The organism is Haloquadratum walsbyi J07HQW2 (assembly GCF_000415985.1).
GTDB lineage: Archaea > Halobacteriota > Halobacteria > Halobacteriales > Haloferacaceae > Haloquadratum > Haloquadratum walsbyi_B.
This window is the reverse complement of record NZ_KE356561.1, coordinates 911,531-969,201: the sequence shown is the minus strand read 5'-3', so window position 1 is coordinate 969,201 and position 57,671 is coordinate 911,531. Positions and strand designations below refer to the sequence as shown.

Annotated in this window: 54 protein-coding genes, 1 tRNA gene and 3 pseudogenes; 37 read left to right on the top strand and 21 right to left on the bottom strand. The window is 46.9% G+C overall.

Going from position 1 to position 57,671, the window contains the following annotated elements:
* Positions 1 to 225: 225 nt before the first annotated feature.
* Positions 226 to 501 carry a twin-arginine translocase TatA/TatE family subunit gene (gene tatA / locus J07HQW2_RS04455; protein WP_021054182.1) on the bottom strand — a complete coding sequence of 92 codons (276 nt, stop codon included), beginning with the start codon at positions 499 to 501 and terminating at the stop codon, positions 226 to 228.
* A 729-nt stretch (positions 502 to 1,230) separates the two neighbouring features.
* On the opposite strand from tatA, the pseudogene J07HQW2_RS17725 reads away from it, so the two are divergent.
* The 3 genes and pseudogenes from J07HQW2_RS17725 to J07HQW2_RS04440 all read left to right on the top strand — a co-directional run.
* Positions 1,231 to 1,377, top strand: a pseudogene (locus J07HQW2_RS17725) (transposase); the annotation flags it as partial.
* A gap of 29 nt (positions 1,378 to 1,406) precedes the next feature.
* Positions 1,407 to 2,592 (top strand): annotated as a pseudogene (locus J07HQW2_RS19880) (IS200/IS605 family accessory protein TnpB-related protein).
* 116 nt (positions 2,593 to 2,708) lie between these two features.
* Positions 2,709 to 3,527 carry an HD domain-containing protein gene (locus J07HQW2_RS04440; protein WP_021054179.1) on the top strand — a complete coding sequence of 273 codons (819 nt, stop codon included), beginning with the start codon at positions 2,709 to 2,711 and terminating at the stop codon, positions 3,525 to 3,527.
* A 169-nt stretch (positions 3,528 to 3,696) separates the two neighbouring features.
* Here the strand turns inward: J07HQW2_RS04440 and J07HQW2_RS04435 are convergent, their stop codons facing one another.
* The 3 genes from J07HQW2_RS04435 to J07HQW2_RS04425 all read right to left on the bottom strand — a co-directional run bounded on the left by J07HQW2_RS04435 (position 3,697) and on the right by J07HQW2_RS04425 (position 5,281).
* A complete protein-coding gene (locus J07HQW2_RS04435; protein WP_021054178.1) occupies positions 3,697 to 4,611 on the bottom strand; it encodes a mechanosensitive ion channel family protein in 915 nt (304 codons plus the stop codon).
* Positions 4,608 to 4,859 carry a YhbY family RNA-binding protein gene (locus J07HQW2_RS04430; protein ID WP_021054177.1) on the bottom strand — a complete coding sequence of 84 codons (252 nt, stop codon included), beginning with the start codon at positions 4,857 to 4,859 and terminating at the stop codon, positions 4,608 to 4,610. The genes J07HQW2_RS04435 and J07HQW2_RS04430 overlap by 4 nt, the downstream gene beginning before the upstream one ends.
* A gap of 143 nt (positions 4,860 to 5,002) precedes the next feature.
* Positions 5,003 to 5,281, bottom strand: a complete 279-nt coding sequence (locus J07HQW2_RS04425; protein WP_021054176.1) for a ribonuclease P protein component 4 — start codon at positions 5,279 to 5,281, stop codon at positions 5,003 to 5,005.
* 180 nt (positions 5,282 to 5,461) lie between these two features.
* Here J07HQW2_RS04425 and J07HQW2_RS04420 point away from each other — a divergent pair, with 180 nt between their 5' ends.
* The 3 genes from J07HQW2_RS04420 (at position 5,462) to J07HQW2_RS04410 (ending at position 9,842) form a co-directional block, all read left to right on the top strand.
* Complete coding sequence (locus J07HQW2_RS04420; RefSeq protein ID WP_021054175.1) at positions 5,462 to 6,739, top strand: glycosyltransferase family 4 protein; 1,278 nt, start codon at positions 5,462 to 5,464, stop codon at positions 6,737 to 6,739.
* A gap of 105 nt (positions 6,740 to 6,844) precedes the next feature.
* On the top strand, positions 6,845 to 8,122 hold the full coding sequence (locus J07HQW2_RS04415) for a glycosyltransferase (protein WP_021054174.1): 1,278 nt from the start codon (positions 6,845 to 6,847) through the stop codon (positions 8,120 to 8,122).
* Between the two features lie 727 nt (positions 8,123 to 8,849).
* A complete protein-coding gene (locus tag J07HQW2_RS04410; RefSeq protein WP_021054173.1) occupies positions 8,850 to 9,842 on the top strand; it encodes a nucleoside hydrolase in 993 nt (330 codons plus the stop codon).
* 278 nt (positions 9,843 to 10,120) lie between these two features.
* Here J07HQW2_RS04410 and J07HQW2_RS04405 read toward each other — a convergent pair whose 3' ends face one another.
* The 4 genes from J07HQW2_RS04405 to J07HQW2_RS04390 form a co-directional block, all read right to left on the bottom strand.
* The gene (locus J07HQW2_RS04405; RefSeq protein ID WP_021054172.1) at positions 10,121 to 10,606 is read right to left on the bottom strand and encodes a hypothetical protein; all 486 of its coding nucleotides are present in this window, start codon (positions 10,604 to 10,606) and stop codon (positions 10,121 to 10,123) included.
* Between the two features lie 135 nt (positions 10,607 to 10,741).
* Entirely contained in the window at positions 10,742 to 11,635 is an 894-nt protein-coding gene (locus J07HQW2_RS04400; RefSeq protein ID WP_303704303.1) for a DUF2797 domain-containing protein, read from the bottom strand.
* A gap of 238 nt (positions 11,636 to 11,873) precedes the next feature.
* On the bottom strand, positions 11,874 to 12,914 hold the full coding sequence (locus J07HQW2_RS04395) for an NAD-dependent epimerase/dehydratase family protein (RefSeq protein ID WP_021054170.1): 1,041 nt from the start codon (positions 12,912 to 12,914) through the stop codon (positions 11,874 to 11,876).
* Positions 12,915 to 13,159: 245 nt separating this feature from the next.
* Positions 13,160 to 14,254 (bottom strand): FAD-dependent oxidoreductase, encoded by a 1,095-nt coding sequence (locus tag J07HQW2_RS04390; RefSeq protein WP_021054169.1) that lies wholly within the window; start codon positions 14,252 to 14,254, stop codon positions 13,160 to 13,162.
* 391 nt (positions 14,255 to 14,645) lie between these two features.
* On the opposite strand from J07HQW2_RS04390, the gene J07HQW2_RS04385 reads away from it, so the two are divergent.
* The 5 genes from J07HQW2_RS04385 (at position 14,646) to J07HQW2_RS04365 (ending at position 18,520) form a co-directional block, all read left to right on the top strand.
* On the top strand, positions 14,646 to 15,248 hold the full coding sequence (locus J07HQW2_RS04385) for a tRNA (cytidine(56)-2'-O)-methyltransferase (RefSeq protein ID WP_021054168.1): 603 nt from the start codon (positions 14,646 to 14,648) through the stop codon (positions 15,246 to 15,248).
* Positions 15,249 to 15,398: 150 nt separating this feature from the next.
* A complete protein-coding gene (locus J07HQW2_RS04380; protein WP_021054167.1) occupies positions 15,399 to 15,929 on the top strand; it encodes a transcription initiation factor IIE, subunit alpha in 531 nt (176 codons plus the stop codon).
* A gap of 203 nt (positions 15,930 to 16,132) precedes the next feature.
* Positions 16,133 to 16,807: a DUF2110 family protein gene (locus J07HQW2_RS04375; RefSeq protein ID WP_048075472.1), complete on the top strand. Its 675-nt coding sequence runs from the start codon at positions 16,133 to 16,135 to the stop codon at positions 16,805 to 16,807.
* 133 nt (positions 16,808 to 16,940) lie between these two features.
* Positions 16,941 to 17,747 carry a DUF5803 family protein gene (locus J07HQW2_RS04370; RefSeq protein ID WP_021054165.1) on the top strand — a complete coding sequence of 269 codons (807 nt, stop codon included), beginning with the start codon at positions 16,941 to 16,943 and terminating at the stop codon, positions 17,745 to 17,747.
* Positions 17,748 to 17,812: 65 nt separating this feature from the next.
* A complete protein-coding gene (locus tag J07HQW2_RS04365; RefSeq protein ID WP_021054164.1) occupies positions 17,813 to 18,520 on the top strand; it encodes a competence/damage-inducible protein A in 708 nt (235 codons plus the stop codon).
* Positions 18,521 to 18,827: 307 nt separating this feature from the next.
* Here the strand turns inward: J07HQW2_RS04365 and J07HQW2_RS17705 are convergent, their stop codons facing one another.
* On the bottom strand, positions 18,828 to 19,139 hold the full coding sequence (locus J07HQW2_RS17705) for a hypothetical protein (protein ID WP_021054163.1): 312 nt from the start codon (positions 19,137 to 19,139) through the stop codon (positions 18,828 to 18,830).
* A gap of 141 nt (positions 19,140 to 19,280) precedes the next feature.
* The gene (locus J07HQW2_RS04360) at positions 19,281 to 20,306 is read right to left on the bottom strand and encodes an HhH-GPD family protein (RefSeq protein WP_021054162.1); all 1,026 of its coding nucleotides are present in this window, start codon (positions 20,304 to 20,306) and stop codon (positions 19,281 to 19,283) included.
* Positions 20,307 to 20,530: 224 nt separating this feature from the next.
* Between J07HQW2_RS04360 and J07HQW2_RS04355 the strand changes: the two genes are divergently transcribed.
* Positions 20,531 to 20,959 (top strand): hypothetical protein, encoded by a 429-nt coding sequence (locus J07HQW2_RS04355; protein ID WP_021054161.1) that lies wholly within the window; start codon positions 20,531 to 20,533, stop codon positions 20,957 to 20,959.
* Positions 20,960 to 21,012: 53 nt separating this feature from the next.
* Here J07HQW2_RS04355 and J07HQW2_RS04350 read toward each other — a convergent pair whose 3' ends face one another.
* Positions 21,013 to 21,642, bottom strand: a complete 630-nt coding sequence (locus J07HQW2_RS04350) for a DUF7529 family protein (RefSeq protein WP_021054160.1) — start codon at positions 21,640 to 21,642, stop codon at positions 21,013 to 21,015.
* A 147-nt stretch (positions 21,643 to 21,789) separates the two neighbouring features.
* On the opposite strand from J07HQW2_RS04350, the gene J07HQW2_RS04345 reads away from it, so the two are divergent.
* From J07HQW2_RS04345 to gatE, 12 genes are all read left to right on the top strand, one after another.
* The gene (locus J07HQW2_RS04345; RefSeq protein WP_021054159.1) at positions 21,790 to 24,333 is read left to right on the top strand and encodes a dipeptide ABC transporter ATP-binding protein; all 2,544 of its coding nucleotides are present in this window, start codon (positions 21,790 to 21,792) and stop codon (positions 24,331 to 24,333) included.
* A gap of 127 nt (positions 24,334 to 24,460) precedes the next feature.
* Positions 24,461 to 26,176 (top strand): ABC transporter substrate-binding protein, encoded by a 1,716-nt coding sequence (locus J07HQW2_RS04340; RefSeq protein WP_021054158.1) that lies wholly within the window; start codon positions 24,461 to 24,463, stop codon positions 26,174 to 26,176.
* A gap of 129 nt (positions 26,177 to 26,305) precedes the next feature.
* Positions 26,306 to 27,349 carry an ABC transporter permease gene (locus J07HQW2_RS04335; protein WP_021054157.1) on the top strand — a complete coding sequence of 348 codons (1,044 nt, stop codon included), beginning with the start codon at positions 26,306 to 26,308 and terminating at the stop codon, positions 27,347 to 27,349.
* A 136-nt stretch (positions 27,350 to 27,485) separates the two neighbouring features.
* Positions 27,486 to 28,424: an ABC transporter permease gene (locus tag J07HQW2_RS04330; protein ID WP_021054156.1), complete on the top strand. Its 939-nt coding sequence runs from the start codon at positions 27,486 to 27,488 to the stop codon at positions 28,422 to 28,424.
* A gap of 215 nt (positions 28,425 to 28,639) precedes the next feature.
* Positions 28,640 to 28,990, top strand: coding sequence for a DUF7268 family protein (locus J07HQW2_RS04325; protein WP_021054155.1), 351 nt, complete (start codon positions 28,640 to 28,642; stop codon positions 28,988 to 28,990).
* A 227-nt stretch (positions 28,991 to 29,217) separates the two neighbouring features.
* Positions 29,218 to 29,589, top strand: coding sequence for a hypothetical protein (locus J07HQW2_RS17700; RefSeq protein WP_303703960.1), 372 nt, complete (start codon positions 29,218 to 29,220; stop codon positions 29,587 to 29,589).
* On the top strand, positions 29,558 to 30,049 hold the full coding sequence (locus J07HQW2_RS17695; protein WP_021054153.1) for a transposase: 492 nt from the start codon (positions 29,558 to 29,560) through the stop codon (positions 30,047 to 30,049). Before J07HQW2_RS17700 ends, J07HQW2_RS17695 begins: the two co-directional genes overlap by 32 nt.
* 24 nt (positions 30,050 to 30,073) lie before the next feature.
* Entirely contained in the window at positions 30,074 to 30,277 is a 204-nt protein-coding gene (locus J07HQW2_RS17690; protein WP_343122477.1) for a transposase, read from the top strand.
* 336 nt (positions 30,278 to 30,613) lie between these two features.
* Positions 30,614 to 30,883, top strand: coding sequence for a BolA family protein (locus tag J07HQW2_RS04315; RefSeq protein ID WP_021054152.1), 270 nt, complete (start codon positions 30,614 to 30,616; stop codon positions 30,881 to 30,883).
* A 257-nt stretch (positions 30,884 to 31,140) separates the two neighbouring features.
* Positions 31,141 to 32,589 (top strand): class II fumarate hydratase, encoded by a 1,449-nt coding sequence (locus J07HQW2_RS04310; protein ID WP_021054151.1) that lies wholly within the window; start codon positions 31,141 to 31,143, stop codon positions 32,587 to 32,589.
* Positions 32,590 to 32,824: 235 nt separating this feature from the next.
* Positions 32,825 to 32,989 (top strand): HVO_2901 family zinc finger protein, encoded by a 165-nt coding sequence (locus J07HQW2_RS17685; protein WP_021054150.1) that lies wholly within the window; start codon positions 32,825 to 32,827, stop codon positions 32,987 to 32,989.
* 139 nt (positions 32,990 to 33,128) lie between these two features.
* Positions 33,129 to 35,030: a Glu-tRNA(Gln) amidotransferase subunit GatE gene (gene gatE, locus J07HQW2_RS04305; protein ID WP_048075471.1), complete on the top strand. Its 1,902-nt coding sequence runs from the start codon at positions 33,129 to 33,131 to the stop codon at positions 35,028 to 35,030.
* A gap of 346 nt (positions 35,031 to 35,376) precedes the next feature.
* On the opposite strand, the pseudogene J07HQW2_RS04300 reads toward gatE, so the two are convergent.
* Positions 35,377 to 36,099 (bottom strand): annotated as a pseudogene (locus J07HQW2_RS04300) (RNA methyltransferase); the annotation flags it as partial.
* 8 nt (positions 36,100 to 36,107) lie between these two features.
* Positions 36,108 to 36,692, bottom strand: coding sequence for a DUF8114 family protein (locus J07HQW2_RS04295; protein WP_021054147.1), 585 nt, complete (start codon positions 36,690 to 36,692; stop codon positions 36,108 to 36,110).
* A gap of 142 nt (positions 36,693 to 36,834) precedes the next feature.
* Here J07HQW2_RS04295 and folP point away from each other — a divergent pair, with 142 nt between their 5' ends.
* The 3 genes from folP (at position 36,835) to J07HQW2_RS04280 (ending at position 40,408) form a co-directional block, all read left to right on the top strand.
* On the top strand, positions 36,835 to 38,043 hold the full coding sequence (gene folP / locus J07HQW2_RS04290) for a dihydropteroate synthase (RefSeq protein ID WP_021054146.1): 1,209 nt from the start codon (positions 36,835 to 36,837) through the stop codon (positions 38,041 to 38,043).
* 192 nt (positions 38,044 to 38,235) lie between these two features.
* Positions 38,236 to 38,946 (top strand): 6-hydroxymethylpterin diphosphokinase MptE-like protein, encoded by a 711-nt coding sequence (locus tag J07HQW2_RS04285; protein ID WP_021054145.1) that lies wholly within the window; start codon positions 38,236 to 38,238, stop codon positions 38,944 to 38,946.
* Between the two features lie 25 nt (positions 38,947 to 38,971).
* The gene (locus J07HQW2_RS04280) at positions 38,972 to 40,408 is read left to right on the top strand and encodes a cryptochrome/photolyase family protein (RefSeq protein ID WP_021054144.1); all 1,437 of its coding nucleotides are present in this window, start codon (positions 38,972 to 38,974) and stop codon (positions 40,406 to 40,408) included.
* A gap of 78 nt (positions 40,409 to 40,486) precedes the next feature.
* Here J07HQW2_RS04280 and J07HQW2_RS04275 read toward each other — a convergent pair whose 3' ends face one another.
* Positions 40,487 to 40,915, bottom strand: coding sequence for a DUF2237 family protein (locus J07HQW2_RS04275; protein ID WP_021054143.1), 429 nt, complete (start codon positions 40,913 to 40,915; stop codon positions 40,487 to 40,489).
* An 841-nt stretch (positions 40,916 to 41,756) separates the two neighbouring features.
* On the opposite strand from J07HQW2_RS04275, the gene sod reads away from it, so the two are divergent.
* Both sod and J07HQW2_RS04265 read left to right on the top strand, forming a co-directional pair.
* A complete protein-coding gene (gene sod / locus J07HQW2_RS04270) occupies positions 41,757 to 42,356 on the top strand; it encodes a superoxide dismutase (protein ID WP_021054142.1) in 600 nt (199 codons plus the stop codon).
* 595 nt (positions 42,357 to 42,951) lie between these two features.
* Positions 42,952 to 43,254 carry a DUF5827 family protein gene (locus J07HQW2_RS04265; RefSeq protein ID WP_021054140.1) on the top strand — a complete coding sequence of 101 codons (303 nt, stop codon included), beginning with the start codon at positions 42,952 to 42,954 and terminating at the stop codon, positions 43,252 to 43,254.
* Between the two features lie 71 nt (positions 43,255 to 43,325).
* On the opposite strand, the gene J07HQW2_RS04260 is transcribed toward J07HQW2_RS04265, so the two are convergent.
* Entirely contained in the window at positions 43,326 to 43,904 is a 579-nt protein-coding gene (locus tag J07HQW2_RS04260) for an MBL fold metallo-hydrolase (RefSeq protein WP_021054139.1), read from the bottom strand.
* A 187-nt stretch (positions 43,905 to 44,091) separates the two neighbouring features.
* Between J07HQW2_RS04260 and thyA the strand changes: the two genes are divergently transcribed.
* The 3 genes from thyA (at position 44,092) to J07HQW2_RS04245 (ending at position 46,629) form a co-directional block, all read left to right on the top strand.
* Positions 44,092 to 45,102 (top strand): thymidylate synthase, encoded by a 1,011-nt coding sequence (gene thyA / locus J07HQW2_RS04255; protein WP_021054138.1) that lies wholly within the window; start codon positions 44,092 to 44,094, stop codon positions 45,100 to 45,102.
* A gap of 32 nt (positions 45,103 to 45,134) precedes the next feature.
* Entirely contained in the window at positions 45,135 to 45,722 is a 588-nt protein-coding gene (locus tag J07HQW2_RS04250; protein WP_021054137.1) for a dihydrofolate reductase, read from the top strand.
* A gap of 169 nt (positions 45,723 to 45,891) precedes the next feature.
* Positions 45,892 to 46,629 carry an archaeal proteasome endopeptidase complex subunit alpha gene (locus J07HQW2_RS04245; protein WP_021054136.1) on the top strand — a complete coding sequence of 246 codons (738 nt, stop codon included), beginning with the start codon at positions 45,892 to 45,894 and terminating at the stop codon, positions 46,627 to 46,629.
* 153 nt (positions 46,630 to 46,782) lie between these two features.
* Here the strand turns inward: J07HQW2_RS04245 and J07HQW2_RS04240 are convergent, their stop codons facing one another.
* Positions 46,783 to 47,532 (bottom strand): SDR family oxidoreductase, encoded by a 750-nt coding sequence (locus tag J07HQW2_RS04240; protein ID WP_048075144.1) that lies wholly within the window; start codon positions 47,530 to 47,532, stop codon positions 46,783 to 46,785.
* A 123-nt stretch (positions 47,533 to 47,655) separates the two neighbouring features.
* On the opposite strand from J07HQW2_RS04240, the gene J07HQW2_RS04235 reads away from it, so the two are divergent.
* Both J07HQW2_RS04235 and J07HQW2_RS04230 read left to right on the top strand, forming a co-directional pair.
* Positions 47,656 to 47,730 (top strand) — tRNA-Glu (locus J07HQW2_RS04235).
* A 213-nt stretch (positions 47,731 to 47,943) separates the two neighbouring features.
* Entirely contained in the window at positions 47,944 to 48,144 is a 201-nt protein-coding gene (locus J07HQW2_RS04230; RefSeq protein ID WP_021054134.1) for a hypothetical protein, read from the top strand.
* 876 nt (positions 48,145 to 49,020) lie between these two features.
* Here the strand turns inward: J07HQW2_RS04230 and J07HQW2_RS04225 are convergent.
* Positions 49,021 to 50,667: a molecular chaperone GroEL gene (locus tag J07HQW2_RS04225; protein ID WP_021054133.1), complete on the bottom strand. Its 1,647-nt coding sequence runs from the start codon at positions 50,665 to 50,667 to the stop codon at positions 49,021 to 49,023.
* Positions 50,668 to 50,722: 55 nt separating this feature from the next.
* Positions 50,723 to 51,994 (bottom strand): formamidase, encoded by a 1,272-nt coding sequence (fmdA, locus tag J07HQW2_RS04220; protein ID WP_021054132.1) that lies wholly within the window; start codon positions 51,992 to 51,994, stop codon positions 50,723 to 50,725.
* Positions 51,995 to 52,516: 522 nt separating this feature from the next.
* Here fmdA and rdfA point away from each other — a divergent pair.
* Together rdfA and J07HQW2_RS17680 are read left to right on the top strand one after the other, a co-directional pair.
* Positions 52,517 to 53,215, top strand: coding sequence for a rod-determining factor RdfA (gene rdfA / locus J07HQW2_RS04215; protein ID WP_048075469.1), 699 nt, complete (start codon positions 52,517 to 52,519; stop codon positions 53,213 to 53,215).
* A gap of 8 nt (positions 53,216 to 53,223) precedes the next feature.
* Positions 53,224 to 53,367: a hypothetical protein gene (locus J07HQW2_RS17680; RefSeq protein ID WP_303703958.1), complete on the top strand. Its 144-nt coding sequence runs from the start codon at positions 53,224 to 53,226 to the stop codon at positions 53,365 to 53,367.
* A gap of 1,311 nt (positions 53,368 to 54,678) precedes the next feature.
* Here the strand turns inward: J07HQW2_RS17680 and J07HQW2_RS17675 are convergent.
* The 3 genes from J07HQW2_RS17675 to J07HQW2_RS17665 form a co-directional block, all read right to left on the bottom strand.
* The gene (locus J07HQW2_RS17675) at positions 54,679 to 54,975 is read right to left on the bottom strand and encodes a CPBP family intramembrane glutamic endopeptidase (RefSeq protein WP_303703957.1); all 297 of its coding nucleotides are present in this window, start codon (positions 54,973 to 54,975) and stop codon (positions 54,679 to 54,681) included.
* Positions 54,976 to 55,231: 256 nt separating this feature from the next.
* Entirely contained in the window at positions 55,232 to 55,582 is a 351-nt protein-coding gene (locus J07HQW2_RS17670; RefSeq protein ID WP_021054127.1) for a zinc ribbon domain-containing protein, read from the bottom strand.
* A gap of 350 nt (positions 55,583 to 55,932) precedes the next feature.
* Positions 55,933 to 56,268, bottom strand: a complete 336-nt coding sequence (locus J07HQW2_RS17665; protein WP_021054126.1) for a hypothetical protein — start codon at positions 56,266 to 56,268, stop codon at positions 55,933 to 55,935.
* Between the two features lie 718 nt (positions 56,269 to 56,986).
* On the opposite strand from J07HQW2_RS17665, the gene J07HQW2_RS04185 reads away from it, so the two are divergent.
* Positions 56,987 to 57,562, top strand: coding sequence for an NAD(P)/FAD-dependent oxidoreductase (locus J07HQW2_RS04185; RefSeq protein ID WP_021054124.1), 576 nt, complete (start codon positions 56,987 to 56,989; stop codon positions 57,560 to 57,562).
* The last annotated feature ends 109 nt before the right edge of the window (positions 57,563 to 57,671 follow it).

Sequence of the window (57,671 nt, the reverse complement as noted above, 5' to 3'; positions counted from 1 at the left end):
TTTTGTACTATATCTCACAATCCACCCACCGATTGTATGATTTTGATCAGATCAAATACATCAAACGAGTGAGCTCAAGTTGTGTATATTCATCTTGAAACATTGAGACATAGACGGTCAAATTGGCTTGTAACTAATCGGTCGTGGTTTGATTACACCCAATGTGACCAGTATTGGGTGGATAAAACTCCACTGCGATACCCAATATCAATTAGTTAATTGGCATCAATTCGTTTCAGTCGCTTTTCCTGTCTCAGATTCGGTTGATGATGAGGTGGAAGTCGGGGCAGATTCTTCATCTTCATCACCATCCTCAATTTCGCTTAGTTCCTCTTCAATCTCTTCTCTTCCTCGTCTAAATTCACCCATCGCCTGCCCCGTTGAGCGGGCTAGCTTTGGAATCTTATTTGCTCCGAATAACAAAACGAGCACAAGTAGAACGATAAGGAGTTCTGGCCCGCCTGGTAGCCCTGGGAACAACGGAGTGATGGTTCCAATCATCGTTATCTGCAGTAATCTAGTGGCAATTATAGTCTTTTCGGAGACTCAATGGTATAATTGCACAAATATACAGATAAACAAGGCGAGTGCCTCGGGGTCGGGAGTCGGGGCTTTGATACTGTACTGACGTGACTCCGAGGGTGAACCCGATACACACGGTGATGACGCTACATGAGTTATAAATGTATAGTCAGAAAATCTCACAGACGGATTACCGATCTTCATCTACTGCTGGCTGCGACAGTCTGGAAACGTAGTCCCTGTCACCATTCGCCACTGGCGGTGCGACGGGGACGGGGGCGGGGGTTTCACCGGGTCATGGTCATGGTGGAGTGTGGAGTGACAGTGATCGACTCCCATTCCCGCGGACGCTGCGGTGTGGTGCAGTGTGTTCGGGTGTGACTTCCAGCCGATTCCTTACAGAGAAAGGAGAGGTCGGGAGGAATCGACTAAAATTCCTTTGCTGGGGTAGTGCGGTCAACACAGGGAAGCCTCGGCTTGGGGCTTGCCCCCGAGGTACTTCACTGATTATATGAGGGTCATATATTATATGCGCTGGCTCACAATCTAATTCTTTATTCATGTTACTTTAGAAAAATCACACGAAATCGAGGAGAAGGTCCACGACTTCACTCGTGGGATGAATCCGACCACACGCGACACAAAACATCCTCGATAGCCGACCGAGGGTTGATACAAAGTTAACATATAATATTTGGCTTTTCTCTGATCGTATGCCACGGGACGGGGCGGGGGTACAGTCAACAGCGAACGTCGGTTCACAATCTCCACTACCACTTCGTGTGGTGCCCGAAGTACCGCAAACCGGTGCTGACCGACGAGGTTGCAGACCGCCTCGAACGACTCATCGAAGAGCACATCGAAGCACAAACTGGGCGATAACAATGCACAGAGAAGTCACCACCAGGGTACGGGTCAAACTCTACTCCACTCGCTCACCGAGCGAAAAGCCCGACTCGTCGAACGCGAGTACAAAGCGTTCCAAGACGCCGTTCATGATGACGACGCGAACCTCTACTCTGCCACCAAGCAACAAGCGGGCAAAGTCCGGTCGAATAAGAACCCGCGAGCGGACACCGAGCAACGATCCTCCGCAACGGCTGCATCACCATTGACCACGACGAGGACGACGACGAGGACACGGTTCTCTCGTCGTGGTGGTTCAAACTCCCCGTCTACAACCCTGAGAAAGAGAAAGGTGATAGCATCTGGGTGCCCGTCCACGTCCCCGAGAAGGACACAAACCTGCTCACCGACGAGTACATCCGCGACTCCAAACTCGTCCACCGAGACGGCGAGTGGTATGTCCATCTCGTCTGCAAGCGGTCTGTGGCCGTCGCAGACGAGTACGACGACGTACTCGCCGTCGACATGGGAGCAAAGTGGATCGCCGTCAGCACGTTGTACGTTCCTCTCCGACCGAGATACACAGTTCCACGGCGGGGAAATCCGTCAAGTCCGTGAACACTACAAGCAACTTTGCATGCTCAAGGCCATTAGGAAAGGCGAAGGTGCGTTTGGGAGCGCAGGTCATCGAACGCCTCGGGGGCAAGGAATCCTGAACGGTCGAACACGAACTGCATCAGGTGGCGAACGAACTCGTCGCTCGCGCTCGAAAGCATAAGGTCGTCATCGTGTTCGGTGATATGACGGGGTTGCGCTTCGACAACGACAAGCTCCGGTGCGTGACCGACAAGACCCACAAGATGCCGTATGCGAAGATGGCGAACATCTTCACGTACAAGGCTCACCTCGGTGGACAGGAGTGGGAGTGCATTCCAGAGAAGGAGTCCGACACGTATGTGACGTGTTGGCGGTGTGTGGGTCGCAGAACACATCACGGGAAGCACAGGGGCGTGTCGAGTGTCACAACTGTGGACTGGACAACAACGGCGAGAAGAATGGCGCGACGAACATCTAGAGTCCGCTCTCGACGGTGGGGGTGGGGTGGGGGCTGTTGTGGCTCAGCCCGAAACGCAGGTCATACTCAAAGGACCCACCGGTGAGATAGAACCTGCGAACTCCCCCAGACGACCTGGATCCCTCAGTAAGGGAAGCCAACGAGTTTAGTCGTGGGAGAAGTCACAAACTGTGAAGTCCACCAGATACTTTGCTCAAATACATTTCTAATGACATAGCTGATTGTCCCCTAAATATTTGATACTCAGTATCGCATATATAATGTAATGGATGAATCAGGCTCGGTTGATGTTGAGGGTCGTCAATATGACCCAGATGATGATCATGAGTTTCCGACAGAACGTCTCGATACTGTTCTTCCGGAAATTCTCTCAGACCCTGAGATCACGGCATATTTGGAGGCTCAAAATGTCAATGCAGTTACCCGAAAAGAGTACAACGACCACGGACCGGAACATATCAAAATTGTTCGCAACCGTGCCCTTCGCCTGTATGAGCTGTTGAAAGCCAATGATATCGAATTTAATGGTGCAACAGAGCAGGGACTATGTGATGCTGACGAACCAGTCATCATTGCTCTTGCTGCTACATTACATGACGTCGGTCATGTTGTCCACCGAGACAGGCACCCGTATTACTCAATCCCACTTGCTGCTGATATTCTGGATCGGCTTCTTCCACAATTTGACTTCTACGATATCGAACAGCAAGTTCGGATGAAGGCTGAAATATTACATGCAATCCTTTGTCATCATACAGCAGAGGATCCACTTACAACAGAGGCAGGCACTATCCGCGTTGCTGATGCATTAGACATGGAGCGTGGCAGATCACGGATTCCGTATAAGAAAGGTGGCCGAGGAATTGATACACTTTCAAGTCAGGCAATCGATCGTGTCTCACTGAAACCCGGATCAGAATGCCCTGTTCTGGTCAAAATCGAGATGATTAATGCTGCTGGAGTGTATCAGGTCGATAATCTACTGAAAGCGAAACTCCGTGATTCTGGACTACAGGAGCATGTTCGAATTGTTGCAGTCAACACTCGTAGTGGCGATCAGCTTGTCGAGCAAATCGAGTTATGACTGCCACTATAGGGATTAACATACCCCTCATTAGTATCACCTACGAAAGACTATATTTGATATAATTAATCTACAGGTGCTCACAGACTTAGAGAGAGTGCCCCGGGACTTGCCCCCGAGGGTGTTCACTGAGAGCAGATTGTGCTTCTAATGGTTTAAAAACAGTAACTTATTCAATACTACCTCCTGCAATGGTGAATTCACCCTCGAGTGTTCGATTTGGATATGGCATGTCAATTCCGTGATCGTCAAACTGTTCTTTTACCATTTGCACATAATCTGCGCGTGTTTTGGCGACACGACCACGGTTTGGATTATCGATCCAGACCTGTGATTTAAGAGTCACGGCAGAATCACCTAGTTCAGAGAGTCGGACAGTCGGTTCAGGGTTTGTGAGGATTTCTGTGTGCTCGTTAGCCGCTTCATGAATGATCTTTGAAGCGGAGTCAATGTCATCATCGTAGCTAATACCGAACGGAACTTGCATTCGCAATTGATTATTTGCGACTGGATTCTTGATTACTCCATCAGTAAGTGTTGAGTTTGGAACTGTCAGTAGCTCATTATCAAATGTTCGAACCCGCGTTACTCGAAAGCTGATGTCTTGGACAACTCCAGTGTAGTCATCCCATTCAATCCAATCCCCAATTTTGAACGGTCGGTCAGTATAGATGAATATACCAGAAACAAAGTTCTTTAATACATCTTGAAGTGCAAATCCGACTGCAAGCGTTGCCGCGGCAGCCACGGTTGCAAGCGACTGGAGAAAGTTTCCATATCCTGCTGCTCCAAAGCCGATTGTCAGTGCAACGAACGCAATAGCGACAACAACAAGCCGACGAAGAGGTTTTCGTGCATGTGCTTCGACATCGCGAGCATCTAATACTCGCTCAAGAAGCCGAATGATAATGGCTCGACCGGCGATGAAAATCGCAGCAAACACAATGGCAAATGCAATTGCCTGTCCAGCCAATCCTGCAATTGTCTCAGGGAGACCAACACGACTTAACAAGCGTGCAATTGATCCAGAAAAGTCAACACCAACTTGCAATAAGGTAGCTACCGGATTAAATATGACACTCATCGTCGATACAGGACACCTGTATTCCCACGTGTCTCAATGACCTTGGCGCCCACTCGGTCCGCGAGATTAGCTGCAAGCTGTGTGACTGTTGTGCCACCCTGTGCTGCACGGAGAAACTTTATTTTCACTAGGTCGGTATCTTTTAATTGATCGTCCAACTCCGGTTCGACTGGGTCGATTCCACTCTTACCAACCCATACGGTTACATCTAAATCGTGTGCTCTCTTTCGAAGTGCCTGTGTATCCATATAAATAAACGCCTGAATTACATTTTATTTCAAGTGATAATACATTGTCGACTTCTAGATAACCTCCGAATAGCGTGGCTGTTGCTATTTGATGACTTTACACCGCTGGAGGATTAACTACAATTTTGTGATTGTGGTGAAGTTCACTCATGTGGATAGCGTTTCGTTGAACCGCACTCTAAACACCGGATGACAACACGACCAGGTTGCAGTCGAACGCGTGCTGTTTTGCCTGGTCGGAGATAGATATCACAACTATCACAGCTAAAACGACGGAACTGATGTGGGAGACTGATACGATTTCGCTCACCAATCCGCTTAGCGAGTTGGACATATGACCGTGCTCGCGCCTTCTTCCCGGTAGCCATTGCCTCACGGGCAAGAGCATGTAGTCGCTCAATCCGTTCTGCGGGAATGTCCATGAGTATGATTGAATATCAACAGTGTAATAAAAAACCCATTTCGATCCAACTTTTCACGATGTATCTAAACTGAGATTGTGCTTTTATATCAGGGACAGATCCGATAAATAATACTAATATGACATAATGTGTAGCAAATAACAGACATATAAGTACGCCGCAATCAAACCCGGCGCTGACGTGACCCTTCGCGTATTGCATTATCTTGAGCTTGAATCCCAACTTGATCGCAGTGGGATTGGGACAGCGGTCAATCATCAGCGTGCGGCACTTGAACTGACCGATGTAGCGAATGTTGAGCTATATACCTCATTACGAGATGTGATCTCTCCGCGAAAATGGATTGCGGACACACTCTGGTCTCAGGCGTATAGAGTTGGTTTCAACCCGGGGAACCAACATGTGTCGAACAAACGACCTGATGCAAATACTAATCCTGGGAATAACTCTAGCGTTGAGTTTGACAGTAACACTGAATCAAACGCGAATACCACTCATACTTCTGTTTCTGCTGTTGATTCGATGGGTGCGACAACAGACTCTGAGCACGCATATGACATCGTTCACTGCAATATTGTTGGACCGGGATCAGTTGTCGTTGCTCAATATGCACTTCGTGCCGGAATCCCACTGATCCTTCATGCACACGTCACACGCGAAGATTTTGCAGAATCATTTCGCGGGTCAACAACGATTGCTCCGACCGTCGAACGATACCTCAGGTGGTTTTACTCACAGGCAGACCTCCTGTTGTGCCCATCAAAGTATACGCGGAGTCTGCTGCGATCATATCCCGTTGAGGCACCCGTTCGGGCAATAACAAATGGTGTTGATATAGATTCATTATCTGGATTCGAATCATATCGTGAGAATTACCGTGATCAGTATGATCTTTCCGGCACGGTCGTCTTTGGCGTTGGAAATGTTTTCGAAAGAAAAGGATTAACAACTTTTTGTCAGGTGGCTAAAAAAACATCTCATGACTTTGCATGGTTTGGTCCATATGATACCGGTCCTCAAGCCTCCAAGACAGTCCGACGATGGATAAATAATCCACCATCAAACGTCACATTCACCGGATGGATCGATGATATTCGCGGTGCATACGCTGCCGGAGACATCTACTTCTTTCCAACAAAAAATGAAAATCAAGGGATTGCAGTACTTGAGGCAATGGCCTGTGGAAAAGCAGTTATTCTCCGCGATATCCCTGTCTTTGAGGAGTTCTACACTCATGGCGAGGATTGTCTAAAATGTGATACTGAAGAAGAGTTTCGTGATGCAATTAATCGGCTGGCTAATGACTCGAGTTTACGGACCCGTCTAGGTGAGAATGCAAGAGAAACCGCCCGTAGTCATAATCTCGAACGTGTGGGGGATCAACTTGCTGAAACATACCAAGCGGTCATTGCAGCTACTAAGACTGGTCACCAGATTGCATCTGACGATGTTGAATAATACAGCAGTACTCACCAATAGAAGCGAGAGGTATCATAGCATAGGTATTGATATTTTCAACCTGAATCCATAACCGATTAACCGACACTCCGTGAATCACACTCGATGAGTATCCCCACTGTTGTTGCGTTCACTGATACATATCTACCGACAGTCAATGGTGTTTCATACACCATTCAGACATGGCGCGACCATTGGCGCGATCGCGGTGGAGCAATGCAGATTGTATATCCGGCAACAGAGGAATATGACTCGACGACAGGAGAGTTCGGTATCCACAGCTTTCCGTTCCCACTATATGATGGGTTTCGACTCGGACTTCCATTACTTCCTAATGCGCTTGATATAACCGATATTGACATTATCCATGCGCACACACCATTTGCGCTTGGTCTGAGCGGCGTCCGATTAGCCCGCCGCGTAGATGTACCACTTATCGCCTCATATCACACTCCAACAGGAGAGTACACTGATTATCTCACCTCACAACCGCAGGTCGGGCGAATCGTCAGTGCAATTGCTGACAAATACGAACAATGGTTCCTCTCGCGTGCAGACGCGGTCATCTGTCCGACACACGATGCTCGTGATCGGCTCAAATCATCAATTGATCCTGATGCGAGACTAACAGTGATTTCTAATGGGGTTGACACTGACTTTTTCCATCCAGTTAATGAATTAGACACCACTGCATTCCGTGATCAATATAACCTCCCTGCTGGTCCACTTATTGGATACACCGGTCGTCATGGGTATGAAAAAAATCTCACAGAAATTCTCCATGCAGCTGCGTGGATCAAGCAGAATATTGATTCTTTGAACACTGAACCGCGAACTACAGAATCGACTGAAAATATTGACGCACTTCATTCAACTTTGGCTTCAGACGCACAAAACGGATATGATCAGCAGAATTCGATTGATGACTCTAATTTTGACTCTCTAGATAGAGAGCCAACAGTCGTGCTTGGCGGCGATGGTCCAGCACGAGAGGAAATGGAAACGTTAGCTGATAACTTGGGATTAAGCGTTCATTTCCTTGGATTTCTCTCACGTGAGGAACTTCCGGTATTTTATTCTGCACTTGACGTGTTCGTCTTTCCAAGCCCCGTCGAGACACAAGGGCTTGTTGCTATGGAAGCAATCGCATGTGGGACTCCTGTTGTTGGAGTCGACGCCGGTGCACTCTCATCGACAATTGACGATGGAACTACTGGGCGACATTATCAACCTGATAATCCAGCAGCATGTGGGGCAAAAGTCATTGAGATACTCACAGATTACGATCGATTTATGAGTGCATGCCTAGATCATCGCTCAAAATTGAGCGTTACCCGCGTTGTTGATGATATCTTATCATTATACCAACAAGCTGCCAATTAAATCTCTTAAATCCGGTTGTAGCATCATTTTGGATAAAATGTCCATGAGGGATGAAAATGTAGAGAAATTACCCTTCTATGGGTTATCTTGACATGGCGAAGCGAATATTCAATAATTTGAACTGTACATGATTTATTGACATCCTCCTGCGCCTGAACTGAAGACGCAGGAATCCCGAGCGTTGAGAGTTTCGGGTTTGCAACCATGGTTGCTGTCACTGTACGGGAATCCGTCTCACCCAGCCATCGTGATCAGTTCAAGTTCAAGTTCAAGTTCAGTGGCTGACTGGCGGTGCCAAACTACCGTTACCCCTCTCCTATCGTCAGCGTCAGTGTCACTGATTCAGTGCTGTTATGTTTGGTTTGCCAACAGCGAGTCAGTGACACGTCGGCAGACTCAGAGGTAGAGGTATCGTTGTGTTTTCAACTCAACTCACTGACACGGACACAGACACAGACACAGGCTTTTAGCCTGTGTGATTCATCAGTGAGCGTTTCGGATGCTGTCTCATTACTAGCGGAGAGACCGCCTCCGAAGGTCGGTCGGAATCGCTCCGTTCCGACCTGACCTTGCTCCAATACATGTTATCTAGTTTCTTAGCTGTATTGCATAATGGATTCAGCCTATCCTTCCGTCCTGTCCTGTCCTGCGCCGACAGACGCAGGCATTCTCCTCGAATCTGTATAATATCAGTGTCGGTTTGTATTTTGAGACAGCATATCCGTTAATGGACGACACAAATCGAACTCGAGTGATTATTGATACAGATACCGCAGGTGATGACACACAAGCGTTAGTTCTTGCTGCAGTTTCTGACCGGATCGAACTTGAGGGTGTGACAATTTGTGCTGGGAATGTTGAATTTAATCGCCAGGTCGAAAACGCAAAATATACTCTTCAAACTGTAGGCGTTGCTGATGAAATTACTGTCTATGAGGGTGCACAGAGTCCATTGCAGAAAACCCATGATCACGCTGACAACGTGCATGGCGAAGGTGGACTAGGTGGGTCGATGTTTCCGGAGACAGGTGTTTCATCCGGAGATATACACGCAGCCAGATATATTGTTCAAATGGCTCGAGCAAATCCTGATGAGATAACAATTGTCGCTATTGCACCACTGACGAATCTTGCACTTGCACTACAACTCGAACCGGAGCTACCTGAGTTACTTGATCAGGTCGTGTGCATGGGAGGTGCTGTTAATACACTTGGTAATATTACTCCCGCAGCAGAGTATAATTTCTGGGTTGACCCTGATGCAGCAGCAATCGTTCTTAATGTATTCGAAATCACGCTCGTCGACTGGGGAGTTACAACAAGAGATGCAAAGCTTGGTCCAGACATCTTTGAACAGATAGCACAGATAGACACCGAATTAGCCTCATTTTATACGACCATCATAGAACCAGTGCGGCAATTTAGTAACGAATCAGGGGGTGGTTCAGCTGATATTGATGATCACGATGATGTTGCAACGCATCCGGACTCGCTTACCATGGCAACAGTCCTTGACCCGGGAATAATTGAGGACACAATGCAGTGTTATATGACCGTTGACTCTCGAAGCGGTCCAACCCGTGGGTATAGCCTTGCTGATGAACATGATGTGTTACCACATCCACCGAACGTACGTATCATTAAATCGATAGATACTGATCGATTCCGAACAGTCCTCGTTGATGCGCTTGAACACGCTGACCCACACGACACATATTGAGTGAATCTAATCACAATAGCATTCTGTCGTACGTTGATTGTAACAAAAACATAGGAACTGATACAGTGAAAAAATTACCCCAGCTGTGTGAAATCCAAATTATGAAGAAGAGATACGACCCAACGCTTGAATGCCATGTCCTCATTCTCAATGGATACATGACATAACTGTGTAAGCGAACAAAAAGGAACGACACTACGTCGCATAGTTCTCATATATTCTACAGTTAGAGAGATATCAGGTACGCGTTTCTATATCGACTTTTTACCGTATACTTTTTATTTATCAGTGATATCTTCAACAGCCTGAGCAATTCGTTGTAACTGTCGGGTTGCATCTCGGACTTCATCGCGGAGTTGTCGTATCTCACGAACAACCTCTTCATTACCATCATCACCACTGTCGCCCATTCCACCTGGTCCACCAGCATCTGCTCCTGGTCCACCGCCGCCCATCATTCCGCTCATCATCTGCGCGAATGGATTACCGCCACCACCACCGCCGCCCATTCCACCCATCCCGCCTGGGGCACCGCCTGGACCGTCGCCACCACCCATCATCTCATCAGGTTCTGGTCGTTCTCCCGACTCACGCTCTTCAGCCCGCCGCTGACGGATTTCTTCGACCCGTTCACGAAATGACTTTTCATCTTCATCAGCGTCCGCGGTATCAGCATTTGTGTTGTCTGTGGTATCACTTCCTGGTTCAGTATCGGTGTTAGTTTCAGGGTCTGCGTCAACGGATTCCTCTGAATCGTCAGCCATGCCACTATTTTTCCCCCAGATTGGAAATGGTTGTTGATATTCTAAGCGTCAGATTAGATATCACAATCATTATGCTATACTGACAGACGAAAACAAATGATTGATACTCAGTTCAATAATAAAACACAGTGAAGACTATTCCCACGCACCGAGACTTGCTTGGAGATTGCGTGTAGTCGCTCCTGAGGCGATAGTATAACCAACGAGGTCACGCATATCAACTGTATATGTGCTCCCAGCATAATCAAGTATTATTAATCGACCTTTTATACCGCGGACCGTCCCGGTAATGATTGTTTCAGATACAGGGCGGTCACTGAGTTCGAATCCATACGCTAATCGATAGATAGCGGGTGGGTCAGGATTTTTCTTTAGCTCGGTTATATTATTTTCCCCAGTATCCGTCATCGACTCAGAAACAGATACATCAACCTTTGGGAGACTCTCAATATATTCACCAATTTCAAGTTGAGATCCAGTGTGTAATTCGATTGCTGACTCAGCGTTAATGTTAGCCAATTGAGCGGCTATCGCAGATTCGTCGACATCTTGATACAAGCTCGTATGCTTTGTCACAGCGCGAATCCGATCAGTGATTGATGCAGCTGTTGCAATCGCTGCCTCATGCTCACGGGCAATACGACCGTTGGAAACTGTTTGTAAATGAATTCCATAATCTGCGCCCTGCTCAGCGAGACGTCGCGTCAGTCGCCATTGCTTTGTAACCCCTATTTTGTGTATATCCGGGGCGAAAACAGCAAGATAGATTGCGTGTGACTCATAACAATCCATTTCATCTTTGAGACAGGTACCAGTACATTTTGCGCAGACCCATGTTGAATGATGCTCCTGACAGTATGGTGCCGATGTATTTGTACAGGCATGGTGACCGTTATCGGTTATAACGCCTGCACAGTGACGTTGTCCAAGAGTATATGCAAGCTCACTTCCGGGAGCAAGCGATATAAACTCAACCTCGCTTGATTCATCTGGTGAACCTGTCTGTGTCTCAGCACGAGTTATGTACATCCCCGGCGCACTCGCGTCATACCCGACGATTTGCACAATTGGTCTATGATATGAGTATGCAAAGCGATACCGCTCTTTGCTTATGTCATTCATTATTTATATATCAAAACTGAACACACAGACATGACGTGATTACAGAGATTCAAGGAGAAAGCCAACGACTGCAGTCGTAGGTGGATATCAATCGTGAATGAAATTTGATTCAATCATTAGGAAGAATATTTGAATCGATAATTAGTTACTTCGAATCAGTATTTGATGGCTTTAGCTCATCGTATAATTCCTCAGCAGCGCGTCGAACAGCGGCATCACTCTCGGTATTGGCACTCCACCCAATTGTCTGAAGCTTTTCAACTGAAAGACGCATCCGTGGAACATCGCCATCCCACCCACGATCACCGCCTGTATAATTGTATGTTGGGTCAAGACACATAACGTCTGAAACAATATCTGCGATTGTTGTGACTGAGGTTGTCGTCTCTGTCCCAATATTATAGATGTTCATTGGCTCGTCAGTATATTCAACGATATGACATATTGCATCAACACACTCAGTTACATACAAATATGACTTTTCTTGACGACCATCACCCAGTATTGTGAGCGATTCAGGATCCGTCAGGAGCTTTTCAATAAAATCAGGAATTACATTTCCACGCTGTTTCGGTCCAACGATGTTCGCAAATCGAAAACACCACACTGTCAATGATTCTGTGTATGCATATGTTGATAGAAGTCCTTCATCAGCGAGTTTTGACGCTCCATACACACTGATTGGTTCAAGAGGAGCATAATCTTCAGGGGTTGGTCGTGGGGCTTCTCCATATACCGTTGATGATGAGGTGAACGCAACGCCCTCAACACCAACCGCTGCGGCTTGTTCAAGAATATTATACGTCATGTCACTATTTTCCTCAAACAATCGCCGTGGCTCTGCGAAGTTTGTGTCTGTATATGCAGCGAGATGAAAGACAATATCGACATCTGAGGTAATTACCGACTCAACATCACTTGGGTTTGTCATATCGGCTTCAACAAATGCTGTATTATCTGGGACTTGGTCGCGAGTCCCTTTCGAGAGGTCATCTGCAATGATCACATCATTCGCTTCACTTAGATGGTCAGCGAGGTGTGACCCAACAAGTCCAGCTCCACCGGTCACAACAATCGTTTGATTGCGGAGGGTGAGCGATTTCGAGACATTAGTGTCATTACCAACGTTAGGATGTGTATCTGACTCCGAGTCTGATTCTGCCTTTGTCCCAGTCTCAGCTTTCATAAGTCTGTGTCTCTGTCTGGTAACGATATTCAAGTGTGTTCTCCTCTAAGTACCGTTTCTGAGCAGATTGCTTATGTTAACCCTCATCACAACTGAAGTGGATTGGAGCCCTTCATAGACTGACACATTGCTCACGGATTGAACCATTCGCTGTTTGAAGTGAGCTCAGCATATGAAAATCAGTTAACACTAATTCTGTAGATGAGTGATGAGGGCATCTTCGAATTTGTTACCATCTCAGCTATTCATCGCGCAGCCACCTGTCCGACAGTGGTCGCGATTGAAGATAATATGGAAGTATCGACATCAACATCGACAGCGTAGTTGATCGCTTGAATTGCTGACCACCATGACAGTGATACACCGCTGCCACCGTGACCATAATTATGAATAATTCCATTTGCATCTTCTTCGATACGCATTCCATCAGCTCGATATGGACGATATCCCTGTTTTGCACTTATTTGAGACGTATCTAGAGAGACAGAGCTATGTTCGTTCATAATAGCGGCGTTGACCTCATATACCCGCTCAGGGATTATCTCACCATCAATATTCATCGGCTTTTCAGGTGTTTCGCCTGTCCACTCGCCGTTGATAATATCTCCTTCCAAATAGGATCCACCGAAAAGAACTGTCTCCTCTCGCGGATACATATATGCGTAATGACCATATTCATCGGTGGTAGGTGTATACGTATATGAGAATGAGAGTGGGGAATCATCGTCATATGGCACTGTGAGAATGTGACCTCTGATCGCACGCATTGAACTGTCGTCGAAAAGTTCTAAACTTCCATATCCTGCACAATTAAAAATCGTGCCACGGAGATCAGGTATATCCCCCGTAGTAAGCGTTTGTTCAGTCAGCGTCCCTCCAAGTTGCTCATACGTGTTGAATAGTTGTGGAATATACTCTGGCATTTCAACAAAGTATTCCTCACATGTGTATCCCCCCCGAATATCGTAGCCCTCCCGTGATGGTATATATTTATTATAGTTTTCGATTGATTGCACTCCCATTCGGTCTGGTAGTGGCTCATCGTGTGAGTCCTCATAAATGTAGAAATGTCTGTGTTTTCGTACTGGAACCCCCTCAACATTATAAAATGGCTCAAAAGTTGACTCCGCCCGTCTGATAAGTTCATCCTCAGAATACTCTGAAGCAATTTGGACTGGATAAATTGACGCGGCTGCATAATCTGTGGCAACTGTTGGGATATCTGGTCCATCAAGATACGCGAATGAATCACTCACAATTGTTGTGTCATGACCAAGATATTCGAGAATAATTCCAGTAGAAACGCCTTGGATCCCACCACCAATAATTGTACATCTCATATCTAACCTGTGATTATACACATTACTAAGTATTCTGTTGAATATACCAGATATAATATACGAATAGAGCTTTACTCTATAGTATAAATATGGTAATAATACACTGCTGAATGGCATTGAACGCTCACAGCGTAGATAAATTCACAGAAAATACAATAATACTGATATTACGGGCTCAACGAAATTGATGATTGAGTCGGTCAAACTCTGGCACTGATATTGATATTGATATTATGTAATGGTTCAATCTCATATCAAGGGATATTATTCATGATTATTTCTGCATATGATTTTGATGTATGCGATTTATTGAATGGACTCTAATATCCTTGATCGAGGTATTTAGCTTCCGACCGACAGCGGTTAACCTCTGTCATGATTGTGTCAGGATATGCAACAGTCCCGTAAAAATGAGGTGTCTGTCCTCCGGTATGGACACCGCCCTGGTCGAGATGACCGGATGACGACGCATGTTGGACTCACCGCACGTGCACTTGGTGCTGATCAAGTGATATTTCCGGACAACGCGACACAATCTGTGGAAACAGTTACAGATATTGTTACTCGATTTGGTGGTCCATTCGACGTCAAGCGGACGGATGCACTGAACAGAGTTATTCGCGAGTGGTCAGGGACCGTTGTCCATCTCACGATGTATGGAGAGCGTGTACAGGATGTGACGGAAAGAATTCGTGATACATGTCTTCACAAAGAGTCATTACTGATTATTATTGGTGGTGAAAAAGTCCCATCTGACGTGTATGAGTGGGCGGACTGGAATGTTGCTGTGACAAATCAACCACACTCAGAAGTTGCGGGGCTAGCCGTTTTCCTTGACCGGTTATTTAGAGGTCAAGAACTCGATGAAGAGTGGACTGACGCCGAACATGTCGTTATTCCACAGGCAAGTGGCAAGCGCGTAGTTGATACTGAACTAACAGAAACGGAGTCGGATGAAGTGAATACTGAAAGCCAATCTGAAAAGAGGTTTTGATTGCTTTCATAATCAAATGGCGTACACCCCACTGACATACCGGATAACGCTATCTCACCTACCGTGGATATGAACGGATTAACAGTAAGTTTATACCAGTCATGCGAATATCCATAAGGTTAAAAAGACTGAATAGCGCACATTCACATAATGGTTTTTGAGGAGTTATTAAACGACCCTGTTATTCAGAAGTACCTCCATGAACTGGTTGGACCAACCGGGATGCCGGTCGCGGCAGCTCCGCCGGATGGAGAAGTGACAGATGAGGAACTTGCTGAAGATCTTGGGCTTGAACTCAATGATGTTCGACGGGCATTATTCATTCTATATGAGAATGATCTTGCCTCATATCGCCGAGTCCGTGATGAAGACTCTGGGTGGCTCACGTATCTATGGACATTTCATTATGAAAATATTCCAGAGAATCTTCAATCTGAGATGTATCGGTTACTTGACACGCTTGAAGAACGGCTTGAATATGAACGCAGTCACGAGTTTTATTTGTCAGAACCGGCTGGAATTCGGTTTGAATTCTCTGAAGCAATGGAACTTGGATTCCAATGCCCTGAGACCGGAGCACCACTTGAACCGATCGAGAATCAAGAGATGATTGATGCGATGGAACGCCGGATTGATTCACTCAGGAGTGAACTCAACGTTGGCGTGACACAACCCGCCTGATGGGATACGAAGACCACATTTCAAGCGTTGACGTAGCTCAGCTTGCATCCCCGCCCAACTGTATCATCAAGGCTGGTTCTGATCTTGACTCCGATGAGTCATCTATAGATGATCCAAAGAACACTGCACAAACAGAACAGCGCAGTAATACCAAAACACGCGGCCATCTTGATGCTGACACCGATAGTGACACTGCTGACGTTATTCTTGGGACGAAGTGCTATGTCGGCGGTGATGCCCGTGATCGTGCACTCGACAGTATGGGCTCATTGATCAGAAACGACATTGATGAACTCACTGTCTCCTGGAGTGTTGATATCCGTGATGATGAATTTATCACTGTCACACTAACTGGATCAGATGCAACAGTTGCATCAAATCTCCTTGCGGAGACATGGGGAGAAATTTACCCATCCACAGAGCGAACAGACGGAGAAATTTACACTGGGACACTCAGTTCATGGGACGAAAATGGATGGACACTTGATGTCGGTGATGAGCACGTTATGATCCCAGCTTCCGAACTTGGACTTGGACAGGGCTCACCAACACAGATTCGCGAGCGATTCGGAGTTGTCCAGCACACGCCAGTTCAGTTTATCGCTGGTGAAACACCACAGCTGGCTGATTCGACCCGTGATCAACTGTATGAGTGGACGCGAGAAGCAGGTTCGGGTCGTGTGAATGTAAACAGTGCAACGCGTGGGGAAGTTCGAGCAACGGTCAATCGTGCTGGTCATGCCGACGATATTGTAACTGTAGATCGACTTGGATTACTTGAACAAAGTGTTATCTGTACAGAAGATACTGATCCGCCCGGCTTAATCGCGAGCATCGGGTCATATCTACGCGCAGAATTGAAATGCGTCCTTACCTAAATGTAATGTGTGCTACATCGAGTCGGATTCAAACGGAGGATTAATACTATAAACTCTCCGCATACCGACATGCCTTGGTTTAATTGCATATTTGAGTGTGTCAATACAGTATGAATAGAGTGAGACTGATATCATGAACCGACGACTTCTTCTTGCGGTTTGTGCACTTGCATTCCTTGGTGCTCTAAGTGGGTGTCTCGGAATCACGACCGGTCCTGTTCCTGCTGAGGAAATTGACACTGAGCCAGCGGAATCTTATGAGTGGACAAACGACCGCAGTACGCATATCACGATCCAAGAAAATACAAAATTTCAAACTGTGATTGCGGTCAATGATTCATCGATCCAACTATTCCGTAATGATGGATTTGGTGGAACAAATCCATTATCAGTCTCTGCTGTACGTTATCAATATCCTAGTGGGGAGATAATTACTGGTACAGAAATCCGTGAACGAGGTGGGGAAATCCGACAGACACAAGATGAAACGATAATCAAACTGCCGACAGATTCCCCTACTGAGACAGGAAAAGTTGCGTTTACAAGCGGTGGCAACCGCAAGCGATTCAGCCTCCCGACATATGTCGACGGTAGTTATGAGATTGTGTTACCTCCAAACCGCCGTATTGATATCCCTATCTTCGGGACTGCTTCTCCCGGTGGATATAATTCAGAAATTGATGCTGAAGATCAATTGCACCTTAGATGGACTAATATCGATCAAAGCACTGAAATTATCTCTGTCCGATTTTATCTTCAGCGAGATATCTTTGTATTTGGTGGAGTTGCCGGGTTTGTCTTACTTGTTGGTGTTGGCGGATTACTACGATATCGACAACAAATCCAGCAGCTACGCACTCAGCGAACTGAAATGGGTCTTGATGTCGAAGCCGATGATGATGATGAATTTGACGACGGTCCTCCACCTGGAATGGGATAACGACATCCCAGACACAAGCTTCGAATCCCGAGTCTCTTTTGTGCATCTCATCATTATCTAAGACCATGCGCGTGGCAGTCGTCACAGTTGGAGACGAGATTCTAGCCGGAGATACTGTCAACACGAACGCTACATGGCTTTGCGAACAACTGACAGCCCGTGGTGTTACTGTTGGTCGGATAACAACTGTTCCTGATACTGTCAGCGATATCGCTCGTGTTGTAAACGAATATCATGCAGAATATGATGCAGTGATAGTCACTGGTGGGTTGGGACCAACGCATGATGATGTCACAATGGAGGGAATCGCCGCTGCTGTTGGTCAATCAGTCGAACCACACGCCGCTGCTAAAGAGTGGCTGACCTCTCAGAAGGGATACGCTGCTGACGACCTTGCTGACGGAACAACTGCGCTCCCGGCTCATGCACGAATGTTACCAAATGAAGTCGGTGTTGCCCCTGGAGCAGTCGTCGAAGAGATATATGCTTTCCCGGGAGTCCCACCAGAGATGCAAGCCATGTTCAATTCTGTTGCGACAGAGTTCACAGGTGAGCAGACAGTGACCGAAACCGTTGCTATTGACGAATATGAAAGTGAATTAATTGACCGAATTGCCGATCTACGAGAGCAGTTTGCAGTAACCGTTGGAAGTTATCCAGGTGAATATGTTCGCGTGAAACTGACAAGCACTGATCCTGAGGCAGTTGCTGCCGCTCGACAATGGCTTACAGCACGCGTTTCACTGGCAGATACCGACGATGAGACACCGTGAATGGTCAGTTATTGACATCCTCCCGCGGCTAAAGAGACGGGAATCTCATGGTACCACACCGCTGAGTTGAGTTGAGTTGAGTTGAGTTGAGTTGCAGGTTCACAGACTGCCAAGCTCACACACCGTTCGAATCGGTGTGCAGCCGGGCAAGGCAAGGGGCGGGGCAGCCAAACCTCCGACCGCGGGACTCCTCTCGTATCCTCTCCCCACCCAAGAACGCGGTCCTGTGTTGTGTCGTGTTCTGTGTGCCACAGGAGCGGTGGTCGGGGGTCGGGTTCATCAGATTTAGGCTCGGAGTTCGAGTTACTTATGTTGATGATTGCCCGTCGATTGTTAGCTGACTCCCCCGAAGGACAGATCCTGTTTCCAGTCTAGGTGGACACTCACAGTTGAACCCACAATTGTCGGGCATGCGGCTGCAGTGAGGTCGTAACCAATGTGCCGAGACATCAGTATACGATATTGGAGCAGAAAACAGCTCGGGAATTCCCTTGCTCCCGTCCCCGTCTGACGACGCGTACCTACACCACGCAACGTTGGAAACGGCGTAGGATTGCGCCTGTTCGCTGCCAGTCTCTGCGATTGGGAGTGGTTCACCTGTCATCTCAAGTATAAACATGCAATATAATTCTACTGTGTATAATCTAAATCGCACTGATACGGGAACTGTCGACAGGATTATAATATCTTAATAGGCAAAGAGTAACTATCATTATAATAAATCATAAATGATACTCTGTCGACTGTTAGTTCTCACAATCTATGACTGTAGACTAACACAAACTGATGAGTCAACCTCATCCTCATCATTTTGAGTTACACTGGCTGATTTCGATTCAGCCGTCTCAGCAGTTCCAGCTTCAGTCTCAGTTTCGACATTAACAAGTCCGTCATTCGCTAGATCTGTAACAATATCATAAATCCACTCACGACCGTGTGTTCCGTCTGGAACATAATCAACACGGATTCGATGACCGAGTGTATCAATTGATAATCGTCCGTGTTCTCCGAGCGTTCGCACGATACGACCACGAAACTGCCGACGACTTCCCTCAAATGATGGCTGTGTTGGCACATCAGGTGCAGTAAAATCGCCTGTTTGATACGCATGACATTGTTGCCGCCACGGACAGCTAGCTTCATCACACTGTGGTGTTTTCTCGCAGGCAACCCCGCCAAGTTCCATAATCGCATTATTCCAAATCCGTGATTTCCCTGTTGGTAGTAACGTACTCGCAATCGGCTCATATGGTGGGTCATCTGCCTGTCGAACCTGCTTGAAGACACGATATAAAACCCGTTCAACGTTCGTATCAACAACAGCATCGCCGTTATTAAACGCAAATGAGGCAACAGCATTTGCTGTGTATGGTCCAACACCCATCAGTGACGTCAACTCATCAGGATCGGCTGGGAATGTCCCATCGTACTCATCGACAATTTGAGTCGCCGCTTCGTGTAGATATTTGGCACGGTTATTATATCCAAGTGCGTGTTCACTCCAGAATGTAATAACCGCAGATCGATTATCCGCAGCAAGTGTTTCGACTGTCGGCCATCGATCAATGAAGTCCTCCCAAGCTTCAATAACGCGATCAATCTGTGTCTGATGGCTCATTACCTCTGAAACAAGGATGGCGTACGGGTCATTAATCTCTCGCCACGGAAACTCTCGATGGTCACTCTCATACCATGAGATCAATTGACCGCGGAGCGCGTCAATATCAATATCCTCACCGACATTCCCTCCCGATGTCTCGGCATTTGAATCCTCCCCATCACTCATCACTCATCACTTATCATCAGTTACTCAACCGGGACAGATTTGTGTGTTGTGCTATGTCATATCAGCTAACGCATTGTATTGGGTGAATCAAACGATAATTGATCTTTATTTTGTCTCCTTGGCGTAATTTTCCGTTTTGCCTCGTCTAATAGATGTAATCTACATTGGATAAACCGATGTCAACAAATAGCCGTCACTGATATACTCACGATATACAGTATGCTATGAATGATGATCAGTCAGACCCAGAGATGGATACAGAGACGAGCACTGACTGGGAATCAATTATTATTTGTTTGTTTATTATTCTCTTTGGGGTCAGTGTCCTCATTGGCATCACGTATGCGAATATGACGACTACAACAGAAACAAACTATGAGGAGTTTCAGAATGACTGTGGCGAACTTGCTAATAGTAGCCGTCTCGTTGATGGTGGAGTTGGTCTGATGCGGCAGTCACTGAATCAGACGGCAGTCGCTACATGTCAAAGCACAACATATACTGAGTATCACCAACGGCGGGTGCAGTCGATGCGAACAACACCATTCAATTTCGGTCAGTGGGCAGCATATGGTAGCGTTGGGGGTGGGGCAATTATTGGAGGACTCATACTGGGAATGCGATCACGCCGCCTCAGTCATAATGATAAATAGTACTGTCACACCTGCGTAGCTTGACTTTGAGAATTATCTGTGAGCATCTGACATTACCTTGCGAACTCACTCGGGAGCAACAGCTCCGGAGTTGATTGTGAAAACACGACCTGACGGTCATCGCTAAGCGGTCGGACAAATAGTTTAATTTCACCGCGTGCAACTGCGCGCTGAGCCATTCGTTGTGCATCATTCGCTCGATAATATAATGGCACAAATACGACAACATCAGTAGTCGATGCTTTGATTCCAGCAATAACAAATAATATACTTCCTACCTCTGCTCGGAAGGCTTCACATTCATCAAATGTTCTAGCGCTTGCTATTTCGATAAGTTGGGTGAATTCGTTATCAGGAATAATAACATCGAGACCCACGCGTGAGTGTGACTTAGAACTGTCTTGAGCAATGCTACCTTTTGTTGATGTATTGTTGACCCCGTCTGAGGAACTTAGACCTGTTTGATCAGCCCCATCTACCGGCGGAATCGGGAATATATCACCTGGGTGCAGTTCAAGAGCTTCCCATCCCGCATCGCGGTATTCGGTTGCTGTAGCCGACATATCATCGATTACGGCTTCCCAGCGACCATTATGACCAGTCATCGGGTCATCAGTGCTGTCACTCATATTTTCTGTTACTGTTTCGATGTTTGAGTCTGAATCTGGTCGTCCATCATCCATATTATTGTTCGACCTCGGGAGGCAAGTAAACGTTCGCTCAAAACGCGTTCACTCAGCATATGGCTCCGAATTATTCAATTATACCGACACAAGTGGTTAGAGAAAGGGTGAAAAGATACTTTCCGCCGAAACGACGACGATGGAGATATGTCTCCGGTTCTCTCACTTTCAGAACTCCGCACGCAATTTTCTACTGAACGCGGGCAAGTCAAAGCAGTTGATGATGTGTCACTCGATATTCATGCTGGTGAGACTGTCGGACTTGTTGGCGAATCCGGTAGCGGAAAAAGTGTCACCGCCCTCTCGGCAATGGGGCTGATAGACGACCCCGGTCAGATTAGTGGGGGTGAAGTAACACTGCAGTCTGCATCACTAGCAGAGACATTTCGGGATCGATATACGAATTCATCATTTGTTGATGATGATCAAATTCTACTTACTGAAGCACCTGAGGAGGCACTTCGGTCGGTTCGTGGTGCAGAGATGAGTATGATCTTCCAAGATCCAATGACATCTCTTAATCCGGCGCTTACCGTTGGCGAACAGGTAGCTGAGTCTCTCCAACTACATCAGTTTGGTAACCGAAAAAAAGACACATGGATTAATGCGATTCGTGAGATGCTTGCTCGTGTCAGATCTAATCCAAATAATGCCATCGTCGAGCGCACCATCGATGTTCTTTCACAGGTAGGAATCTCAGAGCCTGCCTCGCGAATTAATGAGTATCCACATGAGTTCTCTGGGGGGATGCGCCAGCGGGTTCTCATCGCAATTGCACTTGCATGTCAACCGAATATTCTCATTGCAGATGAGCCAACAACGGCGCTTGATGTAACAATCCAAGCACAGATTCTTGAATTAATAAATGATCTTCAGACTGACCTCGGTATGGGTGTATTATTCATCACACATGATCTGGGGGTTGTTGCTGAGACGTGTGATCGTGTTGCTGTGATGTATGCCGGTGAGATTGTTGAAGAGGGTCCTGTTGAGGAGATTTTTGCAAATCCATCACATCCATACACATATGCCCTACTTGAGTCCATTCCCACAGCAAAAAGTGATCGCCTGACGCCGATTGACGGGAATGTCCCGGATCTCATCGATATGCCGGAGGGATGTAATTTCGCCTCACGATGCCCGTGGGCAGAACCAGCGTGCCGCAATGGCGAGATTCCGTCTCGCCAGCATGGTCACGCAGATATCGATCATCAGGCAAAGTGTATTCTTGATGATTTTAATGAAGACGAGTATGGAACGAACACAGATGTTACAGCTGAGACGACAACGCAGACCAGTGATCCAATCCTTGAGGTCGAAGGACTTCAGAAACATTTCCAGCGGTCAGAGAGCGTTTTTGATGAGTATCTTGGACTCGACACTGAGCGTGTCAAAGCCGTCGACGGTGTTGATTTGACGGTATACGAGGGAGAAACGGTTGGATTGGTCGGTGAGTCAGGTTGTGGGAAGTCAACAACCGGACAAAGTATTCTTCAACTAGTCGAACCGACGGAGGGACGCGTGGTCTTTGCTGGCGATGATTTAACAAATCTATCGAAAAGCGCGTTGCGAACCCACCGACGCGATCTCCAAATGATCTTTCAGGATCCGATGTCGTCGCTTGACCCACGAATGAGAGTCGAGCAGATTATCGCTGAGCCACTACGCATTCACAACCTTCCTACAGATGTCGATGTGTCAAATCAAAGTACACGCAGACAACGTGTCATGGAATTATTGGAAGCTGTTGGGTTGGACCCAGACCAACGTGATCGATATCCTCATGAACTCTCAGGTGGACAGCGACAACGTGTTGGAATAGCCCGTGCAATCGCTGTTGACCCAGATTTCATCGTCTGTGATGAACCTGTGTCAGCGCTTGATGTGTCTGTGCAAGCTCAGATACTCAATCTACTCAAAAATCTACAATCTGAATTCGGACTCACCTTCCTCTTCATCGCACATGATCTCAGTGTTGTCAGACATATTTGTGATCGTATCGCTGTAATGTATCTTGGCGAGATTGTTGAGATTGCACCAACGGAAACACTCTTTTCGACGCCACAGCACCCATACACCCGCGCACTGCTGTCTGCAATTCCTGTCCCTGACCCAACAGCACAGACAGACCGAGTTATTCTTGATGGCGACGTGCCGTCTCCGATTGACCCACCGTCGGGCTGTTATTTCCGGACTAGATGTCCTGAGGTCATTCCTCCTGATGACATTGAGATCGATCAATCAACATATCGTAGCATAATGACACTACGTGAACGTGTGTCTGATGCAGCCATCGATGTTGATGCGATTCAAAGAGAAACGGATATAACGGATGAAGATGCACTCATCAATGCTCTCTATGAGCGGTACATTGATGATTCACTCAGCAAGGAAAACCGTCGTGTGGTGACTACTGCGCTCAAATCGGTTGTGAACGGTGATTTTGAGACAGCTACAGCGCAACTACATGACCGTTTTGCAAGTGTATGTGAGCAACAATCTCCAGTATTTGACACGTCTGAGGAAAGTGCATCGTCGTTATCCAATACATCGACCCTGAGAGACATGCATCTAACTGCCTGTCATCGATATGACGAAGACATGAACACTGAGCCACTTAGTACAGCAGACACAGATACCAATACCGATACATCAACACATGCCGGTGCTCGACAGCCGAACACAGACTGACAACTCCGCATCCGCAACCAACGCGTATCATATGTTGAGAGGAACTGATCATAACCATATCACCGCCATCAGAAATAGTAACTAACGTAACATTTAACAGACTCTCTCGGCGTGTATCAAAACAACTATGACTTCTGATATGGACCGACGAACCTTTCTCACGACCGCTGGAAGTGCTGCGGCAGCAGCAACTATTGCAGGATGTTCTGGAGGCGATGATGAAAGTGCAGGTGATGAGACAGCGGGTACGGACGTAGCGGACGATAACGGAGAGGAATCTAACTTGAGCGGAACGCTTGTGTATGCCCGTGGTGACCATCCACAAAATTATGACCCACAGCAAACAACGAGTGGTGAGGTCGCAAAGGTTTCAAACCAAATATATGATCAATTAGTTGGCTTTACTCCGGGAAGTGGTGGACAGCTTCGAGATGGACTCGCAACAGAGTACTCACTTGAGGGAACAACAGCGACGCTGACACTTCGTGAAGATGTTACATTTCACAATGGTGAATCATTCACTGCAGCCGACGTTCGCGCCACAATTCGTCGATTCACTGATAGTGAGTACGAGTATTACCTCGGCGATGAAAATCGTTCGGGATATGGACCGTTTACGTTTGGCAACTGGGTAGATACCATTGAAGCGACCGGAGAATACGAGGTCACGATTGAGCTCACACAGCAATATGCACCGTTTTTACGTAACCTTGCGATGTTTGCGGCTGCTATTTTGTCGAAAGCACAAATTGAGTCACTTGACGATCAGGTACAACTCGGGACAGAGCCACAGGGAACCGGTGGTTTCCAGTTTTCGCAGCTTGACAACGGTAACCAGCGGGTGCTTCTCTCGGCTAACGCTGATTATTGGGGGAACGGACCAAACGTCGAACAAGTAGTATTCAAAACGATTGGTCAGAACTCAACGCGGGTGCAGGATGTAATCAACGGGAGTTCACATATCACTGATAATCTTGATTCGCAATCTTCCCAGCAACTCGAAAGTGCTGGGTCTGCACGTCTCGCCTCGAAGAATGGAATCAATGTCGGTTATATGGCGATGAATCAGTCTCGCCGCGAGGAGTTCCGAAACCGACAAGTCCGTCAAGCTATTTCGTACGCAATTAATACCCAAGCCATTGTCGATAGCATCTACCAAGGGTTCGCAACGACAGCTGACCAACCACTCCCACCGGACGTTCTTGGACATAATGAGGATCTTGAGCCATATCCAACTGATAAGGATGAAGCCCGCCGTCTACTTCAAGAAGCCGGCTATGGTGATGGATTTGAGTTTGAACTTGCCACATTTTCAAATCCACGTGGGTACAACCCGAGTCCGGTTGAGACAGCAAATCAGGTCCGTTCGGACCTCGAGGAAATTGGACTCACTGTTGAAATAAATCAGTTCTCGACATTCTCATCATATCTCAGCTACACAGACCAGGGGAGGCATGACGCCTGTTTCCTCGGATGGTACACTGATAATGCGGATCCTGATAATTTCATGTATGTGCTGCTTGACCCGAAAGTCCCTATGAATGCTGTTCCAGAAGATCAAAACTGGGTCAGTTTCGACACCGAAGGATACAGTCCATTGAATGTCGCCGGATGGGCACATTCTGAATACATGTCGCTAGTCCGTGAGGCACAGCGAAGTTACGATGATGCGGAGCGTGAAGAGCTGTATCTTGAGGCAAATCAAATTGCACGCGAAGAAGCACCATGGGTGTTCATTGATTATGCACAGACACTCCGTGGCGTCAATGAAGCTGTTGTCTCCGATAGTTATACCGCCACATCTGTTGGCGGTCCATTCCTCAATATGGTTGAATTACAGTAGCTATCTTAGATTACCACTGCGGTTGTGGTATCTACATCAAATGTCTGTGGTGAAGTTCATAATGTGTTATACGAATCTACATGTACAAAATATCCAGTTGAATCCACCTGAATCTTCAATTACGCTAATATGGTATCAAAACGGTTCCTCTTCCGACGTGTTCTATTGCTTGTGCCAGTTTTATTTGGTGTTGCAACGCTCGTGTTTTCGATTCTCCAGCTTGCTCCAGGTGATCCAGCACGAATTATTGTCGGTCAGCGTGCCTCCGCACAGCAGGTCGCACAGGTTCGAAGTGAACTCGGGCTCAATGACCCACTCTGGATACAATATGTACGCTTTTTGATCGATGCAGCAACATTTGATTTCGGTCAATCATACAAAATCGCCCAAGGAGAATCAGTTCAGGGAGTTCTCGCTGGTCGTCTTCCTGTTACGCTTGAGTTAGCAATTTATGGACAAATAACTGGTATTTTTCTTGGCATTCCTCTTGGTGTAATATCAGCTGTAAAGCAGGACTCGCTCACAGATCATCTCACACGAGTAGGTGCACTTACTGGTATTTCAGTTCCAATATTTTGGTCTGGACCACTCCTTATTCTGTTGTTTGCGACCTTTTTGGGTATCCTTCCAACAAGTGGACGTATTGGCTCAACCATTTTTCTTCCAGAGCAATGGACACTGTTCGGAACTGAGCTTCCACTCACTGGAATGGTCACAGTTGATACATTGTTGCTTGGTGAGTTTGATGCATTTGTCTCAGCAGTAAGACATCTGTTATTACCGGTGCTTGTTCTCGGAATCTATCAGATGGCGTTATTATCTCGAATGATGCGCTCATCAATGCTTGAGGTCGTCAGACAAGATTACATGCGGACAGCTCGGGCAAAGGGGCAGGGCACAAAAATAACAATTTTAAAACACGGATTTCAAAACGCGTTAATTCCGGTTGTAACAGTGATTGGTATTCAATTCGGGACGCTGTTGGGCGGTGCAGTTCTGACTGAGACTGTGTTTGGGATTGGTGGTATAGGTACAATGCTTGTTAGTGCGATTGGCGCTTCCGATTATCCACTCGTCCAGGGGACGGTACTCACCTTTGCCTTGCTCTTCACATTTGTCAACTTTGGCGTTGATATTACATACAGTTACCTTGACCCTCGAATTGATCAATGATTCACTCAATACCATCTCATTGCCATCGCTTCACAGCTACGGGCATACGCGATGAATTCAATGGTTATCATCCAATTGTCCTCGCGTTTACTTATACGCTCATCCATGCGAATAACTCATTCATTACGATCCATCTATGACGACTGATAAGCATTCATCCGACGCTGACACACGAAGTTTTATTGATAAATTATTGGCGTCGCCGTTTATTTCAAGTCTTTTGTCAAACCGACTTGCTATTGTCGGATTAAGTATTATTCTCGGTGTCTTCGTTATCGCCATCATTGCGCGAGTTACGCTCGATTTGAATATTTTGACTGGCTCCCGTCTTGGAGGCTCAGTTCCCGATAGGCACCCGCCTGGATGGACCGGTCCAGCTGCCTGGAATCAGTATATTTTTGGAACCGATGTCGCTGCCAGAGATATATTTAAACGAACGCTATATGGATCGTGGTTGGCGTTGAAATTCGGAACTATCGCGGTCGGTGCCTCGACAGCACTAGGGGTTGGGTTAGGAATCATCGCCGCATATTATGATGATGTTACTGATAATATCATTATGCGAACAATGGACATGCTCCTTGCATTTCCATCATTACTTCTTGCGCTTGCACTCGTCGCTATCTTTGGTGCTGGTCTTTGGAAAGCCGTCCTCGCACTCACACTCGTGTACACGCCACGATTTGCGCGCGTTGTTCGTGGCGCGGCACTGAAAGTTCTTGAGGATGAATACGTCGATGCAACAGTTGCACTCGGTGCACACGACCCTCGGGTTCTCATTCGACATATTCTACCAAATTGTATCGCACCAATTACTGTTCAATCAACGCTAAATTTTGGACTTGCAATCATTGACCTTGCTGCCCTTTCGTTTCTTGGATTCGGCGCACAGGCAGGCGCTCCTTCATGGGGGCTGATGCTCTCTCGAGGAGTTGAAAATGGATTATTGACAGGAAAGTGGTGGATGTCTTTCTTCCCAGGATTGTTTCTTGCCATTACTGTGCTTGGATTTAATTTACTTGGCGATGGGATGCGTGATGCGCTTGACCCACGGATGCGCGAAGCAATTGACTGATGAGTATTACCGGAACAATGACAATTTCATTATACGAGATAGAGTGAACTACCCCGACCTACTCGCTCACTCCACGCTATTCCGTTCTTTTCTTGAGGAAGGGGTCTTGCCCTCGAATTTAGATAAAAAATCCGTAGACTCAACGACGCATATGAGTACCTCTGTATGTAATACTATTTCATATTATTTAGATTCATTCTCAAATCAGCCCAATAATGTCAATACACCCATTAGTTACTGCTCGAAGTCGGCTCGTTGGAAGCGCGTTATTTGTTGGCTGTGTGTTCGGCGTCATTTGTGTCTCTGTGAGTGCATCTGTTATCGGTATTCCAACGGCCGCTGATACCGTTTTCCTCGCTGGGACGCTTGCACTTGGATTTGGAACGCTTGGGTGGTCAGCATCGATCATCGCTGGTCCGGGAATAAAAGCAATGCAGACCCATCTTGAAACTGCGACTGACTGGAATGAGGCTGACTCACGCCGAGCGATGGCTCGTATCAGCAGCTTCGGCGTGGGTGTCATGACTGCCGCGATTGTAGTTGGAGTGATTTTTGGGTATAATTAATCGCCGCCATTACAGTTTGTACAGGACTCACGGACATGACATATCAACTAAACTTGCATACGCTGGGTTAGATCATAGACGATTACAGCAGTAGCAAGGCGAAAGCCCACCCGTTTACAGTGGATGAAGCCGACTACTGGGAATCTCTCCACGCTCGTAGCCACGGCTGGATATTCCACCAGCCAAGAAGCGATATTTGTATCAACGCTCGATAATTGATTACACATTTGATGATTGAGGTGAGCGTTGAAACGACGTTCCGAAATCCAAGCCACATCCGTCAGAAAGAGTGGCAACGGGCCACCCATATTCTGCGGGAGTGCAAACGGTGGCTTGTCGATGGCTGGCATGACGGGTCGCTCTCCTCATCCATCACGACTGGTAACATTGAGAACCCGCTGTACTCAGCACTCCAAAATCGAGCAATACGAGCAGCGAAAAGTGACTCCGATGATGAGTCTGTTGAGTACACGAGTGAGCAACCCATCGAAGTCAACAATCAGAACTGGGAAATCCACACCACTGAGACTGGGTCTGTCGTTATCGGATTCCCGTGTATCACAGACTGTGGGACACGCCAATCCACGTCTCGTCTATGACGGCATCAAAGACCCAATTGACGCATTGCTCACCGGTGATGCAGCGAAGACGCAGTTGAGCGTGTGGCGAGAAGGACCCGAGTGGAAAGTGTCGTTTACTGTCACCGACAGTGGCGATACCAGTGGTGAGGAAACTCACGTTGGTGTCGATGTTGGTCATAACTACATTCTCGCCGCTACGCCAGACGATGGGAGTGCTCAATCGTTCCTCGTCAGTGGCAACGAATACACATTCGTGCGGCGATACTACCGTTCCCTTCGTGATTCGCTACAGGAAGCGGGTGCGCTTCGCGCACGGAACCACGTTGGTAACAAGGAGTATCGCCGTATCCAAGACGCAAATCACACCCTCTCAAACCGAGTTGTAGAGTACGCCAGCCAATTCACCAATCCAGTCATCAAGCTCGAAGACTTGGAAGGTATCCGAGACGGCAGTGAGTGGCATGGTGTTCACTCGTGACCGTTCTATGAACTTCAGCAGTTTATCATCTACAAGGCTGAGAAAGCGGGCATTCGTGTCGAGAAAATCGACCCACAAAATACGAGTCAAGAGTGCAGTCAGTGCGGTGAATACGCTGGACGTGATGGGAGTTGCTTCGAGTGTCCATCGTGTGGATACGTTCGACACGCGGATTTAAACGCGGCAGAAAACATCAGTCACCGAGAGGGAGAACCATGCACGGCGTAACAGTTTGGGTGACGCGAACCGTGTGACCCAGTCGGTTGAAGAACCAACCATCCACATTATGCGTGTCTGTCATGTGCAGATTGGAAGGCCCGCTTGACCGGGCTACACGCGCTGGAACGCACGCCATCGGTCATAATTGGGCGGCAACCTGTGAGGCTGGCCACGCGAAAGCGTATTTGAGCCGCCGAGGAAACGCGCAACCGTAATATCCCCATCGGGAACGGGGAATCCCACGTTCAGCCGTGTGGAGGAGGTCAATGAGTTGTCATAGAAGTATTAGTTATTCAACGTCCTCAGGAGTGGTATTTATTCACGGGGATTGTGTATCTTATAGATATGGATTCAACTGAAGTTGAAGCGCAGATTGAATCGGAGATACCAGACGCAACAGCAACCGTCACATTACCGCGGACCCCGGATGAAAATCATGAGGACGCACACTTTGCGGCAGTTATCATATCACCGACATTTGAGAATAAATCACTTGTTGAGCAACATGAGTTAGTTTATGACGCACTTGATGACGCGATGACAACCGAAATTCATGCACTCGAAATGAAGACATACACGCCAGAGGAGTATGACCAGACGGCATCCGTTGAGTAAACCGATTGTTGGCGAGACTTGAGTCATACTATCTCACTGTTCCTGCAGTCTAATTATAATCGTTTTATCTAAATTCGAGGGTAAGACCCCTTCCTCAAGAAAGCCGTCTTTGACGGCTGAGTAGGTCGGGGTAGTTCACTCGGACGTTTATCGATTAATTTCACATATAAGAAAATAATAGATTCTTCACACATGATATTTCGGGGACGAGTGAACATCGACGGGTTTTACGCGCTCGGCTTCCCTCGGAACGACCGATGGCAGACGATCATCGAGTCGAACGAGACAGTCTTGGAGAAATACAAGTTCCAGCTGACGCTTACTGGGGGGCACAGACACAACGAGCAATCGAGAATTTCCCCTTATCAGGGATTACATTTGGTCGACGATTCATTCGTGCACTCGGCATCGTTAAGAAAGCAGCAGCGCAAGCAAATCGCGATCTTGACCTAATCGATACTGACACTGCCGATGCAATCATCGCAGCAGCAGACGAAGTTATTGCGGGGGAGTTCGATGATCAATTCCCTGTCGATATCTTTCAAACTGGGTCAGGAACTTCCTCTAATATGAATGCAAACGAGGTCATTGCGAACCGTGCTGCGGAGATCCTTGATAAATCAGTCGGTGAACGTGCCGTTCATCCGAATGATGATGTTAACTTTGGACAATCCTCAAATGATGTCATCCCGACAGCGATGCATGTGGCTGCATATGAGGCAGTCGAGAAAGATTTACTTCCGGCTCTAAAAATACTTGAATCGGAGCTTGCCTCACAAGCTGAGGTATTTAATGATGTGATTAAAACTGGTCGGACGCATCTACAGGATGCAACACCAATTAGTCTTGGTCAGGAATTTAGTGGGTACCAGACCCAGATGCAGAAAGGGATATCACGGATTGAAGCAGTCACTGATCATCTTAGCGAACTTGCACTTGGCGGGACCGCTGTCGGGACAGGATTAAATACACACCCTGAGTTCCCGACGCGAGCAGCTGAGTATATCAGCACCGAAACAGGGATTTCATTTCGACCAGCAGACAGTCATTTCGAAGCACAAGCAGCACATGATGCAATGACTGAAGCACATAGTGCATTACGGACTGTTGCAGGTTCATTGAATAAAATTGCTAATGACCTCCGATTGCTGGCATCAGGTCCACGCAATGGGCTTGGTGAAATTGATCAGCCAGAAAATCAGCCCGGAAGTTCGATCATGCCTGGAAAAATCAATCCTGTCATCGCGGAAGCAGTTAGTCAGGCTCATAAACAAGTTGTCGGCAATGATGCTGCTGTCGCTGCCGGCGCTGCTGAAGGTCAACTTGATTTGAACCTATACAAGCCTGTTATTGCGCACAATTTCCTACAGTCAGCGATGTTACTTTCAAATGTGTCAACCGTATTTGCCGAGCGTTTCATCGCTGAGCTTGAAGCAAATGAGACGGTTTGTGAGACACAGGTTAATCAATCGCTAGCACTTGTCACGGCATTGAATCCAACGATTGGCTATGATAAAGCAAGCAAAGTCGCAAAAAAAGCGCTCAAAGAGAACGCTACAGTCCGCGATATTGTCATTGAAGAAGGGTACCTCTCACCCGCAGAAGCCGATACGGTACTTGACCCAGAAACCATGACACATCGCGGAATTCTTGGGGAAGATGATAATCAGCCAGATACTGACAATGAGGATGCCACGGACACCTGATGGTTATCAGTGGTACTGAAAATTATAAGATCATGATATATGATGGAATAGTGTAATATCTACTACACGCAGTGAACCGCCTCGGGGTCAAGCCCCATGGCATTCGCCGTGTCAGCTTGTAAAAAATATCAGAACACGCTGATTGTGCATCACAAATTATACTGTTACATGCTCACATGACGCTATGCGGCTAGATACCGACGCATTAATATTGGCTGTTTCACTCATCTGAGTTATGCCTGTATTACAGCATGAACGCAAGACTGGACGGGATAAGTTAGAGTGTCGACGATGCGGAGCGGAGTTTCCTGAGGGTCAGGCAACTGATGACGGCTGGCATTATGTCTGCCCCGAGTGTGAACAGGGCAGTGGCATTGGCGATGGACTTCGTGTTTGTTGAATAGATAATTTATCTGGCGGTTTTATTGGGAATATTCTTTATTGAATTAGTCCTACGTATCCCAATCGCTCCAATTGAACCTTTTTATTCTACTAGTGTAGATAGACAAACAATGACTGCCAGCTCAGCTGATAGTGATATGGATTCTCAGAAGACCACTACTGGTGATGATGACGCTGAGTATGATTACGCCGATCTTGGTCTTGTTGCGGGGTTAGAGATTCATCAACAGCTCGATACTGAAACAAAGTTATTTTGTGGGTGTCCAACACGGAGTCGTGAACCTGAGACAGCGAGTTATTCATTCACTCGGTATCTCCACCCAACAACGAGTGAACTTGGTGAGCTTGATGAGGCGGCACTTGAGGAGAGTCAAGTAAAGCGCGAATTTGAGTATCTTGGTTACGATTCGACGTGTCTTGTTGAGGCAGATGAAGAGCCGCCTCACCGGCTTGACACGGAAGCACAACACGTCGCTCTTCAGATTGCTGACCTTCTCGGGATGGAACCGGTTGATCAAGCGCATGTGATGCGAAAACTCGTCATCGATGGGTCAAACACGTCCGGGTTCCAGCGCTCGACACTTATAGCCCAAGATGGGGAGATTCAGACTGACGCTGGAGCAGTGGGGATCGAGGATCTTTTACTTGAGGAAGAATCTGCTCAGCGTATTGAGGAGCGTGATGATGCGGTGACTTTTTCATTGGACCGACTCGGTATTCCACTTGTTGAGATTGGTACACGTCCTGACATCGCAACCCCTGAACAGGCGCAAGATGCTGCCGAACAGATTGGTATGTTACTTCGGTCAACCGGGTCTGTCAAGCGTGGGCTTGGCACAATTCGACAGGACGTGAACGTTTCGATTGCTGATGGAGCCCGTGTTGAGATCAAAGGAGTACAGGCACTTGATCAGATTGATGAGATTGTCCGTCAAGAAGTCGCTCGACAGGTTGCGCTCGTTGATATTCAAGCGGAACTGACCCGTCGTGATGCCAATGTTGGTGAGATACAGGATGTTTCAGCGGTGTTTACGGACACTGACTCGGGAGTAATCACGAGTACACTTGCTGATGATGGCATAGTTGCTGCGGTACCGCTATATGGATTTGATGAGCTTGTCGGTCGGGAACTCCAACCAGATCGGCGGCTTGGAACGGAGCTTTCAGACCATGCTGGTCGCCATGGTGCTGGTGGAATATTCCATACGGATGAGCTACCTGCATATGGTATCAGTGAATCTGAACTTGATGCGCTTTATTCAGCAGTCGATGCTGGAGAAGACGATGCCGTTGCAATGGTTGCTGCAGATCCTGAAACGGCTGAGCAAGCAGCAGTAGCGGTTGCCGAACGGGCTACAGACGCAATATCTGGCGTCCCTGAAGAAACACGCGATGCGAACGATGACGGAACCACACGATACCTTCGACCGCTACCGGGAGCAGCACGTATGTACCCAGAGACTGACGTTCCGCCAGTAACATTTGATGTTGATGAGATTGAAACTCCAGAACTGCTAACTGAACGCGTTGAGCGTTATCAGTCTGAGCTTGATCTTGATTCAGGGCTTGCAGAGCAGATTGCTTATGGACGCCGAATGCCGCTATTTGAAACTGCTGTTGAGATGGGCATTGACCCAACATTCACCGCTGGGTTATTGACTGCAACACTTACTGAACTTCGTCGAGATGGAGTCGCAGTTGAGACACTGGATGATGATAGCCTTCTTTCTCTGATGCAACTTGTCTCGGATGGTGAACTCGCAAAAGAAGGCGTTAGACCGGTGCTTACAAAGCTTACAGAGGACCCAACCCGTTCAGCAGAAGACGCGGTCGAAGCAGCCGGACTCTCTGGGGTCTCCGAATCAGAAGTCCGTGCAGCCGTCACAGATGTCGTTGAACGAAACGCTGAGCAGGTTGATGAGGAAGGCATGGCTGCATTCTCAGCACTCATGGGCGAGGCAATGGGTGCATTAAGAGGGAAAGCTGATGGCGAAATCGTCAGTGATGTGCTTCGTGAGACGATCCAAAATAAAATGTGAGATATTCGATATATCAACAGATTATTCAAAAACTCTTAATCAACATGATTCGACGATACAATGAGTGTATAACTTGAGATTAAACATTATCAGTATCAGTATCCGCAGACGTTTCTGCATTCGACTCTCCGCTCACATTATCGATTGAGTCTGAATCTGAATCTGAACCTGAACCTGAACTAGTCCTGATTATTGAACTATCACTACCATCTTGGGTTTTACTCTCCTTCTGCTGTGATGAGGTTAATTCAACAGCCGCATTGATGATATCTTCTGGTATCGAGTTAATATCGGTAGCATCGTCTTTACTGTCTGTTTGGTCTGACCCGCCGTACGTCTGCTCTCCCAGAAGGACATTTGCTCGCCGAAACAGTCCAAGCAGCGTTGATATCTCTCGATTTGTTGGGTGTGCCCGAGCGATCAGACGTCGAAGCATTAGTGCTGTTTTCTCTCGTTTGTGCTCACGCCCTTCAACGGAGTGAAGAAAGTCAGTAAAGAACTCATAAAATCGGTCAATATCAGCTTCATCAGCACGCTCACGCTCAATATCAGGGAGCTGTGTTTCTGTAAGTGTCACTGATCGCAGTTCATACAATAGCACTGTTGCCGCCTGCCCGAGATTCAACACCGGATATGACTGACTTGCTGGGATTGAACATACTTCATCTACACGAGCCAGTTCATCATTAGTGAGTCCAGTTCCCTCCCGTCCGAAAATCAATGCAGTCTCTGTTTTGACAGTTTGAAGATCCTCACACACTTCAGACGGAGTTTTGTATGGAAATCGGATATGATGGCGGCTATCCTCTGCGGTAATTGCGGTTGTCCCAATTGTATGGTATTGATTGACAACAGTATCAAACGACACTGTTTTTGCGTTCGGAAGGATGTCCTCCCGTGCATGCCCTGCAAATCCGTACGCTTCGCTTCCGTCCGGAATCGGTGGAGGGTCGACGAGTAATAACTCAGTTAGTCCAAAATTCTTCATTGCACGGGCGATTGTTCCAATATTGCCCGGTGTTTCTGGCTCAACGACAACAACCACAATATTCTGCGATTCTGATGGCATACAAACGGTTATGTGGTTGGATAGTCGCGACTGAAATCAAGATCAGATTCATCATCAGTCGTATCGGCAGTTTCATCGATCCATGAGATTTCACCGGTCTGGAGATCAATTCGCTTTCGCTTTCCATCATATTCTTCATTCAACCTTCGTGTTAATTCATCAGCATCTGGTGGTGATGGAAGCGAATCTGGGTCTGTGACAACATGCTCGAGCCCACCATAGCCATCGGGAGATCGGTTTCCGTTCTCAAACCACTGCATAAACACCATTTGAACGTCGTCTATTCCAGCAGTGTCTGCATTGTTAATCTCGCGGAACCAATAAAGAAAGTCAGCCTCATGCTCGCCACATAGAAGTACCTCTGACGTTGGCTCACCGTAGACAATCGTCGCTTCTTTGGATCGGTGTTTCTCCTCATCGCCGTAGACAGAATGACACGCCATACATGGCTCACCCTGAAGATAGGTCAACCGAACAAGTCGTTGTCGTGTATCATCGGGAATCTCAGAAAGTGATCGGAATTCACCCTCTTCAGTGAATATCTCCGACTCCTCAAAGCGCCACCCTCGGAGTCCGATGCTGACCTTGCTCATTAAACTCGTATAACATACCCACAAATAAAAACAGCGTCAATTGATTCAGAACCACATTCTGGCATAGTCTGTTAATATTTATTCTTCGAGCTGTCGGCGATATCGTAACAACTGATATGTAGCTACCATTCGAGATATATGTATGCGATCAGTCGACGCAGCTGGATTGTCGATTGGTGATGAGTCTCCTCCACGGATCATGGGTGTTCTCAATATATCTGAGGAGTCGCCATATGATCCAAGTGTGTTTCACGAACCAGATGCAGCAGCCAGTTATGTTGATACTGAACTGATTGATGAGGGTGCTGACATTGTCGATATCGGGCTTGAGTCTGCAAATAAACGATTTGATGTCCTCTCTGCTGAACAGGAACTAACACGACTTGATACGGCTATTGAGACAATCAAAAGTGTTTCTGGGGATGCTGTATTCTCGATTGAAACCCGATATCATGAAGTTGCAGATGCAGCGCTTTCTCAAGGGTTTGATATGGTGAATGATATCTGTGGGTTTGCCGACCCAAAAATGCCGCAAGTCTGCTCAGAATACGATGTCGCCGTCGGAAAGATGGCGTCACCACCTGATTTGACACGACCGGGCGCAATTGAGGATGTCGATGAGATATATGAGGCGCTTACGCAGAATGGGTTCACTGAAAAAACTATTATTGACCCTGCCTTCGGAGGATGGTCTGAAGAAAAGACCCTTGCAGATGACCGTGAAACATTTCGACGGCTTCGTGAATTTCGGGGACATGGTCGACCTATGCTTGTCTCGATTAATCGAAAAAATTTCCTTCGCTCTATTGCTGACCGCTCAACTGAGGAGGCACTTTCAGTATCATTGGCAGCCACCTCATTGGCAGTTGAACGTGGTGCACACGTTATTCGAACACATGATGTCGCAGAAACACGTGACGCAGCATTGATTGGGGATACATTCACGCCTGAGCGTGCGTGTCACCGTATCACCACTGACGATGGCTCCCGTATCACCGCTGAAGAACTTGATGTGACGACATCATCGGAAGCAACTCGTCATCTAAATCGACTTGATATTGACCACACTGCTGACATTATTAATACATCAGCCATCCATACGTTCGAAATCGTCGGGCTATCAGAATCCGCGATGACTGAGCTCAATACCGCCACAACAGAGTCAGAGGCGATTGTCCTCGCTGCAACTGAGTCCACCGCCAATATGGAAACGAGCGCGGATGCTGACTCCGCACCAGCTGCTGTCTTTCTCACCGGAACGACTGCTGCATTGCGTACAATTGCCACTACAATCGATGATTCAGCACTCACAAAGATACTCACAAATATCACACGACAGATTAGCCAGTAAGTGTGTGATGATAATCGTGATTATGTGGATGATTGAGAGAAAACAACGTCTACGTAGAACACAGCAATTACTGCTGTGCTGTACGAGAAAGCTTATATCACGACGATTGGAATCAACGAATTGGGTACTGGAGGGGCAGTCGGGTAGGGGTACTTGTTGCCACTCTAGTCCATATTTTTTATTGAGAAATCCATGCCCACTGTAGATATCGGGCTGTCATTCGACACGTGGGAGCCAATCTATGAGTCTATACTGGCTGCTTTTGGATACGACCGGACAGCAGACCAGCAGGCTCGAGATATCCTTGCAACAGTATCCTCACCATACTCATTTGACCAGCTGAGATTTAGTGGTGACACGGTCGCAATTGTCGGCGCAGCACCCTGTCTGGATGAGACAGTCGAGCATGTCGAATCTGCGGATCGTATTATCGCTGCATCGACCGCTGCGGACACAATCCGCACAGCAGGGTACGATGTTGATTTAATGGTAACTGATCTTGATAAAAATCCAATCACCGCTCGAACACTAACACATGAAGGAACTCCAGTCGCTGTGCATGCACATGGAGATAATGTCGATGCAATACGCAATCTGGTGCCAACATTCGCTGGAGATGCTGTGATCCCAACAACACAAGCAGCACCATCCAATGGAGTCAGCAACCCTGGTGGATTCACCGATGGTGATCGAGCCGCATTCCTTGCTGATGCACTGCACGCAGAATCACTCCAATTTGTCGGCTGGGATTTTGATGATACAACCGTAACTGAACAAAAATCGGCAAAGCTCGTGTGGGCTGAGCGATTACTTGAGCTACTTGAACGCCGTCGTGGAGAGAAATTCGCTATATTAGATAACCGTCGGGGGGCAATCGAGACAATTCCAATACCGACACGTTGAATCCGCTGACATCCATTAAACAACTATGCAACTTTATTGGCACCGAAGTGATCTTCGTGGTGTCGACAACCGTGGACTGGCTGAGGCTGCGAGCGCTGTGTCACATGAGTCATCATCCGATGAGGATGGAGTCATTCCTGTCTTCATCTTTGACGATGATGAGCTTGAGCGTGATGGAAATGCACGCGTTCAGTACATGCTTGATTCAATAGCTGAACTGCGTTCATGGTATCGTGACCGTGGTTCTGATCTTCTGATTGCGCGTGGTGATCCTGCATCAGTACTTCCGGAGCTCGCAATCAAATATGACGTTGACCGAGTCGTATGGAGTCGTGAGTACTCTGGGTTTGCACAATCTAGAGATGAACAGGTTGCGGATGCACTCACAGAACGTGATATTGCACACCAGTCGGTCCGTGATGCAATCTTCTTCGAACCCGGGTCAATTACAACAAACAAGGGTGAGCCATACTCAGTCTATACGTACTTCTGGAAGAAGTGGCGTGACCGAGACAAGGATACGCCGATTGATGCACCGGCGGCTGATGTTTTGATGCCTGATGAAGCGACAGGAGATTCACTTCCGACAATCGATTCGCTCGGGTTTGAGGAGCCAACTGCAGACATTCAACCAGCAGGAACAAATGCGGCTCATGACCGATTGTCGACGTTTTGCGATGATGGAATCTACCGATACGATGATGACCGTGATTACCCATCGCGCAATGCGGTCTCGCGGCTCTCTGCGGACTTATCACTTGGAACTATCGGTGTTCGTGATGTGTATGCTGCTACTGTTGCTGCCGCAGAAGCTGATGGAATAACGGATGCTGAAGCTGAATCAGTTGAGGAGTTTCAGTCACAACTAGCCTGGCGGGAGTTCTACACACATGTGTTGTATTTCAATCCAGAAGTCGTCACTGAGAACTACAAGACATATGAGAACGAAATACAGTGGGCCGATGATCCAGCAGCACTACAGGCATGGAAAGAGGGGAAGACTGGATATCCAATCGTTGATGCTGGAATGCGACAACTAAAATCTGAAGCGTATATGCATAACCGACTTCGCATGATTGTTGCATCATTCTTGACGAAAGATCTCCTCATTGACTGGCGCGAGGGGTATGGTCACTTTCGACAACATCTCGCTGATCATAATATCGCGAATAATAATGGTGGGTGGCAGTGGGCAGCCTCAACCGGCACAGATGCTCAACCATACTTCCGAATCTTCAATCCAATGACCCAGGGTGAGCGATATGATCCTGACGCAGAATATATCAAACAGCACGTGCCAGAATTGCGAGAAGTCTCTGCTGAAACAATTCATGAGTGGCATGAACTCTCACCAACTGAGCGCGCACGGCTTGATACGGATTATCCTGCGCCGATTGTTGATCATAGCGAACAGCGTGAGAAGGCACTTGAGATGTTTGAAACCGCCCGCGGTGATGCATAATCGCTGCAAGTGAAAGCCGATCGGTATAGATATGCTGATTACTAGTCAGCACTCAACAGATCATCTGCCGAATCGCTATTATGGTAGATCTCCCCATTCTTCAGCAGCATATGATTCGAGGGTTGAAAGTGAAATATCATCGGTAACATCCTCACTCGTTGCATCTAAAACAACAGGTGGTGCGCAGTCCGCTTCGTGTGCCTCAGCCCATCGGGGCACACACAGACACCACCGGTCGCCAGGATTGAGTCCGGGAAAATTCAATGATGGACGTGGTGTGGTGAGATCATTTCCCTGTGATTTGCTGTATTCAAGAAACTCCTGTGTGAGCACTGCACACACTTCATGTCGACCAGGATCCCGGCGGAGACTTCGACAGTGCCCATCCCGAAGATATCCTGTATCGGGATCCCGCCCACATGGTTGGAGCGGTTTGCCGTGTACGTTCCGATCCCGCAGATCAGTTGATTCCTGAGATGATTCTTCGGTTGCTTCGTGATCGCTCATATTAGAGTAAGATGCCCAAGCATCAAAAACACTGCTCGGAACGGTTAAGGGAATTATACAGACTCAAGCAGAATCTCTGCGACTTCAGCCGCAGGACAGGACAGGATAGGATAGGATAGGATAGGATAGATGGATCCGACAGTTCGAACTCGGAGTCGGAGTCAATCTCCGCTCCGAGAGCCACTCTGAGAGTTCACAATCCGTCACTGAAAGTGACAGGCAGTTCCGCGTATGGGTAGGAATTAGGCTGGGAACCGAGCGATTCCAGTCAATCCTCCGATGGCGGCCTGTCGGCCCCAAGCAATGAGACAATAATCGGACCCACTCAGGTGACCGGTCGGGTCGGGTCGGGTCGGGTCCGGTCCGAGACTGAATCGATGCAGTGCCCTGCCCGACTGCTTGCACACAGCACAGACAGTCACTCCAAGTCTGTCGAAGTCTGCCGGACTCCCAACGGCACAACCAACTGTGGGAGTCCGAACACGATGGACGAGAGGAGAGGAGTACCGGGGACGGGGCTTGGCACTCCCATCGCCAGCAGTCCCACTCTACTCGCCACAGTCCGTGAATCCTACATGCACATGGATTCTCATCTCACCGTGCCGGGTCCGGGTTGAGGCTCGGTTCGGTGGAATGGGATTGAACTGCAACCCTGCAATCTCCTCTCCACTGCTACTGCTCACGCTCACGCTCAGGATTCCTCCGCGTTTACGCGGAGGAGGATGTCAGGTATCACCCTTTGATCGGTATGGTAACGGTATCTATTTAGAAGTATGTTAACACGTGACTCTCAAGATTTAACTCTAACCACCACACAATATATAGTAGAGGCTGATTGATTATGAGTTATGAACTTGATCCATTACCATATGAATACGATGCGCTCGAACCACAGTTGTCTGAACAGGTACTGACGTGGCATCACGATACCCATCAACAAGGGTATGTAAACGGGTGGAATGACGCTGAGGCGAAACTTGAAGAGAATCGTGACTCGAACGATTTCTCATCGTCTGCAGGTGCCATTCGCGATGTCACTCATAACAGTTCTGGTCATCTTCTCCATGACTTGTTCTGGCAATGTATGTCACCGGAAGGTGGCGATGAGCCGACGGGCGACCTTGGAGACCGAATTGAGGAGGATTTCGGATCATATGACGCTTGGAGAGGCGAATTTGAAGCTGCTGCGGGCGATGCAAGCGGTTGGGCACTCTTAGTGTACGATTCGTTCTCAAACCAACTGCGAAACGTTGTTGTTGATAATCATGATGAAGGTGCCTTTTGGGGTGCCCACCCGGTCCTCTCGCTGGATGTCTGGGAACATTCATACTACCATGATTACGGTCCAGCTCGTGGTGACTTCGTTGATGCATTCTTCGAGGTTGTTGATTGGGAAGAGCCAAGCCAACGGTACGCACAAGCTACTGAGCTCTTCGAATAAGTCGCGGCTATATTGACGTCAAAGCTGGAGCCCGTCGACGAATAACATCCTATATTTTTTTGCTGTATCCGTGTCACTCTGAGAGTGACATATCCACAAACATAACAATATCTACAGAAAATTAACTAACGTCTCGTTATTTCACGACTTATTATATTACTTCTGCGTTGTACCAACGTGTGGCATTGCTGAACATTGCTGGATATGATCTCGGGCGTCTGCTTCGGATAGAAATCCCTTGCCGCATTGACACTCATAATACCCAATGTAGTCATCAATAATCGATGCTGAGTCAGTCATACGATACGTTTATACTGAAATTTTTGAATTAGAGAGCTCAACATATCTATTCATAGCTTGTGCCCGCATGCTCATAAACGGCTGTGGGTAGTATGGTAGCGCTGAACTGTCGCTGTATCTTCATTGTGATAATAGCTCGTATCCTGATTCACACACTCCTACAAGTGACCTGTGCTAGCGGTCAGGACGAACGGGTGGAATGAAACAATTATTATCTTTCGTATTATCTAGCCATTGAAAACCCACCGACTACGTCACCCCAGGTATTCACGTTAATTCAGAAGTAAGTGTCCATATGCCCAGACCAAAGGATGCATTTGAGACACTGTATCCATATCAATTATACGAACCCGCAGAGATACTGGATGCTGAATTGATGTATACAGTTGATGAGATAGCTCGCCTGTTACAAGGATTAGACCCAGGCGCTGACCTTCCATCTGAAACCGAGGAGCGTGTTGTCGCATGGACAATTCCATGGCTCATGGAGCATGCTGATGAGCTTGTCATCAATGATCCTGTTGGTGATGAACCAGGCTATTTTGGACTCAGGCGTGAAACAGAAACCGCATCAGTTCCTGACAATGCAGACACCTAATTATTGAACATAATTCATGTTCTACTGAAGTATTTATTAATCGGTAATATGATTAAAAATATGAAGACACCTTACTGCATTTGGGCAGCCTGTGCTGCCATATTGATATCTTCCTGTGGGTGTGATGTGATCGCCGGACCATGTCCAGTGTAAATCGCAGTGAGATCATCGGTCACTGTGTCCGCTAATCGGTTGATACTTTGAATTAGTGTTTTGCGGTTCCCTCCTTCAAGATCGGTTCGTCCGAAACTACCGTTAGCGAAAATGAGATCACCAGCGAAGCAAACACCAACATCAGCGGCGTATAAACAAAGATGATCAGGTTTGTGTCCTGGCGTGTGAAGTGCCATGTATGTCTCATCCCCGATCGGAAGTGTCTCTTCGTCCTGAATCGCATGGTCGACGACATCTTGTGTTGTATCATATCCCCATGTCTCAACATCAAATGCACCACGGACTGACGGGACGTTCTCGATATGATCAGCATGCGTATGTGTAAGATACACCCGATCAATGTGTTCGGTATACTCTTCTATCCGGGAAATAACATCAAAATTCGCCCCTGTATCGATAAGTGCAGTCGTCTCTCCGGTGACGAGAAACACGTTTGAAGTAAATGCTTGAATATTATTGGCTATATTTTGTATCATACTACACATCTAATCGCTGATGGTTTCGGTTTTTCTGTTCACATAACATGAGGGTTATTAGATATCGTTGAGTAATTATTCTATCACATTTAATTAAAACTAGCACCGTCAACTGTGATTATCATCGATGGATTATACATCGCAACAATCAACACAGATAACTGAAAGCCATAGTTATAGATAGCTTATGTACCAGTATCGCGACCTCGTCACTGATGTTCTCCGCTCTGGTGAGTATAAACCGAATCGCACCGGTGTCGATACCATCTCCTCGTTTAGTCAACATTATACAGTCAACCTTCGCGATGGGTTCCCATTATTGACGACAAAGGATCTCTCTGGGTCTCGGTGGAACTCACTTCTCTCTGAATTTATTTGGTATCTTTCTGGTGAAGAACATATCCGCTCACTCCGTGAGGACACAAGCATCTGGGATGCGTGGGCGGACGATGATGGACGTCTTGAGACTGCTTATGGTCGGTTTTGGCGACGGTATCCCATTCCGTCAGCGGACTCACAGTTACCTGGTGAAGCATGGCCAGTTGAAGATCATCGTTGGCAGAACGATGATGGAACCTTCGATCAACTTGCATATGCAATCGACCAATTACAAAAGAACCCACACTCTCGACGAATTGTCGTTTCAGCGTGGCATCCCGCGAATGCTGCTGTTTCAACGCTTCCACCGTGTCATTATACGTTTGTATTTAATGTTCAAAATAATCGATTAAACGTTCATCTCACACAGCGGTCTGGCGACATTGCTCTTGGAATACCGTTCAATATTGCCGCGTACTCCCTACTTGCCACGGTCGTTGCAAAGCAAACTGGACTTACTCCAGGAACATTTGCACACTCTATTGTTGATGCACACATTTACTGCGGAACGGGTAATCGCGGCGCATGGTACAGTGAGGAAGATACAATTAAATCTCTCCAAGCGCGTCTAGATGCTGTTGATGACCCAGCTGAATATCGCGATATTCGTGAATGGCTCATTGAGTCCGCGCCCTCAGAGCCATCGGATGGATCGGGATATGATCATACTCCCGGATTACTCGAACAGTGTGCACGTGAACCACGATCAAAACCACGGATTGAGATTGATGATGTCTCGTTAGATAATCTTGGGGTTGAACATATTCAGCTTAGTGGATATGATCCTGAGCCAGCGATTCGATTTGCGGTGGCTGAATAATGAGTGATCTCAACTCAAGTAACCACTCGCACATGTGCGAATCAAATTCACAAAATAACGAAGATACCAACCGTGACACTGCGATTGAAGTCAACGCTGATATTGATATTGAACTCATTGCTGCTGTTGCAGCAAACGGCGTTATTGGTCGAGATGGAGGGATGCCATGGCACATCCCAGCCGATCTTCAACAGTTCAAACAGCGAACAATGGATCATCCCGTTATACTTGGTCGTCGAACGTACGAGGCGATCGTCGATGCGCTTGGTGAACCATTTCCCGGGCGTACTAGTATTGTTCTTTCATCTCAGTCACGTGATATGCCGCCTGGTGCGATCCTCACACACTCTATCCAAAGCGCAATTCATGAAGCATCAGAAGATGCTCGTGAGCGTGGTGTTAGGACTGTCTATATTGCAGGCGGCGGTGGTGTTTACGAGCAGTTTCTTTCAGTTGCAGACCGATTACGCCTGACAGAGCTACATGAGGAATATGATGGAGACACGAGATTCCCATCGTGGGATCACAATACATGGAAAGAAGTAACCCGTGAAAGTCACGAGAAATTTGATTTTGTAACATATGAACGATCTACGTCAGCGGAAAGTAACATGCAATAGGACATAGAGGAAATTATTATTTTTTGATACATATGATTATGAGCCACCGTTTTGTTTACTCCTCAAGTACTAAGATAAGATAGGCTCATTAACTGAGATTCACCACCGATTCCGGTAACATCGTGTGACGGTGGTGGCTTTATTTGTCCGGGGATATTAATAATCCATTATGAACCGTAATGATAAGCAGGCGTATGACCGTGGTACATCGCTGTTTTCTCCCGATGGACGAATATATCAGGTTGAGTACGCGCGTGAAGCAATCAATCGAGGAGCGCCAAGTATTGGTGTCCGAACGACCGATGGGGTTGTTATCGCAGCGCAACGACGAACGAGTTCTTCATTGATGGAAGCCGAGAGCGTTGAGAAGTTACATAAACTTGATGAATATATCGGAGCTGCATCCGCAGGTCATGTGGCAGATGCGCGGAAACTCATCGATGATGCGCAAACAGCTGCACAGCGGAATCGCCTTCGCTACGGTGAACCGATGGATGTTCAGGCACTGACGCGTGAACTCTCTGATGAGATTCAAGAGAGTACACAAATCGGTGGAAAACGTCCATTCGGTGCGGCACTGCTTATTGCGGGTATCGACGGAAGTAAATCTGACCCAGACCCACGGCTCTTTGAGACGGACCCATCTGGTGCGCCACAAGAATGGAAAGCAGTGGCAATCGGCAATGGTCGTGATGAACTGCAAACGTTCCTTGAGGAAGAATGGAATCAGGATCTTACTGTTGGTGATGGTGTTGATGTCGCCGTCCGAACATTATTAGAGACTGATGCAGAATTGACTGCGTCTGAGGTATGCGTCGGCATTGTTGATGCGGATGGATACCGGGTCCGCAGTGACAGCGATATCGAGCCTATTCTCGCGGAATATGAGGGTAACGACGAATCTTAACAATACTGAAAAGCAACAAGAGTCGTATCTATACTACATATCGGCTCTATGACGTAACTCTTCTACGATCGTGCTTGTCTGATATCTGACTGACAAGAAAGATAATACTGCTATCTAATTCCAACGAAGACTCTGTTTAAATCCTGAGACGGCTCACCATTCAGTATATTTGTCACGACGATAGATATCCAGTTCTTGAACGGTTGAATATTCTTGTGCGGCGGCAAAAGTAATAGCTTCTGCGACTTCCTCGGGTTCTGTCACCTCACCTTGTTCGAATCGATCACTAAACTGTTTTCCTTCGACATCGAATTCTGTGCGAACCTCAGAGGGATTGATAACACTAACTCCGACTCCTGTGTCACCAACTTGCGCAGCGACGCTTTTTGCAAACCCTCGGATCCACCATTTTGAAGCAGCGTACACTGGATTGAATGGTCGCGGATACTCACCCGCGAAACTCCCAACAAAGACAAGTGTTCCCTCACTATCGCGAAGATGATTGAGCACTGCTCTTGTGAGAAAAAATGCTCCATCAACGTTTGTGTCCATCATTGCTCGATATGACTCTGTCGACATTGACTCAACGTCACTCCCGCGGGCAAGTCCTGCATTGGCAACAGCAATATCAATCCCACCGAATCGCTCGACAGTTGCCTCAATCGCCGCCTCAACCGCGGTTACCTCTCGAACATCTGTCGGCATGGTAAGCGTCTCAGTATTATGCTTAGCTGTTAGTTCTTCGGCAAGCTCACTGAGGCGGTCTTTGCGTCTGGCAAGTAATGCAACATCGGCACCAGCTGCAGCAAAGCGTCTCGCCGTTGCTGCACCGATTCCTGAACTTCCACCAGTAATTACTGCTGTCCGGTTTTCGAGTGTCATCTCAAGTGGCATGGTTCGCATTGCAGGTGGTGTAGGACTCATATGTATCTTTCCAGCGAAGTCGTAATGTGACGCTCTTTGCGTATGCGATTTTCTTAAAACGGAATGGTTTTATTTATCCCAACAATTTCTTTCATATACCAAGCTCCGTTGGTGTAGTCCGGCCAATCATCTTGCCCTCTCACGGCAAGGACTTGGGTTCAAATCCCAAACGGAGCAATATTGCCTTTAGTTCATGCGATGATCTCAGCTGACACAGTTTGACTATCATATCTAGTAATGATTTTACATACTTGTGCTGGATTATGATTGAGATGATATCATGGATGTATCTACATCTACATGTCTAACTCGAAGGAACTGGACCAGCTGTTTAATTTCCTGGGGAAAGATGCAAAAAGTAATACCCTGCTTTCTCATATATATAGTATAATGAGTGAGACAGATGATGCGGAGACAAAACGGACAATAACAGTTGCTGTGGTTGAAGAGACGCACGCAAATGAAATCCCGGATAATATTGACGCTGACCTATATACAACAACACGACCAGAGTCATCACTAGTTGAGTTCTCTGCAGACCCTGACGGTGAGTTGGCAGCGGCTCTCAGGCGAAACGGATTTGACGCGTGAGCTGCCCGTTTATTCACCGGCTAAGTCATTAAGATATCTGTTGAACCCCTCTGAACACGCTCAGTGAGCCGATGGCGACTAACCGGTCATTACAAAATAGCCTACATCACCGTATTCACTCATCTTAATATAAGCATAGTTACAGCAGTCTCAAGACGAAATCCTACTGTTGAAACTATAGATGGAGCCAATAACGTGGAACTCATCTATACTTGCATGCGCTTCTAAACTTAGATACCGTGTATCATCTTATCTGCATGATATCTGTACACTGATACTTTTTGCATTCAAAAGAGGACATACCGGGGTTCGCGAACTCTAATAGTATTTCTCCAATATCTGAAATAGGAGGGTTATGTTGACAGGCAAGATATATCACCAGTTCAACAGACTAATCAGAAATTGATGCTGTTAACTTATGAATTAGAATGAGCGATCCATATTAATCACACACATTTAATTTACAGAAATACAAAGGTGAATGCCACGTGATCGTGAATGAAGCCGACACTATTTTCCAAACCACAACAGGTAAGAATAACCGATCACCCCATCATAATATGATGACCACTTGTCCTGGCTTACAGTCCAAACACACGGACGGTCAGGCCCTCGAAGGATCATCTCTCACCCAGAGTGGGAGCCTCCACAGAGACGCCTGTGGAGACTCGAACCGCTCTGGGACTGATTCACCGAGACTTCCTCTTGTAAATTCCGTCGTTGAACCAGGAAGCCGTCGGAGTCGGGGCTTGGGCTTGTCCCCGAGGCACTTCACTACGTGCGATCCACTGCCCGTTTTAATTAGAGGATTCATAATCCACATCTACCCAAGTAGGACAAGGTGAATATTTGCCACTAAATTTCACATATGTCTGATCAATGACTGATAGTCCAGGGATATCCACCACCAGTTTGTCCACTATGGTTATATTCCCCATGAGGAGAGCCTCGCTCACCGTGAGTATCCGAACCTTCCGTCATGAACATATCATCGATACGGAGCATCATCAATGCCGCCTCGGTTGCTCTTTTTAATGCGCTATAGAACACAATCGCCGGCTCTACAGCACCGGCATCGATCATATTTTTTGGACGACCATCCGGACCAACGCCAATCATGTGCTCACCAGCGTGGTGTCTTCGCCGGAGCGTTGGTATAGTATCAATCGGGTTTCTGCCGGCGTTCTGTGCGAGCACACCTGGAATGAGTTCAATCGCTTCTGCAAAACCCTCGACCACAATCTGCGCCCGATCAGAGACGCTTACAGCATAATCTGAAATATCGCTGGCAAGCGCTACCGCGGCAGCACCACCACTAGGAATCAAAAGCTCATTTTGAGCTGTGAGCCGAACAACATCAATGCAATCATTGATAATTCGTCGGATTTCTCCGGAAACATGGTCTGTTCCACCTCTAAGTAATAATGAACTCTGAGCTTCATTCGTTGAGCCACGAATAATAACTCCCGAGGTGGGTCCAATCGCTCGCTGCTCAACCACTTCTGCATGACCGACCCGATCCTGCTCAAGAGCACTCACCGATTGTGTTGGTGAACTCCCAGTCACGCGCGCGATCGTATCAAACTCGTCTTGTCGAGTTCGTTCGACTGCGAGCACACCGTAATTAACGAGCCGATTGCGAATTCGTTCATTAATCGATTTCTGACACACGAGGATATCAACGTCCAGATCAATTATCTGCTTGATAACTGCCGTTCGCTGACTTTCCTCATGTGATTGCAATTCACTCAACTGCTCAGTGCTCTGTAACTTGGTCACTTCAATACAATCTGGGACTTCGATGCCGATCTCATCGTTGACCATCGCAACAGCCGGCTCTATGAGAGATCCTCCAGTCGTCGTTCCAACTGATTCAATAGATGTTGAGGAAGTATCAATATCGACAAGTAGTCCATCAATCTGCTCAGATTCCTGAAGTTCACCTCCAGGATAGGATTTGAGCGTTAAACGTGATGTGTCAAAGTCGATATGCTGAAGCGCCTCAACCGCCAGACCCGCGAACTGCCTGGTATGGTTACTATCCCACCTTCCGGTGACAGCAGTCTCAGCAACCTGTCTGAGCCGTGCTTTGTCTCCACTGTCAGCTTTTATTCCATAATTACGAAGTTGTTGACTGGCATGATTGACTGCTTTTGTGTATCCATCGATGATTTTCGTTGGATGTATACCATCGTTGTGGAGTGATTTTGCTGTTTGAAGCAACTCACCGGCTAAGATAACTGCCGTTGTAGTCCCATCCCCAATTGTATCAGCCTGTGTCTCAGCGACTTGCTTCAGCATTCGACCTACTGGATTTTCGATATCCACCTGCTTGAGGATATATGACCCATCGTTCGTGACAACGACTGTACCAGTATCATTGATTATCATCTTATCCATACCGTTTGGACCAAGCGTTGTCTGAACCGCCGAGGAAAGAGCACTAGTAGCCGAGAGAATCATCTCACTCGGAGATTCAACCCTCGAGTAATCGCCAATTTGCTGTGTTGTGTGTGATGACATTTGAAATATAATAAAATTATATGAGTTAATCGCTGGTCAGGTGTATAGTTAGAACCTACAACGGGTCATCAGTGATACAGAGATCCTCTCGATCAGCTCGATTCTCTTCAAGACCCGCTGGTGATGCATCAAACTCAAAAGCACCGGTCGGAAGTGCAAGCGTTGAGCACGCATTGGGTACGTCTACGACACCACTCTGTCGACCCTCAACAGGCACAGTGCCAAGAATATGCAGAGCCTGCTGACCACTATACCCAAATTCTTTAAGATAATCAATTGCCTGCAAGCAGGCACGACGGTAGGCTGTGTGTGAGTCCATGTACCGCTGCTCTCCATCCTCAGTAACTGAATAGCCACAGAAAGTAACGTAATTCTCAAAGTTTGGACCTCGGTGACCCGGTTCGAAGATCGGATGTTCAACTCCAAACTTTTCCATTCCATTCTTTACAAGATCGAATTCGACGTCGACATACGCAGCCATCTCGATTGCACCACAGAATGAAATCTCACCATCACCCTGTGATGCGTGGAAGTCACCAATGCCGAAGTTGGCTCCCTCAACATACACCGGGAAGTACACTGTTGAACCAATCGAGAGGTCTTTAATATCGTGATTACCCCCATGCTCACGGGGCGGTACCGTCCGTGCTGCTTCCTCTGCGGCTACCTCAGCTTTGTCTGATTCCATCTCTCCCATCAAAGCTCCTTCTGGCGTCGGTGGGTTGGCAACTCCGGGTTCTTGCTCTCCGGTTGGGTGATTTTGAATTGACTCAGGGTCTGCTTCGTGTTTGTCAATCAACTCTTGTTCACGCTCATTCCACGCCGCAAGTAGCTCCTCACTTGGTGCACAGCCGGCTAAGCCTGGATGGATTTTTCCTTCATACTTCACATCTGGAATGTGTCGGGAGGACACCTGATATCCATTGATATCCCAGATGGACTTAGCTGCTCTCGGGAAGTGATCTGTCAGGAACCCGCCACCATTTTGCTGTGAGAACGTTCCAGTGAACCCGTACTCCCATCGGTTATTAAGCGGACCCATGTCGTGAAAATCGACCTTTAGTAGATCCCCTGGCTCTGCACCATTCACCTGTACCGGACCTGCCAAATAGTGAACCTGACTGAGATCAACATCGCGAACTTCATTGGCATTGTCATTATCGGTTATTTGCCCACCAGTCCAGTCAAGCGCCTCCAAGCGCATCGTCTCGCCTGGATCTGCCTCGACAGCTGCCGGGATATCTGGATGCCATCTATTGAATGGGTTTGGACCCGGCTGTTCATCAGGGGGCTTGTCAACATCAACCTCAAATTTAGTCTCAGGCATTACAATTTTGTTATGATTTACATCATAAATAAATCCTAGTACTGATATTTTTACATTTGATATTAATATCTAAATAATCATAGTTTCCGATTAGTATTATCGCTAATATATTGTTTTATTTTCAATTTAATAGATCAAGTATCATTGTATCCAAAGAAATATAGATTCATGATCTAATATAGATTTATTTTATACAAATATGAAGCAAATACCCTTGCTTAGTCGCCAAATGAGTTTGATAAAAGAGGTATAATCAACGCTCGGGGACATATTTAGAAGATCTAATTATATTTTCAATTGATAAGCCGTAGAAAAGTCACAATCAATGTGAAAACATGGTTATTATTCACATATTGGTGTACCTGAGGTCAGTTAATCAAAATCATCTTAAATTGAATATTCCGATATCTGATCATGGTCCCTATTTATTATGGTGAAAGCTCGAGTTAGTATAAAATATGTTATACTATGGTCATATGTCCACACCAACCCCATTATTTGTTGTATATATGTTTCATGAAGATGAGCAAGCAAATTCGAAAAAACCATTCATCCGCATCTCGCCGCGGCGGTCAAGGATCAAAGATCAAACGGATAGCCAATGAGTATGATCTTCAAGGCTTGGGTGATGAGTTGGTCTCTCGATGGCTTGGAGAAGATGGGTATGAACGCGAAAGTCTTCGAGATTTAGCCGATCGAGTAAATAATCGCCTTATTCACGCTGCGGTTGATGATTCATTCACATTACTTGATGGCGAGGCTGAAAATATTCGTCGACTTCTCACTGATAATGATGTCACTGCAGGAATGCGAACTGAGACTCGGCAGAATCTCAAGAATAAAGGGATTAAAATCGATAATCTCGAGTCAAGTTTGATATCATATCAATCAGTCTATAATTACTTCAAACGCGATAGAGACATATCTCGAGAGTCTCAGGAAACAACTAATCGCCCAGAGGCAAGTCTTGAATCAATCCAGAAGCTCGCAAATCGCCTCCGAGCTATTGTAACAAATAATATTGAACAGTGGGTTCGAAACGATGTCGTCACAGATGGCTCATACAATGTAGATGTCGCTCTACGGGTTACGTGTCAGCACTGTGGTGAGCGGTGGTCACCAACAACATTTCTTGATCAGAATGGATGTCAGTGCACCCACGATACCGAACATGCAGAGGGTAACGAAGACGTGACCTCTTCAGATACTGAAACCGTGTAAATTACTGTTTGGGGACATATACACGTCGCACCGCGATTCTGCTTATCATTGCTGGCGTCGGTGCCGCTGCATTCGATTCAGATGCGTTTAGAAATATTGAGGCTGATCGTCCAAGCGTTATTTTCACTGAGAGTGATGATAATATATTATAGAACTCACCGGCATGGATCCGAGTTCTATTCCAACTGAGCCGCACGAAATCACAGTGGAGAGTCAGACTGAGAACCTACTTAATTCTATCACGGTGACGACCGGTGAGAAGCAGACAGTTTAATTAAGAAGACCTGAACGTGGACCGACCAAGCTTACAGTTAACAACTCATTGCCACCACTCCCTCCAGGCGAAAGTCAGTCGTTCTTTGTTGTGACGAGTCCGAAAGAAACTGGCGAGGTTACTGACAGAATTCGGATGCAATACAATGGCGATGTGACCTCAATTGATGCTGGTCAGCAACTTACAGTCAGATCCGATTCTACTGGAGCAAATAAAGGGCAACTCGTCTTTGCGGTCAAGCCCTCACAGTCGAATGTGGGTATTAGAGTATGTGACCAGTCAGGGATACGGTTAGTGATCCTTCACAGACCAATGCGGCGTCTGCTATCGGAAACACAGGAGATGTTGTTGGCGATAGTACAGTTGACATCCCATACCTCAGCAAAGACGGAAGTAACAGAATCTACGCGACCACTGTTGGAAAGAATTCGGACACAAAAAATCCGAAAATGAATGATAGCACGCCTGAAATAAACTAACTGTTTATATCAATTTTAATTGTAAGCCTGACTCAGCTTTGAATTATGTTTGAATTAATCCGCGGTCACATCTGTTCTGGTCTCATGCTTGAGATGACTATTTAATTGACAATTATAGTTCGTTAAGTAAATATGGACAATTGTCCGTTTAGGGATTAAACCAATAAAAGACGAGGATATTTGATATGCCGAGTGCAATGGCATAAAACAAATTCAAACTGTTCGTAAATAATGAGACGATCCAGACCCCAACTGCTGAGACGACGCCGACAAGAACCGCATATCTGGTTCGAGAGAGTCTACGTACCCAATCGTCTACTCGATGATACGTTTGCTGCAGAACATCCATGTTAGTACATATGTATGCCCATATATCAGCATCTCGTCTTTGTGAGGTGAGATCTAATAACACAGTCATGTGCTGACTCAGCATACCATCATTTGCTCTTAGTCTCAGTTATGCGATTTATACGATAGCGTATGCATGACAAGTGCCTCGAAATCTCATATAGATAATCTAGGTGATCAATTAGTATGTGAGTATTGTCTGTATCGACTAGCGATTATGATTCCTGTCATTAGTGCAATAGATACAATCAGCCCAGCCTCTGGACCGTAGCTATTATCAAATAACAAATCAAGACGACTTACTTTGAGGTCAATGAGTGTAGCTGGGAGTAAGAACCCACTTACCGGTAGACCAACAGCTCCTAAGAAAAGACTCCAAGGTGGATACCGACCGCTAATCCAAGTCGTTGGGTAAAAATGTATGCTGCAGTAAACCAGACACCGGCAAGAAACGTATTCAGTGTGGTAAAAAAAGATACATTTGGGTTTGATAAATGTAAGAGTGCAAATAGTCCACTTGTGATAATTACTGCTCCGAGCATTGCATATTGTTTAGATAAAATGGTCAGACCATTCTCTATATTCGGGAGAAGATAGCCTCGGATCATGACCTCCTCTGAGATAGCAACTCCAATTACGAAGATTAGGATTGCGAACAATTTGGTTACGAGTCAACTACCCCACCCTACTTCGCTTGGTGAACCCTCACTCGATAGAAGATAGGGTGGGTCTGTCAGTGGTCTCTTCCTCTAACCAACTCCAACTCCAGCCTTCCGGATGAAGCGGTCTGAGAGTGTCTCTCTCAGCTCGGCGTTGGCGTTCTCGACCCTGACTTCAGAGCATATTGACTGATGCTTCTGCTCCTCCCACGAGACGGCTGATGATCTCGAAGGAGATACAACTCCGCAGTATTCTTTACTGCGGTATAATCGGCGTGATTCTGATTCTCGCATCTGTGACATTCGAACTCGTCTTGATATGACGGTTATCGTCTCGAATACTCCCACATTCGTTGCACCGCTTGCTAGTGTTCCTCGGATTCACCGTATCCACAAACATACCTTTTTCCTCGGCTTTAGATTCGACATACTGCGTAAGCGTGCGGAACGCCCACATCGAATGCCAGTCAGCGTATGGGAGACGGTCTCGAATATCATCAAGTTTCTCGAAAATGATGCCGTCACACTCGTATTCCATTTCTTCGACAATTCCGTTTGCTACCGAGTCCAATACGTGCTTCACGTACTCGTCCTCTCGTCCACTCACTTGCTGAAGTGTTCAGTGAGCTGATTGCGTGCCACAGTCTTGTAGGTTTCCACGAGTCCTCTCAAACTCTCTGCGGGCGTGGGTAAGCTTGCCTGCATTACGAAAGCGAGCAGTGCTGGTGACAGCGATTTGGGTGGCGCCGAGGTCAATACTACTCGTTGTTCCTATAGTGCAGCGCACTCTCCGTGTGCTCCCAGCCTTCATCATTTAATACTGGTGCTGGTAGCCATCTCCGTCGCTTGGTGATGCGAGTTCTGCCCTCGCATGGGAGTGGTTGCCAAGTACGGTGAACGACACCTGCTCTTTCTCAGCGAACACGGTGAGCGTATGTTTCTCATACGTGATAGACTTTACTTCGATGTGAAGTAAGGTTGCGTTGCTCTCTTTGTTTTATTCCGCTTTTTAATCCAGGATTGGATGCTACCTGCAACCTCGTGACAGGCAAGAATCGAGTGCTGACTGCCCAGTTTTGTGTCTGCTTGCACTGTGTCTGTGGCTATATTTCTGACACCAGCCTGAGTGTGTTTATTCTCCCATGCGAGATTGGATGCAATATTGCACCCGTCGAACCACTCGCTCACAGTAGCTGGGAGTAGCTCGTGGTCGTGTCGTGTTGGGAAGTCCGTCGAGCCGTGTGATAGCGGTTCGACGGTAGTACTCAGTTTCTGATGCCATCGTACTCTCATGGAAGTACTACCGATTATTACAGGTTAGGCTGTTTTCGTATTAGACAACTCTTGTTGTTCTGATGGGAAACGGTTTCGTCCCTTCCCCTCGCTACTCAGCGACTAAACTCGCTTCCTTGAGGAAGGGGACTCCACCTAGTATTGGCTGAAATCGGTGTTTCATCAGATGGTAGAGCGATAAGTCGGGACTCGGGTTGCGTGGTCAGCACGCCCGTAATCTGTATAGCATCGGTCCACAGACCACTCATCGCAACTGCGATAATTAATCCTCCAGCGAGAAGTATTCTAATCACACACTCTCGTGTCCACTGTGCTATCGTTGGGATTAAACCGCAATCTGAAAGCTTTCGCTGGTCAATACACCGGATAATAACCACGAGAATACTACACATGATTACTGTTATCACCAACTGTAATAACGCTAGCCGCTCCTGAGATAGGGAACTTCAGTCGTCGCAGCACCAACTGCGCAACTAAAGATGCCAATAATAGAGTTATTCCAGCCACTACTAATCTCAGCGATGTCCGAAGGCGATTTTCATGTCTAAAAAGATACTTCCGGAGCTGCGCACTCAGAGATATCTCGGGGTATGCAAGTGGATTCTGATAATTATCAGCATCTCATAAACTAAGAGATCATATGATATATGTTCCCATCAGATAGTGCGACTTCGATGGCATGGGGAAGACATAGGACGTCTGAACGGTGTAATAGTATATGCACGATGTGCTTATTATAGGTGGTGGCGTCGCTGGACTCCAGGCTGCTGTATTCACCGCCAAAGCTGGACTCAAGACAGTTGTATTAGATAATGGAGATACACTCGTTCGTAATACAGATAAAATTCAGAATCTTCTCACGGAAGAGCGGATTGCAGGTGATGAGATTATCGAGACCGGTCGTGAACGGGTTGAGGAATTTGACGGTAATATTGAGGAGGCAACAGTAACACGTCTCAGTCGTGAGGATACGCCTGGACCATTCACTGCAACGACAGAATCTGATGATTCATATCAAAGCAAAGCTGTCATCATTGCAACAGCGAATGGGTTTGATCTACTTGCTCCATTGGATGACGAAATCGAATATACTGATGGACCAGAGGGAGAGTTCACAATGGAAAAACACATACAGACCGATGCTGGCAACCGAGCGAGTGATAATATATACGTTGCTGGATTAGCGAATACATGGGAGTATCAGACAGCAGTCGCAATAGGTGATGGCGCGAAAGCAGCTGTCAATCTGGTGAGTGATCATAAGGAGGAGGCATATATTGACCATGACTGGTAACTCTAACAATTGCTGCTAATACAGGATACACAGAGATTGACGAGATGTTCAATCAAGTTTGTAATCATCGGATACTGTCGTCTATCCCACCAAGCGCTTGAATCAACAT

Bases quoted from the DNA above. Each gene is read 5' to 3' on its own strand.
- folP (WP_021054146.1), top strand. From the start codon at position 36,835: ATGCGATCAGTCGACGCAGCTGGATTGTCGATTGGTGATGAGTCTCCT.
- J07HQW2_RS04280 (WP_021054144.1), top strand. From the start codon at position 38,972: ATGCAACTTTATTGGCACCGAAGTGATCTTCGTGGTGTCGACAACCGT.
- J07HQW2_RS04355 (WP_021054161.1), top strand. From the start codon at position 20,531: ATGAATGATGATCAGTCAGACCCAGAGATGGATACAGAGACGAGCACT.
- J07HQW2_RS04225 (WP_021054133.1), bottom strand. From the start codon at position 50,667: ATGTCATCACACACAACACAGCAAATTGGCGATTACTCGAGGGTTGAA.
- J07HQW2_RS04315 (WP_021054152.1), top strand. From the start codon at position 30,614: ATGGATTCAACTGAAGTTGAAGCGCAGATTGAATCGGAGATACCAGAC.
- J07HQW2_RS04185 (WP_021054124.1), top strand. From the start codon at position 56,987: ATGCACGATGTGCTTATTATAGGTGGTGGCGTCGCTGGACTCCAGGCT.
- J07HQW2_RS04400 (WP_303704303.1), bottom strand. From the start codon at position 11,635: ATGTACATAACTCGTGCTGAGACACAGACAGGTTCACCAGATGAATCA.
- J07HQW2_RS04265 (WP_021054140.1), top strand. From the start codon at position 42,952: ATGCCCAGACCAAAGGATGCATTTGAGACACTGTATCCATATCAATTA.
- tatA (WP_021054182.1), bottom strand. From the start codon at position 501: ATGATTGGAACCATCACTCCGTTGTTCCCAGGGCTACCAGGCGGGCCA.
- J07HQW2_RS04285 (WP_021054145.1), top strand. From the start codon at position 38,236: ATGCCCACTGTAGATATCGGGCTGTCATTCGACACGTGGGAGCCAATC.
- J07HQW2_RS04435 (WP_021054178.1), bottom strand. From the start codon at position 4,611: ATGAGTGTCATATTTAATCCGGTAGCTACCTTATTGCAAGTTGGTGTT.
- J07HQW2_RS04370 (WP_021054165.1), top strand. From the start codon at position 16,941: ATGAACCGACGACTTCTTCTTGCGGTTTGTGCACTTGCATTCCTTGGT.
- J07HQW2_RS04380 (WP_021054167.1), top strand. From the start codon at position 15,399: ATGGTTTTTGAGGAGTTATTAAACGACCCTGTTATTCAGAAGTACCTC.
- J07HQW2_RS04425 (WP_021054176.1), bottom strand. From the start codon at position 5,281: ATGGACATTCCCGCAGAACGGATTGAGCGACTACATGCTCTTGCCCGT.
- J07HQW2_RS04340 (WP_021054158.1), top strand. From the start codon at position 24,461: ATGACTTCTGATATGGACCGACGAACCTTTCTCACGACCGCTGGAAGT.
- J07HQW2_RS04410 (WP_021054173.1), top strand. From the start codon at position 8,850: ATGGACGACACAAATCGAACTCGAGTGATTATTGATACAGATACCGCA.
- J07HQW2_RS04385 (WP_021054168.1), top strand. From the start codon at position 14,646: ATGCAACAGTCCCGTAAAAATGAGGTGTCTGTCCTCCGGTATGGACAC.
- thyA (WP_021054138.1), top strand. From the start codon at position 44,092: ATGTACCAGTATCGCGACCTCGTCACTGATGTTCTCCGCTCTGGTGAG.
- J07HQW2_RS04405 (WP_021054172.1), bottom strand. From the start codon at position 10,606: ATGGCTGACGATTCAGAGGAATCCGTTGACGCAGACCCTGAAACTAAC.
- gatE (WP_048075471.1), top strand. From the start codon at position 33,129: ATGGATTCTCAGAAGACCACTACTGGTGATGATGACGCTGAGTATGAT.
- J07HQW2_RS04440 (WP_021054179.1), top strand. From the start codon at position 2,709: ATGGATGAATCAGGCTCGGTTGATGTTGAGGGTCGTCAATATGACCCA.
- J07HQW2_RS04275 (WP_021054143.1), bottom strand. From the start codon at position 40,915: ATGAGCGATCACGAAGCAACCGAAGAATCATCTCAGGAATCAACTGAT.
- sod (WP_021054142.1), top strand. From the start codon at position 41,757: ATGAGTTATGAACTTGATCCATTACCATATGAATACGATGCGCTCGAA.
- J07HQW2_RS04365 (WP_021054164.1), top strand. From the start codon at position 17,813: ATGCGCGTGGCAGTCGTCACAGTTGGAGACGAGATTCTAGCCGGAGAT.
- J07HQW2_RS04350 (WP_021054160.1), bottom strand. From the start codon at position 21,642: ATGGATGATGGACGACCAGATTCAGACTCAAACATCGAAACAGTAACA.
- J07HQW2_RS04250 (WP_021054137.1), top strand. From the start codon at position 45,135: ATGTGCGAATCAAATTCACAAAATAACGAAGATACCAACCGTGACACT.
- fmdA (WP_021054132.1), bottom strand. From the start codon at position 51,994: ATGCCTGAGACTAAATTTGAGGTTGATGTTGACAAGCCCCCTGATGAA.
- J07HQW2_RS04430 (WP_021054177.1), bottom strand. From the start codon at position 4,859: ATGGATACACAGGCACTTCGAAAGAGAGCACACGATTTAGATGTAACC.
- J07HQW2_RS04310 (WP_021054151.1), top strand. From the start codon at position 31,141: ATGGCAGACGATCATCGAGTCGAACGAGACAGTCTTGGAGAAATACAA.
- J07HQW2_RS04295 (WP_021054147.1), bottom strand. From the start codon at position 36,692: ATGAGCAAGGTCAGCATCGGACTCCGAGGGTGGCGCTTTGAGGAGTCG.
- J07HQW2_RS17685 (WP_021054150.1), top strand. From the start codon at position 32,825: ATGCCTGTATTACAGCATGAACGCAAGACTGGACGGGATAAGTTAGAG.
- J07HQW2_RS17665 (WP_021054126.1), bottom strand. From the start codon at position 56,268: ATGAGAGTACGATGGCATCAGAAACTGAGTACTACCGTCGAACCGCTA.
- J07HQW2_RS17705 (WP_021054163.1), bottom strand. From the start codon at position 19,139: ATGTTTATACTTGAGATGACAGGTGAACCACTCCCAATCGCAGAGACT.
- J07HQW2_RS04345 (WP_021054159.1), top strand. From the start codon at position 21,790: ATGTCTCCGGTTCTCTCACTTTCAGAACTCCGCACGCAATTTTCTACT.
- J07HQW2_RS04390 (WP_021054169.1), bottom strand. From the start codon at position 14,254: ATGAGATGTACAATTATTGGTGGTGGGATCCAAGGCGTTTCTACTGGA.
- J07HQW2_RS04230 (WP_021054134.1), top strand. From the start codon at position 47,944: ATGAGTGAGACAGATGATGCGGAGACAAAACGGACAATAACAGTTGCT.
- J07HQW2_RS04395 (WP_021054170.1), bottom strand. From the start codon at position 12,914: ATGAAAGCTGAGACTGGGACAAAGGCAGAATCAGACTCGGAGTCAGAT.
- J07HQW2_RS04335 (WP_021054157.1), top strand. From the start codon at position 26,306: ATGGTATCAAAACGGTTCCTCTTCCGACGTGTTCTATTGCTTGTGCCA.
- J07HQW2_RS04415 (WP_021054174.1), top strand. From the start codon at position 6,845: ATGAGTATCCCCACTGTTGTTGCGTTCACTGATACATATCTACCGACA.
- J07HQW2_RS04360 (WP_021054162.1), bottom strand. From the start codon at position 20,306: ATGAGTGATGGGGAGGATTCAAATGCCGAGACATCGGGAGGGAATGTC.
- J07HQW2_RS04240 (WP_048075144.1), bottom strand. From the start codon at position 47,532: ATGCGAACCATGCCACTTGAGATGACACTCGAAAACCGGACAGCAGTA.
- J07HQW2_RS04330 (WP_021054156.1), top strand. From the start codon at position 27,486: ATGACGACTGATAAGCATTCATCCGACGCTGACACACGAAGTTTTATT.
- rdfA (WP_048075469.1), top strand. From the start codon at position 52,517: ATGAGCAAGCAAATTCGAAAAAACCATTCATCCGCATCTCGCCGCGGC.
- J07HQW2_RS04245 (WP_021054136.1), top strand. From the start codon at position 45,892: ATGAACCGTAATGATAAGCAGGCGTATGACCGTGGTACATCGCTGTTT.
- J07HQW2_RS04325 (WP_021054155.1), top strand. From the start codon at position 28,640: ATGTCAATACACCCATTAGTTACTGCTCGAAGTCGGCTCGTTGGAAGC.
- J07HQW2_RS04260 (WP_021054139.1), bottom strand. From the start codon at position 43,904: ATGATACAAAATATAGCCAATAATATTCAAGCATTTACTTCAAACGTG.